The sequence below is a fragment of the Paenibacillus sp. JSM ZJ436 genome (assembly GCF_044383795.1).
In the GTDB taxonomy this organism is placed as follows: domain Bacteria; phylum Bacillota; class Bacilli; order Paenibacillales; family Paenibacillaceae; genus Paenibacillus_AQ; species Paenibacillus_AQ algicola.
Genome location: NZ_JBISEO010000007.1, coordinates 115,343 through 173,013, shown reverse-complemented (window position 1 = coordinate 173,013; position 57,671 = coordinate 115,343). Strand labels below are relative to the sequence as shown.

Annotated in this window: 48 protein-coding genes and 3 pseudogenes (2 of these 51 running past the window's edge); 46 read left to right on the top strand and 5 right to left on the bottom strand. The window is 46.1% G+C overall.

What is annotated here, in order from left to right:
* A protein-coding gene (locus tag ACH6EH_RS11630) for a DUF3231 family protein (protein ID WP_397332456.1) crosses the window boundary here: on the bottom strand, positions 1–463 show its 5' portion. Its footprint begins 44 nt before the window's first position; 463 of the gene's 507 nt are visible here — the first part of the coding sequence; the start codon lies at positions 461–463; its stop codon lies beyond the left edge, outside the window.
* Positions 464–724: 261 nt separating this feature from the next.
* Here ACH6EH_RS11630 and ilvA point away from each other — a divergent pair, with 261 nt between their 5' ends.
* The 3 genes from ilvA (at position 725) to ACH6EH_RS11615 (ending at position 3,414) form a co-directional block, all read left to right on the top strand.
* Positions 725–1,993, top strand: a complete 1,269-nt coding sequence (gene ilvA / locus ACH6EH_RS11625) for a threonine ammonia-lyase IlvA (RefSeq protein WP_208204415.1) — start codon at positions 725–727, stop codon at positions 1,991–1,993.
* A gap of 164 nt (positions 1,994–2,157) precedes the next feature.
* Positions 2,158–2,439, top strand: coding sequence for a hypothetical protein (locus ACH6EH_RS11620; RefSeq protein ID WP_397332432.1), 282 nt, complete (start codon positions 2,158–2,160; stop codon positions 2,437–2,439).
* 147 nt (positions 2,440–2,586) lie between these two features.
* On the top strand, positions 2,587–3,414 hold the full coding sequence (locus tag ACH6EH_RS11615; protein ID WP_397332431.1) for an alpha/beta hydrolase family protein: 828 nt from the start codon (positions 2,587–2,589) through the stop codon (positions 3,412–3,414).
* 95 nt (positions 3,415–3,509) lie between these two features.
* Here the strand turns inward: ACH6EH_RS11615 and ACH6EH_RS11610 are convergent, their stop codons facing one another.
* A complete protein-coding gene (locus tag ACH6EH_RS11610) occupies positions 3,510–4,049 on the bottom strand; it encodes a DoxX family protein (RefSeq protein WP_397332430.1) in 540 nt (179 codons plus the stop codon).
* A gap of 283 nt (positions 4,050–4,332) precedes the next feature.
* Between ACH6EH_RS11610 and ACH6EH_RS11605 the strand changes: the two genes are divergently transcribed.
* The 5 genes from ACH6EH_RS11605 (at position 4,333) to ACH6EH_RS11585 (ending at position 8,714) form a co-directional block, all read left to right on the top strand.
* On the top strand, positions 4,333–5,436 hold the full coding sequence (locus ACH6EH_RS11605) for a DUF3048 domain-containing protein (protein WP_397332429.1): 1,104 nt from the start codon (positions 4,333–4,335) through the stop codon (positions 5,434–5,436).
* 162 nt (positions 5,437–5,598) lie between these two features.
* Positions 5,599–6,213 carry a DUF47 domain-containing protein gene (locus tag ACH6EH_RS11600; RefSeq protein WP_397332428.1) on the top strand — a complete coding sequence of 205 codons (615 nt, stop codon included), beginning with the start codon at positions 5,599–5,601 and terminating at the stop codon, positions 6,211–6,213.
* Positions 6,214–6,229: 16 nt separating this feature from the next.
* Positions 6,230–7,219: an inorganic phosphate transporter gene (locus ACH6EH_RS11595; RefSeq protein WP_397332426.1), complete on the top strand. Its 990-nt coding sequence runs from the start codon at positions 6,230–6,232 to the stop codon at positions 7,217–7,219.
* Between the two features lie 82 nt (positions 7,220–7,301).
* Positions 7,302–8,258 carry a magnesium/cobalt transporter CorA gene (gene corA, locus ACH6EH_RS11590; RefSeq protein WP_138224587.1) on the top strand — a complete coding sequence of 319 codons (957 nt, stop codon included), beginning with the start codon at positions 7,302–7,304 and terminating at the stop codon, positions 8,256–8,258.
* 81 nt (positions 8,259–8,339) lie between these two features.
* The gene (locus ACH6EH_RS11585) at positions 8,340–8,714 is read left to right on the top strand and encodes a YrhK family protein (protein WP_138224588.1); all 375 of its coding nucleotides are present in this window, start codon (positions 8,340–8,342) and stop codon (positions 8,712–8,714) included.
* A gap of 212 nt (positions 8,715–8,926) precedes the next feature.
* On the opposite strand, the gene ACH6EH_RS11580 is transcribed toward ACH6EH_RS11585, so the two are convergent.
* Positions 8,927–9,487 carry a hypothetical protein gene (locus tag ACH6EH_RS11580; RefSeq protein ID WP_208204411.1) on the bottom strand — a complete coding sequence of 187 codons (561 nt, stop codon included), beginning with the start codon at positions 9,485–9,487 and terminating at the stop codon, positions 8,927–8,929.
* A gap of 311 nt (positions 9,488–9,798) precedes the next feature.
* On the opposite strand from ACH6EH_RS11580, the gene ACH6EH_RS11575 reads away from it, so the two are divergent.
* The 14 genes and pseudogenes from ACH6EH_RS11575 to ACH6EH_RS11510 all read left to right on the top strand — a co-directional run bounded on the left by ACH6EH_RS11575 (position 9,799) and on the right by ACH6EH_RS11510 (position 20,476).
* Complete coding sequence (locus ACH6EH_RS11575) at positions 9,799–10,089, top strand: YerC/YecD family TrpR-related protein (RefSeq protein ID WP_397332425.1); 291 nt, start codon at positions 9,799–9,801, stop codon at positions 10,087–10,089.
* Entirely contained in the window at positions 10,089–10,853 is a 765-nt protein-coding gene (locus tag ACH6EH_RS11570; protein WP_397332424.1) for a sirohydrochlorin chelatase, read from the top strand. Before ACH6EH_RS11575 ends, ACH6EH_RS11570 begins: the two co-directional genes overlap by 1 nt.
* A 19-nt stretch (positions 10,854–10,872) precedes the next feature.
* Positions 10,873–11,754: a diacylglycerol kinase gene (locus ACH6EH_RS11565; RefSeq protein ID WP_138224592.1), complete on the top strand. Its 882-nt coding sequence runs from the start codon at positions 10,873–10,875 to the stop codon at positions 11,752–11,754.
* Between the two features lie 42 nt (positions 11,755–11,796).
* On the top strand, positions 11,797–11,979 hold the full coding sequence (locus ACH6EH_RS11560; RefSeq protein WP_397332423.1) for a hypothetical protein: 183 nt from the start codon (positions 11,797–11,799) through the stop codon (positions 11,977–11,979).
* A gap of 633 nt (positions 11,980–12,612) precedes the next feature.
* Complete coding sequence (gene rlmD / locus ACH6EH_RS11555) at positions 12,613–14,184, top strand: 23S rRNA (uracil(1939)-C(5))-methyltransferase RlmD (protein WP_397332422.1); 1,572 nt, start codon at positions 12,613–12,615, stop codon at positions 14,182–14,184.
* A 72-nt stretch (positions 14,185–14,256) separates the two neighbouring features.
* A complete protein-coding gene (locus ACH6EH_RS11550) occupies positions 14,257–14,385 on the top strand; it encodes a hypothetical protein (protein WP_397332421.1) in 129 nt (42 codons plus the stop codon).
* 377 nt (positions 14,386–14,762) lie between these two features.
* A complete protein-coding gene (locus ACH6EH_RS11545; protein WP_397332420.1) occupies positions 14,763–14,918 on the top strand; it encodes a hypothetical protein in 156 nt (51 codons plus the stop codon).
* A 60-nt stretch (positions 14,919–14,978) separates the two neighbouring features.
* Positions 14,979–15,764, top strand: a complete 786-nt coding sequence (locus tag ACH6EH_RS11540) for a YecA family protein (protein ID WP_397332419.1) — start codon at positions 14,979–14,981, stop codon at positions 15,762–15,764.
* A gap of 8 nt (positions 15,765–15,772) precedes the next feature.
* Positions 15,773–16,174 (top strand): hypothetical protein, encoded by a 402-nt coding sequence (locus ACH6EH_RS11535; RefSeq protein WP_397332418.1) that lies wholly within the window; start codon positions 15,773–15,775, stop codon positions 16,172–16,174.
* 643 nt (positions 16,175–16,817) lie between these two features.
* On the top strand, positions 16,818–17,726 hold the full coding sequence (locus tag ACH6EH_RS11530; protein ID WP_397332417.1) for an AbiTii domain-containing protein: 909 nt from the start codon (positions 16,818–16,820) through the stop codon (positions 17,724–17,726).
* A 321-nt stretch (positions 17,727–18,047) separates the two neighbouring features.
* Entirely contained in the window at positions 18,048–18,281 is a 234-nt protein-coding gene (locus ACH6EH_RS11525; protein ID WP_397332416.1) for a hypothetical protein, read from the top strand.
* Positions 18,282–18,343: 62 nt separating this feature from the next.
* Positions 18,344–18,790 carry a hypothetical protein gene (locus ACH6EH_RS11520; RefSeq protein ID WP_397332415.1) on the top strand — a complete coding sequence of 149 codons (447 nt, stop codon included), beginning with the start codon at positions 18,344–18,346 and terminating at the stop codon, positions 18,788–18,790.
* 337 nt (positions 18,791–19,127) lie between these two features.
* Positions 19,128–20,078, top strand: a pseudogene (locus tag ACH6EH_RS11515) (iron-containing alcohol dehydrogenase); the annotation flags it as partial.
* 152 nt (positions 20,079–20,230) lie between these two features.
* Positions 20,231–20,476: a hypothetical protein gene (locus ACH6EH_RS11510; RefSeq protein WP_397332413.1), complete on the top strand. Its 246-nt coding sequence runs from the start codon at positions 20,231–20,233 to the stop codon at positions 20,474–20,476.
* A 459-nt stretch (positions 20,477–20,935) separates the two neighbouring features.
* Here the strand turns inward: ACH6EH_RS11510 and ACH6EH_RS11500 are convergent.
* Both ACH6EH_RS11500 and ACH6EH_RS11495 read right to left on the bottom strand, forming a co-directional pair.
* Positions 20,936–21,431, bottom strand: a pseudogene (locus ACH6EH_RS11500) (transposase); the annotation flags it as partial.
* A gap of 650 nt (positions 21,432–22,081) precedes the next feature.
* On the bottom strand, positions 22,082–24,358 hold the full coding sequence (locus ACH6EH_RS11495; protein ID WP_138224606.1) for a helix-turn-helix domain-containing protein: 2,277 nt from the start codon (positions 24,356–24,358) through the stop codon (positions 22,082–22,084).
* Between the two features lie 263 nt (positions 24,359–24,621).
* On the opposite strand from ACH6EH_RS11495, the gene ACH6EH_RS11490 reads away from it, so the two are divergent.
* The 24 genes and pseudogenes from ACH6EH_RS11490 to ACH6EH_RS11375 form a co-directional block, all read left to right on the top strand.
* Positions 24,622–25,536, top strand: coding sequence for an ABC transporter permease (locus ACH6EH_RS11490; protein ID WP_138224607.1), 915 nt, complete (start codon positions 24,622–24,624; stop codon positions 25,534–25,536).
* Between the two features lie 41 nt (positions 25,537–25,577).
* Entirely contained in the window at positions 25,578–26,468 is an 891-nt protein-coding gene (locus ACH6EH_RS11485) for a carbohydrate ABC transporter permease (RefSeq protein ID WP_138224608.1), read from the top strand.
* Between the two features lie 47 nt (positions 26,469–26,515).
* Positions 26,516–28,822 carry a glycoside hydrolase family 3 N-terminal domain-containing protein gene (locus ACH6EH_RS11480; RefSeq protein ID WP_138224609.1) on the top strand — a complete coding sequence of 769 codons (2,307 nt, stop codon included), beginning with the start codon at positions 26,516–26,518 and terminating at the stop codon, positions 28,820–28,822.
* A complete protein-coding gene (locus ACH6EH_RS11475) occupies positions 28,815–31,466 on the top strand; it encodes an alpha-L-rhamnosidase (RefSeq protein WP_138224610.1) in 2,652 nt (883 codons plus the stop codon). The genes ACH6EH_RS11480 and ACH6EH_RS11475 overlap by 8 nt, the downstream gene beginning before the upstream one ends.
* An 84-nt stretch (positions 31,467–31,550) precedes the next feature.
* On the top strand, positions 31,551–31,994 hold the full coding sequence (locus ACH6EH_RS11470; RefSeq protein ID WP_397332411.1) for a sulfatase-like hydrolase/transferase: 444 nt from the start codon (positions 31,551–31,553) through the stop codon (positions 31,992–31,994).
* A gap of 176 nt (positions 31,995–32,170) precedes the next feature.
* Complete coding sequence (locus ACH6EH_RS11465) at positions 32,171–32,374, top strand: sulfatase-like hydrolase/transferase (protein ID WP_397332455.1); 204 nt, start codon at positions 32,171–32,173, stop codon at positions 32,372–32,374.
* A 22-nt stretch (positions 32,375–32,396) separates the two neighbouring features.
* Positions 32,397–32,630, top strand: a complete 234-nt coding sequence (locus ACH6EH_RS11460; RefSeq protein ID WP_397332410.1) for a hypothetical protein — start codon at positions 32,397–32,399, stop codon at positions 32,628–32,630.
* A 51-nt stretch (positions 32,631–32,681) separates the two neighbouring features.
* On the top strand, positions 32,682–32,930 hold the full coding sequence (locus tag ACH6EH_RS11455; RefSeq protein ID WP_397332409.1) for a hypothetical protein: 249 nt from the start codon (positions 32,682–32,684) through the stop codon (positions 32,928–32,930).
* Positions 32,931–32,940: 10 nt separating this feature from the next.
* A complete protein-coding gene (locus ACH6EH_RS11450; RefSeq protein WP_138224614.1) occupies positions 32,941–34,194 on the top strand; it encodes a glycoside hydrolase family 5 protein in 1,254 nt (417 codons plus the stop codon).
* Between the two features lie 198 nt (positions 34,195–34,392).
* On the top strand, positions 34,393–36,024 hold the full coding sequence (locus ACH6EH_RS11445) for an extracellular solute-binding protein (RefSeq protein ID WP_138224615.1): 1,632 nt from the start codon (positions 34,393–34,395) through the stop codon (positions 36,022–36,024).
* A 192-nt stretch (positions 36,025–36,216) separates the two neighbouring features.
* Positions 36,217–37,806 (top strand): sulfatase family protein, encoded by a 1,590-nt coding sequence (locus ACH6EH_RS11440; protein ID WP_397332408.1) that lies wholly within the window; start codon positions 36,217–36,219, stop codon positions 37,804–37,806.
* 313 nt (positions 37,807–38,119) lie between these two features.
* Positions 38,120–40,327, top strand: a complete 2,208-nt coding sequence (locus ACH6EH_RS11435) for an AraC family transcriptional regulator (RefSeq protein ID WP_397332407.1) — start codon at positions 38,120–38,122, stop codon at positions 40,325–40,327.
* A gap of 180 nt (positions 40,328–40,507) precedes the next feature.
* Positions 40,508–42,145 carry an extracellular solute-binding protein gene (locus tag ACH6EH_RS11430; RefSeq protein WP_397332406.1) on the top strand — a complete coding sequence of 546 codons (1,638 nt, stop codon included), beginning with the start codon at positions 40,508–40,510 and terminating at the stop codon, positions 42,143–42,145.
* A gap of 179 nt (positions 42,146–42,324) precedes the next feature.
* On the top strand, positions 42,325–43,179 hold the full coding sequence (locus tag ACH6EH_RS11425) for an ABC transporter permease (RefSeq protein WP_233281206.1): 855 nt from the start codon (positions 42,325–42,327) through the stop codon (positions 43,177–43,179).
* 12 nt (positions 43,180–43,191) lie between these two features.
* Positions 43,192–44,073, top strand: coding sequence for a carbohydrate ABC transporter permease (locus tag ACH6EH_RS11420; RefSeq protein ID WP_138224620.1), 882 nt, complete (start codon positions 43,192–43,194; stop codon positions 44,071–44,073).
* A gap of 27 nt (positions 44,074–44,100) precedes the next feature.
* Positions 44,101–45,222 (top strand): glycoside hydrolase family 88 protein, encoded by a 1,122-nt coding sequence (locus ACH6EH_RS11415; RefSeq protein ID WP_138224621.1) that lies wholly within the window; start codon positions 44,101–44,103, stop codon positions 45,220–45,222.
* Between the two features lie 159 nt (positions 45,223–45,381).
* The gene (locus ACH6EH_RS11410) at positions 45,382–48,423 is read left to right on the top strand and encodes an alginate lyase family protein (protein ID WP_138224622.1); all 3,042 of its coding nucleotides are present in this window, start codon (positions 45,382–45,384) and stop codon (positions 48,421–48,423) included.
* Positions 48,424–48,646: 223 nt separating this feature from the next.
* Complete coding sequence (locus tag ACH6EH_RS11405; RefSeq protein ID WP_397332405.1) at positions 48,647–50,074, top strand: sulfatase family protein; 1,428 nt, start codon at positions 48,647–48,649, stop codon at positions 50,072–50,074.
* Between the two features lie 206 nt (positions 50,075–50,280).
* Positions 50,281–52,950, top strand: a complete 2,670-nt coding sequence (locus ACH6EH_RS11400; protein WP_456093910.1) for a glycoside hydrolase family 78 protein — start codon at positions 50,281–50,283, stop codon at positions 52,948–52,950.
* A complete protein-coding gene (locus tag ACH6EH_RS11395; RefSeq protein WP_138224625.1) occupies positions 52,943–54,490 on the top strand; it encodes a sulfatase family protein in 1,548 nt (515 codons plus the stop codon). The genes ACH6EH_RS11400 and ACH6EH_RS11395 overlap by 8 nt, the downstream gene beginning before the upstream one ends.
* 336 nt (positions 54,491–54,826) lie before the next feature.
* Positions 54,827–55,276, top strand: a pseudogene (locus tag ACH6EH_RS20230) (transposase); the annotation flags it as partial.
* A gap of 158 nt (positions 55,277–55,434) precedes the next feature.
* Entirely contained in the window at positions 55,435–55,584 is a 150-nt protein-coding gene (locus tag ACH6EH_RS11385) for a hypothetical protein (protein WP_397332403.1), read from the top strand.
* A gap of 23 nt (positions 55,585–55,607) precedes the next feature.
* Positions 55,608–56,471 (top strand): AraC family transcriptional regulator, encoded by an 864-nt coding sequence (locus ACH6EH_RS11380; RefSeq protein ID WP_138224626.1) that lies wholly within the window; start codon positions 55,608–55,610, stop codon positions 56,469–56,471.
* A gap of 109 nt (positions 56,472–56,580) precedes the next feature.
* On the top strand, positions 56,581–57,671 hold the start of the coding sequence (locus ACH6EH_RS11375; RefSeq protein WP_138224627.1) for a glycoside hydrolase family 2 TIM barrel-domain containing protein. It continues 1,795 nt past the right edge of the window; 1,091 of the gene's 2,886 nt are visible here — the first part of the coding sequence; its start codon is at positions 56,581–56,583; the stop codon falls past the right edge of the window.

Here is a 57,671-nt window from a genome sequence, read left to right as displayed (position 1 = left end):
CCTTCTCTTTATTCATGCGCAGCACTTTAAGGCCGAGCGCGGCTTTTTTTGTATGGTATTTAGCGAACAGAGCTGCAATATCCTCGCGGATCGATTGTCCCATAGCCATACTGCAGGCTGCAAGACCGGCGGCGCAGTCCACTGCCAGCTTGGCGGCCGTCTCCGGATCGCTGAAGCGCGCGCCTGCAGGGATGTCTTCCCAGTGCACCTCCGGTCTCTCCGGCAGCGCCGGTGGCGGGACGATGCCATGCTCTGTCAGCAGCTCATCCAGCTCTTTGGATTCCAGGCGGGCCATCTCCAGCATCTCGCTCAGTAAATGCTTGAGCTCTTTATCGCCGGCATGATTCATGTAGGCCTGATAGCAGGAGATCATCCCCTTTGCGCCCATGGAGGCCATCCACACGCCATATACCTCGCCGTAGTGCATCGGCTCGTCCTTCGGATTACCGTCCAGAATGCCCATAGTTTTCATTAGCTCCTTCATCGTTATGATGTGGTTGATCTGTTCCCGAGCCCTAGTATAGCCTCGGCAAGCCTCAATCATGTGCGGGTCCTGCTGGCATCTTCCTGCGGTGTGCTGTGGAGGTGTGTAATTTTGATGAAAAGCACCCGGGAGGACGGCCAAAAGTGGTACAATAAAGGACAGTAAACTAAACAGACAGGGCACCCCGAAGGCGCACAGGCCTTTGGGGCCCGGGTGTATAGAGTGGAGTGGAATGTGATAATGGATGAAGCCAATACGACGGCCAGAGCGGTCGGTATGGAGGATATCGTAAGGGCACACCACGTGCTGCGCGAGGTGATCGTGCGCACCCCGCTGCAGCGGGATGCGGTGCTGTCAGCGCGGTATGACTGCAATGTGTATCTGAAGCGGGAGGATTTGCAGGTCGTGCGTTCCTTCAAAATCCGGGGCGCCTACAATATGATTCGCAGCCTGAGTGAGGAGGAGCGTGCGGCCGGCATCGTGTGCGCGAGTGCAGGGAACCATGCGCAGGGTGTCGCTTTTTCCTGTAACGTCCTTCATATCAAGGGTAAAATATATATGCCGAGCACCACCCCGAAGCAGAAGGTGAAGCAGGTGAAGCGGTTCGGAGGCAGCAGTGTTGAGGTGCTGTTAATCGGCGATACGTTCGATGATGCGTACGAGGAAGCAATCAAGATGTGCCAGGAGCAGGGCATGTCGTTTATCCACCCTTTTGACGAGCCGCGGATCGTAGCCGGTAATGGAACGATCGGGATGGAGATTATGGAGGAGCTGGACGTGCCGGCAGATTATATGTTTGTTACGATTGGCGGCGGCGGATTGGCAGCTGGAGTCTCTACCTATGTCAAAACGGTCAGTCCTCACACGAAGCTGATCGGCGTAGAGCCGCTCGGGGCCGCTTCCATGAGTGAGGCCAAGCTGCAGGGCCAGGTCGTCACGCTTCAGGAAATCGACAAGTTTGTGGATGGCGCAGCCGTCAAGCGGGTCGGACATCTGACGTATGATATTTGCAGCCGTCAGCTGGACGATATTGTGATGGTGCCGGAAGGGAAGGCATGCACGACCATTCTGAGCCTCTATAATGAGCAGGCGATCGTAGCCGAGCCGGCCGGCGCACTGCCCGTAGCGGCGCTGGATCTGTACGGGGAACACATTCGCGGCAAAAATGTCGTCTGTATCATCAGCGGCGGCAACAATGACATTGACCGGATGCAGGAAATCAAGGAGCGCTCCCTCATCTATGAAGGCCTCAAGCATTACTTCATGATTAACTTCCCGCAGCGCGCCGGAGCTCTGCGGGAGTTTCTGGAGGATGTGCTGGGCCCGGATGATGATATTGCGAGGTTCGAATATACGAAAAAGCATAACAAGGAAGACGGTCCGGCTCTTGTCGGCATTGAGCTGCTGCACCCGGAGGATTATACGCCGCTCATTGAGCGGATGAATCGCAAGGGTCTGGAGTATACCGAGCTGAACAAGAATATGAATCTGTTCAACCTGTTGATTTAAGCACGGCGCAGCTAGCCCCTCAGGCGCCATACAAGTCGATCTCAAGCTTGTATGGCGTCTGAGGTTTTTTTCGTGCGGTTGGGGACAGTGAATAATTTCCCCGGTTCTTTTTAACACTAACCTGAAGATATTCCCACATTACGATCCACGAAAGGAAGATCAGCATGTTCGATGATGAATTTAATGTACAGAAGCCTTTGCGGGAGGATGAAGCATTAGAGCCGCGCGGGGCGGAACAGGCGAGAGCGACACAGCAGACCTCTGGAAAAGGTATGGCGTCAGGAACAGCAGAGGGAGCCCATGACGCTGAGCCGAACCAGGTCGGGACACCGGAGAGAAGCATGGCGGCAGATTTGTGGACAGGCTCGGCACAGGAGAGCGAGTGGATCCACCAGTGGAACGGGAGAGCCGAGACCCACTCCATGTTCAAGCGCAGCTACGAGTAAGCTTCACCGGTGACCTGCCGCAGCCTAAAGATTCCTTGTTAGACATTGACACCTGTTTAAAAGGGATGCTAAGATAATTTTAATTAATTCATATTAAACTTATCGGAATTATCCATATATAGGTGGTCAATAGGGGGAGGCATGGTTATGGAGCGGCAATTTGCAATTCGACATGGTGAGGAAGAGCTGACAGCAAGCATACATTACCCGGTACAGCAGGAGGACGTACGCAAGGATTGCCGGCGGGTGCCGCTGGCGATCATCTGCCATGGCTTTGTGGGCAGCCGGATTGGGGTGGACCGCCTGTTCGTAAAGGCAGCCCGGGAGCTGGCGGAGGATGGCTATATGGTTATCCGCTTTGACTATATTGGCTGCGGAGAGAGCACAGGCAGCTACGGCGCTCAAGGGCTGGAGTCGATGATTTCGCAGACCCGGGCGGTGCTCGATTACGGCGCAAGCATTACTGATGTAGATCCTGCCCGCATTACGCTGATTGGACACAGCCTTGGAGGTGCGGTGGCCTTGCAGACAGCGGTGCGTGACAGCCGCGTAAAAAATCTGATACTGTGGTCAGCGGTCGGCTATCCGTTTCATGACATTGTAAATATCACCGGGCGCAAGGTATATGATACCTCCGTGCAAAAGGGCGCAGCCGACTATTTGGGTTATGACCTGACCCCGGGCTTCTTCGAATCGCTGGCGGCGGGCCAGCCGTTTCAGGAGGCTGTGAAGTTCGGGGGCGATGTGCTCGTTATTCATGGCACGTCGGATGAGGTGATTCCAGTAGACTACGCCTTCCTGTTCCAAAAGGTCTTCTGGACCCGTCCTGTGGGGCGGTGCGACAAAGAGATCATATTCCAGGCAGATCATACGTATTCTGCCGGAGAACCCCGTGCCCAGCTTCTGAAGCGAACGCGGGAGTGGCTGAACGAGCTGGAGCAGATCCAGCAGGATTGGCAGCACTGGAGCATCTAAAGCGAATGCCAGCTCATCTTCAGCGGAGCCGTATACGATAAAAGAAGCAATCCGGACTCCGCTTGGGGTCCGGATTGCTGTATTTTGTTCTCTCTCTAGCCGGTACGTCCCGGCTGCTTCTTAAAAAAGTGGATGCCGTCTCCGGGCTGCTGCTTCCCGCCTCTGCGGAACAAGCCGCGCAGGTAAGGGAGCAGGAAGCGGTCAAGCCCGATCTTGCCGGCGTTCGCTGCAGCGACCATGATCAGCACTTCCATCAGCAGCATCTGCACATTGGTGCTCACCGTGCCCGATAACAGGAACGCGGCATTCATCACCAGTCCCATTAGTGCCGCGAAGGTGGTGAAAGTGCCAAGGATCAGTCCGAGACCGACTAGAAATTCACCGAGCGGGATCAGGATGTTAAAGAATTTGACTGCAGGCATTGCCCCGTGCTCCAGAAAGGCCGCCCACCAGCTCTGAACCGCCGGGTGGTCGCCGGCAGCCTTGCCGATGGCCCCTTGCAGGAAGCCTTGTGCATTAAATCCGCCCACCAGCTTGTGCCAGCCTGCCGTCAGCCACTGATATCCGATGTAAACCCGGATGATCGTCAGCATCCACATTGCAATCTTGTTTTCTCTCAGCCATTGATTAAACATATGAACCACTCCTTGTATTGGATTATTCGCGGATCAGGTGCTGCTCTCTTTCATGTCTTTATTATAAGTGAAAAAAATCACTAGAGCTGTGACATAGATCACAAGCACTGAAGAAATAACGGCTTGAATGATTGAACCTGGAGCGTCCCGTTACAGCTGCGGATTGACTTTCTTTGACCTGCCGGGAAGGAACAGACAATTCCGGTATTTTGTGATTAAATGGGTATGAGAACGGTTACTGTCAGGCCATCGGGAGTGGCCTTGGATATAGGGGGAAACGTACATGAAGCATTCAAGTAAAGGTAAAGTGACTACTATGCTGCTAGGGATTACCGCAACCTTTATGCTGAGCGCCTGCAGCGGCGATCAGGCGACAGAGAGCCCGCCGGTGAAGGAGCCGGTCCAGCCGCCCGCGGTGGAACAGCCGGTAGAGACGCCGCCCGCTGCGGAGGAGCAGCCGGAAGCAAACAGCGCCTTCACTGCGCCGCTGACGGGACAAGGCCTGGAGCAGCCGTCGAATCGCCGTCCGCTTGCAGTCATGATGAACAATGCCCCGGCGGCCCGGCCCCAGTCCGGCCTCAGCCAGGCAGATCTTGTGTATGAGGTGCTGGCGGAGGGAGGGATAACGCGGCTGATTGCAATCTATCAGAGCCAGACAGGCATTGAGAAGATTGGGCCGGTACGCAGCATCCGGCCTTACCTGATCGATATCGGCGAGAGCTATGACGGGGTGCTGGTGCATGCCGGCGGAAGTCCGGAGGCCTACGCCATCATTCAAAGGCAGAAGAAGCAGGATCTCGATGAAATCGGAAGCGCGGGCGCCTATTTTTGGCGTACCACCGACCGGAAGGCTCCGCATAATCTGTATACGAGCGAAGAACAGTTAAGAGAAGCCGTCTTGAAGCACAGCTATCCACAGGAGAGCGAGGTACCGGAGTATGACTTTCTGGATGCAGCCGCCCCGGCGGATGACGCTGAAGGAGAGCCGGCCATCCGCGTGGATCTGACCTTTTTGCTGGGCAGCTATAATGTAGGCTATACGTATGATGAGGAGACCGGAACGTATAAGCGCTCCATCAACAATCAGCCGCATATTGACAAGAACAACAATGCCGTGCTGGAGGCTGCCAATGTTGTCGTACTGAGTGCCGAGCATAAAGTGCTGGACGAGGTGGGCCGCCTGGCTGTAAACCTGGAGCAGGGCGGAGAGGCGATGCTGTTCCGCAAGGGCAAGGTGATTAAGGGAGAGTGGAGCCGCAAACAAGGGGACGTGATCCGCTTCCTCAAGGACGGCAAGGAGGTTCCTTTTTACCCGGGTACGACCTATTTCAATATTGTCCCGAGCTCCCCTTCGTTTGCAAGCCATGTGACCATTTCCAATCCTTGATGAAGGGCATGAAAAGGCGTGTAAACCGCATATAAAAATGAGCTAAACATAATGTCAGAACATATGTAAATAGTTACGCTTCAATACCATGATTTTGCATACACAGGACTATGGAGATGTGATAAGATATTCAGGGTTATTTTTCATAAAGGAGCTGCAAGTATGAGAACAAAGAAAAAGGATATATTCCTCCAGAACTTGGAGAATATGGCCGACACCGTAGTGCAGGCTGCAGATTATTTCTCGCATCACGTTAATGATCTGCAGGATGTGCTGGCATTCGCTAACCAGATGAAGCAGTATGAATCTCAATGCGATTCCTACACCCATACCATCATTACCGGGCTGAATCAAACCTTCATTACACCGATCGACCGCGACGATATTATGGATCTGGCAACGACGCTGGATGATGTCATGGACGGTCTAGAGTCTACCGCCTCCCGTTTTTATATGTACAATTTGGGACAGCCCGATGAGTATATTATTCAATTCGCGGAAATTTTGCGGCAGTGTGCTTATGAGATTCAAAAGGCAGTACACCTCCTTTCCCAGAAAAAGCTGCTGGCGATCCGGGAGTTTACGATCCGTCTGAACGACCTGGAGAACCAGGGTGATGAGCTGCTGCGCATCTGCACCAAGGAGCTGTTTGCTACCGTTACCGATCCCATTGAGCTGATCAAGCGCAAGGAGATCTACGAACGGCTGGAGACGACCACGGATCATTGCGAGGACGTGGCGAACAAGCTGGAATCTATCATTATGCGCAATTCATAAGGAGTTCTTTCTGATCATGGAAACTAGTATGCTCGTGCTGGGCCTGGTTGTATTCCTGGCTCTGGCCTTTGACTTTATTAATGGATTTCACGATACCGCGAATGCGATTGCTACCTCGGTATCGACCCGCGCGCTGAAGCCGCGGACGGCTATTCTGCTTGCGGCCTCCATGAACTTCGTCGGGGCGATGATGTTCACGGGGGTCGCCAAGACGATTGGCGGCAAGGTGGCAGATCCGGCCACGCTCGACAACGGAATTCAGATTGTGATCGCCACCCTGATTGCCGCCATCATCTGGAACCTGGTCACCTGGTGGTTCGGAATTCCGTCCTCGTCCTCTCATGCGCTGATCGGCGCCCTGGCCGGCGGTGTCTTCGCAGGGGCGGGCAGTGATGCACTTAATTACGGCGGCTTCCGGGACATTATTCTCGCCCTGATTCTTTCTCCCCTGATCGCCTTTATCGGCGGCTACCTGATCATGCAGCTGCTGAAGGTGATCTTCGCCAAGCGCAGTCCGCATACAGTGAACAAGGGCTTTCGGAGTATGCAGATCTTCACCGCCGCCCTGCAGTCGTTTACGCACGGGACGAACGATGCGCAGAAGGCGATGGGCATTATTACATTTGCGCTGGTGGCCTCAGATAGGCTGCAGGAGATGGAGGTTCCGTTCTGGGTGAAGCTGTCGGCGGCAACGGCGATGGCGCTCGGCACCTCGGTTGGCGGCTGGAAGATTATCAAGACGATGGGTACCAAAATATTCAAAATCGAGCCGATCAACGGCTTCGCCGCGGATTTCACCGGGGCCTCGGTGATCTTTGGCGCGACGCTGCTGCATTTGCCGATCAGCACTACCCATGCGATTACCTCGGCGATTTTGGGGGTAGGCTCGGCGAAACGGTTCTCTGCCGTCAAGTGGTCCCTCGCAGGACGGATCGTAATCACGTGGTTTATTACGATTCCGATTACAGCGCTGCTGTCCGGATTGCTCGTAAAGCTGTTATTTTAGAAATCCAAGAGTGAACAAGAGTGAACAGGATGAAGCCAATCAGAGGATTGGCTTTTTTCATGCCGGGGAAGGGGAAGTAGAGATGATTCGTACATTAGCGGTAACGCGGGATCACCAGGCGGTGATCGGACTGCCTCTGGAGGCGCTGAATATCGAGGATTACGCCTGGGTGTGGGTGGATTTCGTTGCACCGGTGCCGGAGGAGTCGGCGCTGCTGGAGAGTTATTTCCAGTTCCATCCGCTCGCGGTGGAGGACTGTCTGCACATGATCCAGCGGCCCAAGCTGGATTACTATGGAAAGGTGCAGTTTCTCGTACTGCATGGACTGGATCCGGTGACGCTGGAGGCGATGGAGGTCGATTTCTTCCTGTCGTCTACCCTGCTCGTGTCGTTTCATATGTCTCCGCTGCCGGAGGTGGAGGAAGCCTGGAAGCGCGTTTGTGACCAGGCGCAAAAAGGAAAAATTACCGAGAACGGCACGACCTTTGCCGCCTATACGGTGATGGACAAGCTGGTGGATCAGTATTTTCCCAGCCTGTTTGCGATTGAGGATGAGCTGGCGGACATTGAGAGCCAGAGTGCGGAGGAATCGCTGGAGAGCCTGATGCAGCAGGTGTTCCAGCTTCGTTCCAAGCTGCTGAAGCTCAGGCGCACCATCGTTCCGATGCGGGACCTGCTGTACCGGGTGGTGAATTCCCAGCATGTCCAGCGCCATGGCCATCAGGCGTATTTTCTGGACGTGTACGATCATCTGCTGAAGCTTACCGACATGATTGAGGCCGACCGCGAAATGACGTCAGATCTGCGGGACAGCTATATATCGCTCAACTCCAACCGGATGAATAATATTATGAAGACCCTCACGGTGATCACGACAATCTTTATGCCGCTGACGCTGATTGCAGGCATTTACGGGATGAACTTTGAAAAAATGCCGGAGCTGGACTGGCCATTCGGATACGCCGCGGTGCTGCTGCTTATGCTGCTGCTCGGCGGCAGCATGGTGCTCTGGTTTCTGCGCCGGGGCTGGTTCAAGTAAAAGGCTTCGACACATCGAGCAATTGCAGAAAATCCGGTTCAGTGCTTCTGTCAGGGGTAAGCAGGAGTAGGAGGGATGATCATGCAGCAAGACAACAAGCTGAACCCGAGGGGTGCAGGCTCTCATTCAGCTGACGCTCATCATATACCGCCCATGCGGGCGCGAATGAAACGAAGATTGGCCGAGGCGGCCCGGCGCAAAAGAAGGATTACTGTAACCAATCGCTACGAAACCGGTATGGTGCTCAGTGAAATCGTGACAGGGTTCTTCTTCATTGCCGGCAGCATCAGTATGTTCTACACCGACACCGATATTCCCGTCGTGCTCTATCTGGTCGGCAGCATTATGATGCTGCTCAGATCCGGGCTGCGCGTCTCCTATTGGTTCCGGCTGAAGGAGCTGCAGCAGAAGGGGCATGATGAGGGAGCTCCGAATGGAGCGGGCTGGAGCCGGTAAAGAGTGCATATTGGGATCATGCGGTGGAGGCAGCATTATAGCATTAAATGTAGACCGTATGCTTACGCAGGGGTGATCGCGATTCAGAGGCTGACGACAGCCCTGCCTTTTCCCTCGTCATCTCGGCCTCGGCAGGAACCGGCTGCTTGAAGCTGTGCTGAGCACTCAGGCAGCCGGTTCACGGGGCCAAGGTGAATAGCATGAAATCTAGTCTAGGAGCGCTTGCGTTTGCCGGTGCCTTTGCGGCGGCTGCCTGTTTTCTTGCGGCGGCGGGTGCGGCGTCTGCGCGGTACATACTCGGTGTCGTAGCCCCCGGGGCTGACGGCATCGCTGTCGGACCCTTTTTTGCTGAGGAGGTTCGAAAATACAGCCATCATAGGCGCGAGCTGCTGTACGCTCTGCATTACCTTCTGGACCTTGCCAATGTTGGCAACAAGTCCCTCGACGCCTCCCATCCGCTCGATCATGCCTTTGAGATCCAGGTTGCTGAGATTCAGTCCTCCAAGCAGTCCGGCTAATCCGCTGCTGCTGCCGGTCTCGGCAGCAGGCTGAGGCGTGGTCACGGCCGGAAGGCTGGACATGGGCTCCATCGGCGCTATAGAAGGCTGGGCCGGAACCGAATACGGATAGTAGGCAGACGTTCCCGCGTCAGCGGAGTAATCAGGATAGGCCTGGGCTTCAACACCGGGATAGGATGACGCTGGCAGGGACTCATTCAAGGAGCGGGAGGAAGCGTTTCTGGGATGATGATAATAATGCTGATGTCCTGACATGCTTTATCACTTTCCTTTGTGGTTGGTTTAGTACACTGTATGAGCTAGGCGGGCTAATGTACTGGGCGGATGCCCTGATTGCTGCTTGAATGGCGCTAAACAGGCGCCTGCCCAGGAACGGGCGTAGGAGCTGCAGGCCTGTGGAAGAGACCGCCAAGGCCTGTTGACAAAAAAATGAATGGTTCATTTTTCCTGCTCTGGAGAAGGGTTCAAGGGCAGCTCTTCAGCGCGTGAAACCGTTAACGCTTGAAAAGACGGGGCCTGCTCAGGTACAATAAAATGGCGTACAAGTAACTGTAGGGGATGATCCAGTGCAATTAAAAAAATTAGATGATAAAAGCATCGATCAATTATTCGAAGCTATTCTTACCTTGAAAAGTGTAGAGGAATGCTACGTGTTCTTTGACGACCTGTGCACCGTGAACGAGATCCAATCCTTATCGCAGCGCCTGGAAGTGGCCCGGATGCTGGGCAAAGGTTCGACATACAACCAGATTGAAGCTGAGACGGGCGCCAGCACGGCGACGATATCCCGGGTGAAGCGGTGTTTAAACTATGGCAATGACGGGTATAAAATGACTTTGGAGCGCTTGGGGCGCTAATGATGAAGCCGGGAGTTTTAGTGATCAGCCACGGTTCCCGGGAGCCGTCCTGGGTAGCGCTGGTGGAGGAGGCGGTGACCGCGATGGCGGAGCGCTGCCATCTGCCGGTGAGTGCCTCTTATCTGGAGCTCGTAGACGGGAAGCTCATACAGGACGGGATTGATTTGCTGGAGGGCCAGGGTGTCACGGACATGCTGGTTATTCCGTTGTTCATTTCCTCCGGCAGCACGCATGTGGACGAGATCGCCTATGCGATTGGCGCGAAGCCGGAGCCAGATATGGAAACCGATCTGGACCCTTTCCGGGTGCAGGCCCGGGTTCATTTCGGGGACCCGTTCGATGATGGTGCGGATACCGCGGCTATGGTGTGGGATAAGGTGCGTTCCCTTTCCGTGAATCCCGCGGAAGAAATTATTCTGATGGTGGGCCATGGCAGTCCGCATGAGCTGTTCTGGCGGCGCTGGGAGAAGATTGCGGCTTCTCTGGCGAAGCGGGTGACCGAGGTCAGCGGTCTTGCGACAGATTGGGCGCTGCTCAATCCCGGGGATGTGCGGGAGAAGGCTGAAGCGTGGCAAAAGCGAGGGTACGAGGTGATCGTGTCTCCGCTTTTTTTAAGTAAGGGGTATTTTACCGACCATGTCATTCCGCAGCGGCTGGAGGGACTTCCCTGCCGTTATTCCGGTGAACCGCTGCTGCCGCACCCGCGTCTTGCCGAGTGGATGCTGAAGCAGGTGGAGCGCCTATTGAAATCTTTGAAATTATAGATACAGGTGGCGTTTGGTGATGAGAAGAGCACGTTTGATCTATAATCCGACCTCCGGACGGGAGGAAATGAAGCGCCGCCTGGCAGATGTGCTGCAGCGTCTGGACAGTGCTGGGATCGAAACCTCCTGCCATGCAACCACAGGCGAGGGAGATGCGACCCGGTCGGCAGCAGAGGCTGTGGAGCGGGGTTATGACCTGATCATTGCAGCCGGCGGTGACGGCACCCTCAATGAGGTCGTTAACGGAATGGCGGGGAAGGACCACCTTCCTCCGCTGGGCGTGTTTCCTCTGGGAACGACGAATGATTTTGCCCGTGCGCTTGGCATCTCGAAGAATTGGGAGGACTATTGCGATCTCGTGATCCGGGATGTGACCCGTCCGATCGATGTCGGCGTGGCCAATGACCGCTGCTTCATTAATATTGCCGGGGGCGGTACGCTGACGGAGCTGACCTACGAGGTGCCCAGCAAGCTCAAGACCATGATCGGTCAGCTGGCGTATTATTTGAAGGGGCTGGAGAAAATGGTCAGCCTGGCGCCGCAGGAGCTCATTATCCGCGCGGACGGCCAGCCGGAAATCCATGATGAATTCATGGTGTTCCTTATGGCCAACAGCAACTCGGTCGGCGGCTTCGAGAAGCTCGCGCCCGGCGCGAGCATCGACGATGGCCTGCTCGACGTCATTGCGCTGCGCAAATGCAACCTCGCGGAGTTCGTCCGCGTGGTTTCCCTCGCCCTGCGCGGGGAGCATGTGCACGACAAGAAGGTCATTCATTTCCGGACCGATTATATGGAGGTCTACTCCCCCGGCCCGGTACAGCTGAATCTGGACGGCGAGTTCGGCGGTGTACTGCCGGGCACGTTCCGTATCCTGCCGCAGCACCTGCGGATTTTTGCTTGAGGGGCTCCCGATTGGGGGCCTTTGTGCTGGGAGGGCTTGGAGGTGGCAGCGAAGGACGCTTCGGTGCTGAGAGGGCCTTGGGAGATGGCAGCGAAGGACGCTACGGTGCTGGATGGGCCTTGGGAGATGGCAGCGAAAGACGCTACGGTGCTGGATGGGCCTTGGGAGATGGCAGCAAAAGACGCTACAGTGCTGGATGGGCCTTCCGATCGCTGTTGCCGTTGAAAATGTAGAATTGGGCCTTGCAGCGGTACATTTTCAACGGCAAAGGCGAGCGCTTCGCTTCTCCATTCCCACTCCAGCCCCTCCGCTGGCGCTGCTGGGAAAAGCCCCTCTTGTAAGGTTAAGCTGGCGGAGGAGGCCTCTTGAAAGTTAAGCTGGCGGAGAAGACCTCTTGCAAACTATGCTGACGGAGGAGACCCCTTGTAAGCTATGCTGGCGGGAAAGCTCCCTGCAAGCGGTGGTGGGGGGTAGGGACTTGGCCGGTGTGCCGGGGAGATCCCCGAGGCACACTGGGCTGGGCAGTGAAGGCTGGGCAGTGAAGGGGTGCGGGCTGGCATAGGTTGTTAAAGGCAGGATCTTGGAGACCACTGGTTGGGGAAGGGTCCTTGGGAGTTAGCAGCTTGGGGCTTTGGTGCTAAGGAAAGGCCATTAGGCTTCTGTAAGCTGTGCTGACGGGGAGTGCTTTTGGCAGATCTGCTAGCGTGCGCTTGGATGGAATGATGTGTAAGGGCGCCGGGTGGAGGCGTGAGTGAGATATATTTTTACAGGTACATTGTATAGATGTTAGAGGTATCGTGGATACCTATTTTATATAGAAGTGAACCAAGTTGAACGGAAAGAAGTGAACAGCAAGCTATGAACAAGAATCGCAGCGGTCATCGCCGCAGCTCTAAGGACAGCAAGCCCTCTCCCGAGCTTCTGAATCTGCCGGTAGCCAAAAATGATGAGACCGTCATCGACATCATCGGCATGAATCACGATGGGGAGGGGGTTGGACGAGCCGAAGGCTATACTCTTTTTGTGCAGGGTGCGCTGCCGGGGGAAAAGGTCCGCGTGAAGGTGCTCAAGACGAAGAAGCAATACGGCTACGCCAAGCTGCTGGAGCTGGTCGAGGCCAGTCCGGACCGTACCTCGGCACCGTGCCCCATCTATGATCAATGCGGCGGCTGCCAGCTGCAGCATCTGGACTATGCAGCGCAGCTGCAGTGGAAGCGGCAGCTGGTGGTGGACAACCTGGAGCGGATCGGGAAGCTGACGGTGGAAGGCGGTCGGCTGGATGGCGCGCTGAGGGAGCAGAGTGAAACCCTTGCAGGAGATGGAGCGCATAAGCAAGTGGCATACGGCGCAGACATGGCCGCAGCGCGTGAAGCTCGTGACGAGCAGCGTAAAGGCATTATTGTGAAGCCAGCACTTGGCATGAGTGAGCCTTGGCGGTATCGCAATAAATCTCAGGTTCCGATTGGAGTGACGGATGGCGGGCTGGTTGGAGGCTTTTATGCCCGCGGCTCACACCGGATTGTTGATATGGAAGCCTGCCTGATTCAGCACGAGGAGAATGACAAGGTGGTGCAGCGCGTCAAGGATATCGGCCGCAAGCTGGGCATCACCGCCTACGATGAGGAAACCGGACAGGGGCTGCTGCGTCATGTGGTGGTGAAGATTGGTTTTTCAACCGGAGAGATGATGATTGTTCTTGTGACGAACGGGAATTCCATTCCACAGCGGGAGAAATGGATTGCAGCGATTCGTCAAGAGCTGCCGGCAGTGGTCAGCATCTGTCACAATGTGAACACGCGGCGAACGAATGTAATTTTTGGAGAAGTGACTTCTGTGTTGTGGGGTCGAGAGGTCATTTACGACTACATTGGAGATGTGAAGTTTGCCATATCGGCGCGATCTTTTTACCAGGTGAATCCGGTGCAGACGGAGATTTTATATGGAAAAACGGTAGAGTACGCCGGCTTGACCGGCAACGAGACCGTCATTGATGCCTATTGCGGCATCGGTACGATCTCCCTGTTTCTCGCGCAGCATGCCAAGCAGGTATACGGCGTAGAGATCGTGAAGGAAGCCATCGAGGACGCACGCGCTAACGCGGCGTTAAACCATATGCACCACGTACAATTTGAGGTGGGTGCTTCTGAGGACGTCATTCCGGCCTGGAAAGAGCAGGGCATCGAAGCAGACGTCATCGTCGTCGATCCCCCGCGCAAGGGCTGCGATCCGCGCCTGCTGGATACGATCCTGGAAATGCGGCCGGAGCGGGTGGTGTATGTGAGCTGCAACCCAAGCACCCTGGCGAGAGATTTGCGGATCTTGGAGGACGGCGGCTATCGCACGGTGGAGGTGCAGCCGGTGGATATGTTTCCGCATACGGTGCATGTGGAGTGTTGCTCACTGTTAGTACGTAAGGTTGTAAGAAACTAATAATTCCGTGCTATTCATAATAAACCTGTGCTAAAAATTGAATAAAGACGTGATAAATAGGGGAGAGGATGAATGGAGAACTGGCAAAAACCAGATCCATCAAGCCTTTCCCCTGTTTTTGTATCAAGACATTATTCAGATTTTAATAACGTCGTGACAGAAAAAGTTGGGTCAAAAATTGAGAAAAGAACTGTTTTGTAGCACGAGTTTATTTATGAGGGCAACGGTGGAATGCGGGTTTGAGGGCTGTTTTTTATCAAGGGTTTATTTATTCTGAACATAGTAGGGAAAAAAATTGATTTTCTCTTTTTTGGGACAGGGAGTAGGGAAGTATCTTGATCAAGAGATTAGTCATTTAAGGTGACAAGCAATTGAGTATTTTATTGGCTCGCTATGAAATAAAAATGGTATGAATAACCTACTTGCTTTATAATTTTAGAATAAGCGTTTAACTTAGGTACTAACAGTAAGCAAACTGGATTGTTAAAGTAACATCAGGACTAATGCGTAGAAACCAAAAGGTTCTGAGCGAGAGAAGTTTCAATTATAGTTTTCAGATAGTTCCGAGGAGGAGTTTTATGTCTATATATGATGATTATGACGATCCATTTGATAATGCTCCATTTGAAGAAGAGGACTTTTTTGAACGAGAAGTATGGGAAGACGAAGATCGGGAATATGATCCTGAGATGTATTGGGATGAAAGTGACGAGCACCGTGGGGATTATTTTTAAACCTGTACTTTAAATAACACGACCTTAAAAGGCCGTATAATTATGAAGGTGGTTATATTAATGTCAATGTATGGAAGAAATGAACCATGCCCCTGTGGGTCTGGGAAAAAATATAAGAAGTGCTGTATGAATAAAGAGCAGGACGTATTGGACACTCCAATAACAAGTCTGAGAGAAGCGGCTTTGAAGGTTAATGTGGCTAATCCAGCAGTTCCATCCCATGATTCAGCAAAAGGAATTAGAGAATTATGCCTTGCCCAATTAGAGCAAGTGTTTATTTACCTTCGGAGACAACATAAAAAAGATGGTGTAATAGAAACAATATGTAGCGATTTGGTTGAATTGGCTGAAGAACCAGAAAATAAGTTTATAACAGTATGGAAAGAAATATATGAGATAAAGGGATTATCTGACCATCAAATTGGACTTCAAGTTCCTCGACTCAGGGAGTTGATTAGAAAGGGGGAAAAGCTGTCGTTACAAGAAAGAACCCTTTTGAAACAACTTATGGAATCAAACTTAGCTGAATTCATGTTGCTTTCTGACGTTGAAACAATGGATTACGGAGCTATGCTTGTATTAACTGAGTTGTGTTATAACATAATAAAAGTAGGAATCCCAGAGAATAAGATAATAGAGAGCATAACAGTTTATGTAGGATCAGGTAATAAGCTGGAAAGTTGGAATGTTACATATGAACCTAAGTTATATGTTCTAAATGAGGCTTCACTGAAGACGGAACAATACATCCATATTGAATGGATACCTCTTGATGAGTTTGAACATGAGTACGAGAGCTTTGTACATAAGCTTCATGGATTGTCGGAAGAGTCTAAAAGTCTTTAGCTACAGCTTTGTATCAAGAGAAAAAAATGGAGTCAGCACCACAGGATAAGGTTTCTTATACTGGGCTTGTGAATTATTTGACGGGAATAATCGAACAAGAATTTAGAATGATAATTTCCCAACACAATGGTGAATCAATTATAAAGAGACGAATGTGGAAAGAAATCTGTGATTATATTAAAGTCAATGATATTCCGTATATCTCTGATTCAAGAATAAATGTTTATGAGAAAATGATGGAGATATATCCAATACGCAATAGGATTTCCCATGGCGAATTTATAAGTCTGGAAGAGTACCACTTAGTCAAAAATATCTCCTTAGAAATGCAACTATTAGACTTTATTTCATGGGCAAAAATCCATTATGAGGATGTTGTAGAACACAAACAAAGTCATCTCAAAGCCTAAACAGTCGTACTAAAGCCTAATTAGTCATGTTACGAGCCGAGCGAAATTCAGGGATCCACTCCTGTTTTCCCTCGGTTTTTTCTCTGCCTTGAAAAGGTCACCAGACCCGAATCCCCTTGATAAATCTGGTTTTCCTTCGATTATTCGTTTCACCTGTCTTTTCCCCTGCCCTTTATGCTTTTTGGCCCCGATTTTCTCGGTCGTAGCCCTTGCCTTATTCGTTTGGCATTCTCTGACCATTTGATCAAAACACGGTTGAACATCAACTGGAAGAGCAGGGGATTGATCGTCTGAAAGCCATCAACATCCTGATTTACTTTAAAGCCAATGGTCAGTTTGAAAATGTGATTAATCGTATGGACTGCTGTCTCTCCAGGTGAGTGCAGACGGTTTGAACTCAGAGAACGTGACGTTTAGCATCAAGGGAGAGTTAGTCGTGAGATCAGCTCTTTTTATTTGTACCCTTCTATTTATTCCGAAAACATGCCTTTTCGGAAAAGGTGTAAGAAAAGCCATATAAATTAGTTGGTATATTTTTGTAGTTAAACTGGACGGAATCTAAACAATCATAGAAAATAGAAGAAGGTACAAAAAAGGATAATGTAATTACGTTTCAGCTGGAAAACCATTAAGGGAGGTTGTCATGGAATCAATTGTTTTGGAGTTACAGCGTGAAGCATATCAACATGATACTTCTGTTTCAATTTTACTTAGGAAGGCGTATACATTATCAAAAAAGTTAAGAGTTAATGAATTTGTGAGTTGGGTCAACTTGGAGTTGAATGGATACAAAAGCGTAGAAGATTTACCAGATTATCGAATAGTTCATGGGGAGACTAAAGCTTTAAATCCCTATCACGGTTATATCCCAGCGTATTTCCAACATGAAATGTCTGAAATGATTTCCAAACGAAATATTTTACAACCTATAACAGAAATTGAAACCTTGATAAAACAAGGAGACAAAAAAGATGGAATACTGATGTACAAGTTCCCTGCTAATGTACAGCAAAGTTTGATGAAAATGATGGAGTATCCATTAGAAGTATCACTGCATATTCCTACGTCGCAGTTTCAGAAAATAATTGAACGAGTTAGAAACATTATTCTGGAATGGACACTAAAATTAGAGGAAGAAGGAGTGTTTGGAGAAGGCATGACTTTTACTGATCGTGAAAAGGAGAAAGCAGTTAATAGTACAACTCCTATAATCAATATAATTGGAAACATGACCAACTCACAAATGCAACAAAACACAAGCAACTCGACACAGGCACTTAATGTAGGTGAACTTAAAAAAGAAGATCTGAAAACACTAATTAGTGAATTGAAAAGTTTTTCTGAAGAAGTAAAAGAGACTAAAATAAAAGAAGAGTTAATGTCTGAAATCGAAATTCTTGAGATTCAAGCCAAGTCTCCAAATCCGAAAAAGGGGATAATTGGCGAGACTTTAAAATCAATAAGGAATATAGCGGAAGGGACTACTGGCAGTCTTTTAGCTACTGCTATTCAAGAAAAAATTAAGTTAATTCTACCAATGCTTGGTGGATGAATTTTCTTTAAAATCATAATTAAACAAGTATGATAGCTGAAGGATATTTAGAAATAGACAATTTGAATATGAATTCAAGCCGAACAGAATTCAGACATTTGATCCTGAATTTGTTCGGCTTTTTCCTTTTATCAATTAACCCTGTCCCTCCTTGGGTTCTGTGAGAATGACAGGGGTTTGTATTCAGTAAATTACAACAGAGCGGTTTATGGTAAAAACGTGTCTTTTCGGGATAAATTAGCATACAAACCTCATCACTCTTTGATGATGAATCGCTATTATTTAATGAAATGGACCAAAGTTGAGTGGAGGGGACATTGTTTGAGTATTAGTAGATATCAGGTAGAGTCTGACCAGGAGTTTCATTTAAGAGCGGCATATTACGAATGTTGGAATCGTTTGATTTCGGCAATCAATCAATTGGATAATCAGGATTTAGTGCATTTATCTAATCCATTTCAAGTAAAAGCATTGCCTGCGTATAGAAAGGCCAAAAGAAAAGTGCTGTTTGTAGGTCAAGAGACGAACGGTTGGATTCATTCAAAACAACCTTAGACGCATTTAGAAGCCAAGATGAAGAGGTACGGCGGGACAACGTCGTTGATTATTTACAATGAATGTATGAGGACTTACGTTATCATCGAAAATTTGATCATACCTCGTTTTGGAAAGGGATGCGTAGGCTGTTTCAGGTAATATCACCTGATGATGGTGACGATGGTTTCTTACATACGGAGTTAGTTCGGTTTGATTATGCGAACAAAAGACAGCCTCAATCAATTGAAAGCCTACTCCAGAGAGAATACAATGTTTTACCAATGGAGATCAAAGCATTAGCACCTGAAGTAGTCGTGTTCTTGATGGGTCCCGATTATGACGATCGATTGAGAGCAACCTACGAGCGTGACGAGGAAGTGGATCTAGAGTCCGTTGCTCACTTTGCTTCTTCCTCCTTTGGAACGTTGATAAGGGCAACTTCCTTCCAAGTGATGCTGGCCGATTACAACGAAGAACCGAAACTCCGGTATAACGATAAAGCACTGGTACTGGCTGGTTGCCTTTAGGTGAATTCTTCGTGGATTCCAGAGAAAGGATTAACGGATTGCGTGAATCAGTCTCCAATCTTCGTCAGTGTATAGCCTTGTTCCGTCCCTTGGCGTTCCTACAACGTCACAGAGTGCCTTTACATAGAGACCTACTTTGCCTAATCCGTATATCTGTTCTTCCGCTTCCCATGCTGCGGATATGTGGTGTGTCCATTTTTTACAAGATGCGGGACGTGACTCTCAATACTTCTGTCTGTTGGATCGTATTTTTGCCATGTGATCATGATTCTTCCTCCCCCAATACAGCTAAAAGAGCAGCTTTACAACGATCTGAGGGACAACGGTCTCTCCGGTTTCGTCGATGGATGCGGCGAAGGCGATGTGGCTCTTCTACGAATATCCCGATACGAGCTTTCATTCGCTCAAACAGAAGTTCCTGGATATCCGCAAGCGTGTCTACAAGTACCCGCGTCTGGGGGACAAGGCCCAATTCGTGGCCATTCCGACCACGTCGGGCACAGGCTCGGAAGTGACTTCGTTCGCGGTCATTACCGACAAGAAGGAAGGGCATACCAAATATCCGCTGGCAGATTACGAGCTGACGCCGGACGTAGCGATTATCGATCCGGAGTTCGTCTATAGCTTACCGAAGACAGCGGTAGCGGATACCGGGATGGACGTGCTCACACACGCCATCGAGGCCTATGTCTCGGTTATGGCAAACGACTACACGGACGGTCTAGCGCTTCATGCCATTCGCTTGGTGTTCCAAAATCTAGAGAAGTCGTACCATTCTGCAGATCCGATCGCTCGCGAGAAAATGCATAATGCTTCCACGATCGCCGGGATGGCTTTTGCGAATGCATTCCTCGGCATCAACCATAGCTTGGCGCATAAGTGGGGCGGCCAATACCATACGGCGCATGGCCGGACGAACGCGATACTAATGCCGCACGTCATCCGTTATAATGCGCAGAAGCCAACCAAGTTCGCCTCGTTCCCGAAGTATGACCACTTCATTGCAGATGAGCGCTACGCGGAGATAGCCCGCATGCTGGGGCTGCCGGCGAAGACGACGGAAGAGGGCGTGAACAGCCTGATCGAGGCGGTGCGCAAGCTGAACCAGTCGCTTGGCATTCCGGAGAAATTCCAAGATCTAGGTTTCGATCCGGCCGATTTCGAAGCGCGCGTCGATTACCTCGCCGACCGGGCTTTCGAGGACCAATGCACAACGGCGAACCCTCGTATGCCCCTTGTGACGGAACTGGCGAACGTTTACCGGAATGCCTTCTACGGTAAATTCTAACTCTAGCAATTCTGACTATGGCTGCCGATCATCCAGATCGGCAGCTTTCTTTCTTAGTACGAGGTGTGATATTGCTCACTGCCCCTGCGATGAGCAGGCTGTAGAATAGACATCAGAAGGAGATGAATACAGTAGAGCAAAGAGCATTCGTCATGATTAGGCCTGACGGCGTGAAACGCGGCGAAGGAGAACCAGATATGAAAACCGAAACCGTTGATCAAAAGACCACTAAAAATTTATTGCAATTCTGCTACACTTGCGCGGAAGCTCACACCTGCGATACGGAGAAGAAATGCATCGATTGCTGGGAAGCTAACGGATTGTTGAACGATCAGGAGGAGGATAAGGCGGGCAGAGCGCTGACGACGGAGGAGCTTCTGGTCCTGTATGCCTTGTAAAACGTGACCTACGAAACAGATTTTCGTTTCATTAATTGCCGCGTAAATTCGCGGCTTTTTTTGTTGCTTGGGAATTGACGCACGCTGTGCCAATCTGGCCGAATAATGCGGCTGCACTTGTGTGTCACAATCTATTGAGATTCGCTGAATTTCCTTCAATCGCATGGCAACAACAGCAGCCACCGGAACATATCACTGCTTGGTACTTGCTTTCCTTTTCGATTCACTGTCGTGTAAGGGCGCTTCATCTAGATCCCCTATATCGAAATGGAGACTATTAGCGGCTCTTCGCCATTAGCAATGCTACTTGTCAATATAGGCTCTATGGATTTCCAGTAAACCTTTGAAAATCGGACAAGGGAATTGGTAGAGATGCTTCGCTCCACGTTCTCCCTCTATTGATGAATAATTTGCGGCAAACTGGCCATACTATGAGTTCGACAAGGGAATTGGTCAGCCTTGGAACAGGCTGTTTACGCCTTCAAGTAAGCCATTCGTTAGCTTGGAGGTGAACCAGCGAACAACCCCGTCGTAGTGGCTTTGCAGCATGCGGGCAACTTCGACCATTGGTGCGAGCTTGCGCTTAAGCCCCCATTGAATCCAGTCCTTCAGTACCATGGGCGCGATTACCGCCGGGTACCGATAGAATTCTTGTAGAATCAAACGCATCCGATGCATGGGACTCCAGTTGTTTCTTACACTCGTCCCATGTGCTCGAACCCTTGCCATTGGTTACACAGATCATGTTCTTCTGCTCGGGGTCCATAAAGATCGTGACGTTGTTATGCCCACGTTTGGCTGACGTCTCGTCGGTGTTTATTTTCGTCACGTAGGATAGGTCCTGTGCGGCGATGGCGTTATCCACATAATGATGCAACACCCGCCAGAGCCGCGTATCGTGCTCACCGACAAATCGACTTACCGCGTTCATCGGCATATTCTTGGCGAGCCCGAGCCCTATTCCTTTTGTTGTTTGTTGGGACTTACAACAATACAGGATTAGCAGATGTTTTTCCATTTTCATCCTTGGTTTATTTCGTCAAGCACTGATTTTTTGTTTTGAGCCTTAAATCAAGAACTATATCAAGAGAAGTTAGATAACTAAAGCGGTTCAAAACAGAAATCTGTGCAGCATTTTGAGAAGAGATTTCGTCTCGCTACGATCCGGACGCCTTCATCAATGCGACAGCATCATCCACGTTTATTCACCAATTATAACTAAACCGCGTAACCGGGCCTAACGCCCGGATACGCGGTTTTAATTTTTTAGAATGATTTTATGCGACGATCATCCCTATATTTATTGCCAGAATTAAGATAAAAGCTACTCCATAAATGCCCGCTTAAGCAAGCTGAGTAAGTCCGTCAGGGACAACGACCCAGAGTCAGAAGAACCCTGCAACCAATATCACTCCGTTTAGAAGTGTGGCCGCCAATAGAGTGGATTATAGCTGCCGTGTTTGAGGCCCCGCACGCTCATCATAGTTTGGATGGTTCCATCGTGAAAAGGAACACATCCATCGTCCTTTCTCCATTCTCGGAATGCCTCATGCACAGGCGTTTACGCTGTTAAACGTCTGGTCCATGCTTCAAATAAAAATACACTTAGAATTTGAACGAAGATCTTCCATTATCATTGCTCATCTGTTTTCCCATTTTACGAAATTCCCCAGGAGTTACGCCCTCTTTTTTCTTAAAACGGTCAATGAAATATGAAACATTTATATAGCCGGCTCCCGTTATAATATCTTTTATAGACTTATCCGTATGCATAAGCTCGTTTTTTACATGTTCGATGCGTAAATCAAATACGTAATCGGTAAACGTTGAACCCGTCAGGTCTTTAATTGAGCGACTGATAAATGATGGCGATAGAGATAATTCTTCCGCCATCTGACCTAAATTAAATTCATACAACAAATATCTATCGTGAATGTAACTCAAAATTCGATGACTTAATTCAGATAGCTCATCATTTTTTCGTTTTTTAATGTGGGAGCAAAGGTCGATAACACATTGAGTGATATCCTTCTCAAACTGGCTCATTGACTGCTGATTGATGAGTTGTTTAAAAGTTTCTAGGTGGTGAGGAAAATCTTGTGTATGAACTAGCTTGAAAATCGAATTGACAAGGTCAGATGTCATACACTTGGTCATCAGAAGCGATTTTTTTGTGTTAATTTCCTGGAGAATTTGTTTGAGTGATTCAAGAGCCAGCTGCTCATCACCTTGTTTAATCGACTGAAGTAAAGTGAGCCTGATATCAGTTGAGTACCAGCTAGTCGACTCTTCTTCATTCCAATTAACAACATCAATATAGTTAATAATACTTCCGGTTGAAAATTTAAGCTGGTATTCCTTAGCAGTCAGAGACTCAATATATGATCTGTGAATTCCAAGAAACATGCCGTAGACTCTGCCAATGCTAATGGTTGGAGCTGTTCCGATTTTACTAGTTATTATTTCTTGGATCTCTTTGACAATACTTTCGACCGTTCCTGAGTGCTGCAGAGCATTGTTGGATAACCCTACGATGCATGCAAATGTCCCACGACGATAAAATTCAATAGGATAAACAGAAATATTATTGCTGGAGAATTCAGAGAGACTATTGGATATATCTTGCGTCAAAGAAGTATCCGCTTCCTCGGTACTGAAACTGAATACGAAGTATGAATTACCACAAAGGACAACTTGATGTTCTTTCATGAATGCGCATACATCTAGTTCTGTTGAAAAATATCCATGGATAAGCTTAATGAGGAACTGATCCTGAATCAACTTCTTTTGATTCTCCATTTGGTACAATAAGGATTGCTGATTTTGAGTCATGTTTTCAAAAGAATGAGCTATATAATTAATTTCTGTATCGACGAGAGGGTGCGCCGCTTCAAGTTCCAACTGAATTTTTGAAATTAACTGCTGTATAGGTTTATAAAATCGCTTGGATAGCACAATAGCAACGGTGATTCCGATAAAAATTAATGATATTAAAATATACACGATCAGATTAGTGAGCTTAAGAACTTGTTGGTAGAACTGAGAGGTCGGCAGCAGAGTCATATAGGTCCACCCGGTTGCCTCCGACTTCACCCAGGTCACAGACATCGAATTAGATTCCATAATCATGGAAGATTGTTCACTATTAGAGGCTTGGACCAGCAGTTTTTTTATAAACTCATCAGTAAGTGCCAAATCATTGGCTTTAGATGTTAATAAGTTCTGATCCTGGTCAAATACGTACACCGCGCCTCTAAAATCTCCTAAAACCGGAGCCATCAATTTATATAGTCGCTGGCTGTCGAACAAATATAATACGATGCCATATGGGTTAAGCGACCGTACAGGAAATGGGATCCCAATCGTAATGATCTCTTTGGAAGTTTGGTTTGTTAAAACAGGCTCGGTTGGACGAACAAAGGGCCGTTTATTCCCTTTTAGGCTATTGATCCAATGCTCAGCTGTATCTGTTTTGTTCATATAATAATCTTTGATAAGTGAAGACAAACTGAACATAGCATTAGACGAATAAAAGTAACCGCTATCATATCTATGATAAAAAATTTCTTCGAAATAAGAAGAACTTGCTTTGTATTTTTGGATTTCTTTAATAATTTCCGTAGAGGCGTAGGTATCATCAAGTAAGTGAAAACTAGACAGGTCAGGATTCAAAGACATTAATACGGTGGTTTCCGTTAAGTCTAAAAATTGCTGATCCATAGAATCCAAGGCTAAATGAAGCCGGTTCAAATTAGTTTCTTCAATTTCTGTTCGAAGTGCGCTTACCGCACCTGTATATATAAAAATCCCTAAAATAGCCACAGGTATGCTAAACATTACAATGAAAGCGAGCAGGTATTTAGTGTATAGATTCCACCTCATGATTACACTCCCTTTCCGGGCTTTCAAGATTAACTATTATTGTATATGTATACTACGTGACAATAAAGGGGAAAATGACCTGATTTTGAAATCGAATATTTTAAATAAAGCAGATATTTAGAATTTCAGGGACTTAGAGCGTATTTGAAGGCAACATTTTTATCCGAGTATGGAGAAGAAGGCAGATATTTACTGCTTGATCCCTTAGATGCTACATTTGGAGCAAGCCATACAATGACAATAAGGAAAGGTGGTTCGAATAAATGAACAGTTATATAAAGATATGGAAAAAACAACTGAAGCGAAATTGGCACCTCTATTTGTTTGTCTTACCAACATTAATTTATTTCATTGTGTTCAACTATTTGCCAATGTATGGACTGCAGATTGCATTTAAGAATTTTTATCCTTCTCAAGGTATATTGGGTAGTGAATGGGTAGGTTTTGATCATTTTGAGCGTTTTTTCAACTCCCCTTCTTTCTGGACGATTATAAAAAACACTTTATCGATCAGCTTGTATGAGCTTATATTGTTTCCCTTACCGATCCTGTTCGCATTAGCGATCAATGAGCTGCGTAACGGAACATTCAAGAAGAGTGTACAGATCATAACTTATGCGCCGCATTTTATATCGGTAGTTGTAGTAGCGGGGATTATTGTTTCTTTAGTTCATCCAGCGACAGGGATCGTGAATAAAGGTATTGTCCTTCTTGGTGGAGAACCAATCAGCTTTATGACAGAACCGGCCTGGTTCAAATCCATTTACGTGTGGTCTGGGACATGGCAGCAATTAGGATGGAATTCTATTATTTATATAGCGGCATTAAGTGCAATTAATCCAGAGTTACACGAGGCTGCTACTATAGATGGCGCAACTCGGGTGCAACGAATTTGGAGTATCAACCTGCCTGGAATTATGCCGACGGTCATCATCCTGCTTATTTTAAGTATTGGCAACTTTATGTCTATAGGTTTCGAAAAAGTCTATTTGTTACAAAATCAGCTGAATATGGAATCATCTGAAGTCATTCAAACTTATGTTTATCGAAGCGGGTTACTACAAGCTCAGTATAGTTTTTCAGCAGCGGTGGGACTATTCAATTCGGTCATTAATTTAATATTGTTAGTTACAATAAATTCGATTGCTCGTAAAGTAAGTCAAACAAGCTTATGGTAACTTTCAATACATCAATTAACGACTATAAGGAGTGAAGGTACATGAAATCCTCTTTTGGGGACCAGGTATTTGAATGGAGCAATCGCTTTATTTTGTTTCTGGTAACGCTAGTTGTTTTGTATCCACTAGTCTATGTAGTTAGCGCATCCATCAGTGATCCCCAATATGTTAATACTGGTCAGATGTGGCTGTGGCCGATTGACATCACACTAGATGGTTATCGCAGGGTTCTGGATAATCCTGACATCTGGATCGGATATCGAAATACTATAATTTATACCCTGCTTGGAACGAGCCTCAATCTTTTGTTAACCATTCCTTGCGCATATGCTTTAGCTCGCAAAGATTTGTATGGGCGCAACGTTATTTCCGGAATTTTTCTGTTAACGATGTTTTTTAATGGTGGTCTGATTCCAACTTATCTCATAATTAAAAATCTCAATCTTCTTGATACTCCATGGGTGCTAATCGTAGTGGGGGGCGCTAGCGTCTGGAACCTTATCGTTGCACGTACTTTCTTTCAAAATACAATTCCTCGAGAACTCGAGGAGGCTGCTGAGGTTGACGGCTGTTCACATTTTTCTCTATTCTTACGCATCATTATTCCTATTTCAGGGCCTATTATTGCTGTTATGGCGTTGTTCTATGGTGTTGGTCACTGGAATCAATATTTTAATGCACTCATGTACCTGCAGGATCGATCGCTATTTCCGCTACAATTATTTTTAAGAGAAATTTTGATTGTCAATGAAATGAACGCCAATATGATGATGGATGGGGAATCTATGGCTGCTATGGCCGAACAGGCCAAGATAGCGGATATTATTAAATACGCCGTCATTATTATATCCGCGTTACCGTTGCTTATTCTGTATCCATTTCTTCAACGTTTCTTTATCAAAGGGATTTTAATTGGATCTATAAAAGGATAAACCGGCAAAGATTCAAGAAACATGATAGACAAATGGAGGAATGATATATGGAGTCTTATAGAAACGCTTCAACACCGATAGATGCTCGAGTTATAGATCTGCTGCAAAGAATGACATTGGTGGAAAAAGTCGTACAGACTTTATCTATAGGCAAAGTCGGTCAAAGCTTTGATGTCGAGCTTAATGAAGACGGGAGTCTTGAGGAAAGCTGTATTGAAGAAATCTATAAGCATGGCGCCGGCGCCATTCAGCTTCCCTTCAAGACCGACTCGATTGAAACAAGAATCAAGAAACTTAACGCGCTTCAGGACTATTATGTAAACAAAACAAGGCTAGGAATACCTGTAATGGCTCAAGAAGAATGTCTGCACGGACATCTCGCAAAGGATGCCACAAGCTTTCCCATCCCTATTGCTATGGCGAGTACATGGGATACGGAGCTAATTGAACGTGTATACTCCGCAATTGGGAAGGAAGCAAGGGTCAGAGGCGGGCATGAAGCGCATACGCCTGTGCTTGATCTTGCAAGAGATCCCCGTTGGGGAAGGACAGAGGAGACTTATGGTGAAGATACGTACCTTGTTACCCGAATGGGTGTTGCTGCAGTAAGAGGTTTACAAGGAACGGACGAGATCGTAAATCATGAGCATGTCGTCTCTGCACCAAAACATCTGGCTGGTTATGCACAATCTGATGGGGGGCGCAATTTTGCTCCAAGCAACATTCCCACTCGAGTGCTGAGGGACCAGATCCTTCCTCCGTTCAAGGCGGTGGTACAAGAAGCTGGAGCGCTCGGCATGATGCCTTCTCATAATGAGATCGATGGGATTCCTTGTCATGGCAACAGACAATTGCTTACCGAGATCCTGCGAGATGAATGGGGGTTTAACGGCATTGTTGTATCCGATTACTTCGACGCTTCCAGATTAGATATTTTGTTCCATGTTGTCAATAATTCGAAGGAAGCTGCAGTAAAAGCCTTAAAGGCAGGTTTGGACATGGATTTGCCTGGCGGAGGTTGCTATACCCAACTATTGGATGCCATAGCCGAAGATCCAGAGTTAGAAGATGTGCTGAATGTTACCGTGGCACGCATTTTACGAGTCAAGTTTTTGCTAGGGCTATTTGAGAATCCATATGTGGATGCAGAGCATGCCAAGCAAGTGATTAATTGTGAGCAGCATAAGAAGCTTGCCAAGGAAGCGGCAGACAAATCGATCACCCTGTTGAAAAATGAGGGCGGGCTGCTGCCTCTGAACAGGAATGAAATTCGCAAGCTTGCTGTAATTGGACCGAATGCACATCCGATCTGCACCGGCTCGTACAGTACAAAACCGAACAAAGGTATTAGTATTCTGGATGGGATTATAGCAAAAACAAATGGAGAACTGGAAGTGGCTTATGCAGTAGGTTGTGAAATTATAAAAGGGAAGGATGATAGCGGGGAAACGGAATTGGATCGACGTATGAATAATCCCCAATTAAGTACAGGGGATAAAAATGAAGCCTGGATTGTAGAGGCTGTCTCTGTAGCCAAGGAAAGTGACGTAGCCATCCTCTGTGTCGGCGGTAACACTTTAACCAGCAGAGAGGCTATATTCTTCAACGATGATAGAGGCGACAGATATGATCTTGACCTTCCCGGAGTTCAAAATGAACTGGTGAAAAGGATAGTCGAGACCGGGACGCCTACTGTTGTCCTGCTCATCAATGGAGGTCCGTTGACGATCAACTACATCGCGCAGCATGTGCCGGCAATCTTGGAGGGCTGGTATCTTGGGGAAGAGACAGGTCATGCGGTAGCAGATGTATTGTTCGGCGATGTGAATCCAAGCGGCAAGCTGCCTATTACTTTCCCTCGTTCAGTAGGACAATTGCCTGTGTATTACTCACAAAAACCAACGGGTTTATTCAAAAAATATTTATTTGCCGAGCATGATGAGCCGCTGTTCTCTTTCGGTACGGGATTAAGTTATACAACATTTCAATATCGTCATTTGCAATTAAGCTCTATTACGATGGCGATGAACGGTAGCGTCACCGTATCTGTCGAAGTCAGCAATACGGGTGAGTACGCAGGGGATGAAATTGTGCAATTGTATATTGCAGACCTGGTGAGCTCTGTCACAAGACCTGTTCAAGAATTAAAAGGCTTCATGCGCATTACACTCCAGCCAGGTGAAGCACAAACAGTTGCTTTCCGCATTGATCCCTCTATGCTGAGCTTTACAGGAGAGGACTATGAAATCACTGTGGAGCCTGGCGCATTCAAAATTATGGTGGGTTCAAGCTCGAAGCATTACGAATCTATCGTTCTGAATGTGATAGAAGAGGAGAAAACGAACGATGCATAATAAGGGCAGCTTCCATCCATACGACTTGCGCTGCGAATATAAAGTAAATTACCTTGGGCTGGGCGAGCGCAGCCCAAGGTTCAGCTGGAAGCTTCATGCAGAAGGACGGGATGTGCGGCAATCCGCCTACAGGCTGCAAGTATCGACTGGAGGGCAGGAAATATGGGACACAGGTAAGATTATTTCTGATCAGTCCCTGCATATCACGTATGCGGGACCTGCTCTTGGCTCAAGAACGCGCTATGAAATCCGTGTCAAGGTTTGGAATCAGCATGGCCAAGAATCGGATTGGAGTGAGGCGGCATACGGTGAGACAGGGCTGTTGGATCAAGATGAATGGCGAGCATCATGGATAACTGCCAGATTCGAGCAATCAGAGCCCTGTCAACTGCTGCGCAAGCTATTCACATTAGGCGATAACATCGTTTCGGCCCGACTGTATGCAACAAGTCTTGGCGTATACAGGGTGTATGTTAATGGGGAGTCCGCTGATGACACCTTATTTGCACCCGGATGGACTAGCTACAACAAGAGGCTGCAGTACCAAACCTATGATGTAGCTAAGCTGCTTGCAAGTGGAGAGAATACAATTGGCGTCATGCTGGGCAATGGCTGGTATATGGGCAATTTGGGCTGGAATGGATTAAGTCAGCTGTATGGCAATGAACGCGCTGCATTACTGCAGCTTCACGTCCAATATAAGGATGGCAGAGAAGAAGTGATTGTCTCGGATGATTCCTGGAGAGCCAGCAAGAGCGCTTTGCTTATGTCCGAGCTGTATCACGGCGAATATTACGATGCACGGCTCGAAAGCAAGGGTTGGCATAACAAAGGGTTCGACGACAGTGAATGGACCCAAGTATCGCTGCTAGATTATGGATATGATACTTTGATCGCGCAAGAAGGCGAGCCGGTTCGAATCGTGGAGGAACTGCAGCCAGTCCAAGTGCTTCGTACTCCTAATGGGGAAACAGTCGTTGATTTTGGCCAGAACATGGTTGGGTGGGTGCAGTTTGCGGTAGAGGCGGAAGAGGGTCATACCGTTGTGATCCGTCACGCAGAAGTGTTGGATAATGACGGTAATTTCTATACGAGCAACCTGCGAACAGCGAAACAAACCATCACATACATCTGCAGAGGTGATCAAGTAGAGCGTTATGAGCCTTATTTTTCATTCCAAGGCTTCCGCTATATTCAGGTTGAAGGTATTCGGCCGGAGCTTATTGCAACCCGTGTTGTTGCTAAAGTCATTCATAGCGATATGGATCAAACAGGGACGTTCGAATGCTCTGACGAGCTGGTGAATCAGCTGCAGCGAAATATTGTATGGGGGCAAAAAGGGAATTTTCTTGACATTCCAACCGACTGTCCGCAGCGTGATGAAAGGATGGGCTGGACGGGTGATGCGCAGGTGTTCATGCGGACAGCTGCATTCAATATGAATGTAGCGCCTTTCTTCACCAAATGGCTAAAGGACCTTGCAGCCGATCAGCTTCCAGATGGCGGCGTACCATTTGTAATCCCCGATGTGCTTCGCGGAAGGCATTCATCGGCAGCCTGGGGAGATGCAGCCGTTATATGTCCTTGGGTGCTGTATGAACGATACGGGGATCGGCGAGTGCTGGAACAGCAATATGAGAGCATGGTGAAATGGGTTGAGTATATTCGGTCGCAAGGCGAGCAAGAGCATTTATGGAATACGGGCTTTCATTTCGGCGATTGGCTTGCAATGGATGCCCCCAATGGAAGCCGTGTAGGGTCAACACCTAAGGATTTGATTGCGACAGCCTTCTATGCGTATTGTTCCGCACTGCTGGCGAAGACGGCGGCAGTGCTTAACAAGCTCGAGGACGAAGTGCGTTATACAGAGCTAAGCGAACGAGTAACCGAGCAATTCCGGAGGGAGTTTGTAACCCCGAATGGCCGGTTGGCCTCCCCAACTCAAACGGCCTATGTACTGGCTCTCATGTTTGATTTGTTGGAAGAGAAGCATAGGCCGCAGGCAGCCGCTGTTCTGGCTAGTTATGTGGAGGAGCAGAACGTTCGTTTGACAACAGGCTTTGTAGGCACCCCTTATCTCTGCCTGGCCTTGTCCAAGCATGGATATACGGATCTGGCCTATAAGCTGGTTCTCCAGCGCGAGTATCCGTCATGGCTGTACCCGATTTCCAAAGGAGCAACAACGATTTGGGAGCATTGGGACGGCATTAAGCCTGACGGCTCGTTATGCGAGGATCCTATGAACTCTTATAATCATTATGCCTATGGCTCAGTCGGAGAGTGGTTATACAGAATTGCGGCGGGACTCGATACAGATGTGCAGAATCCAGGCTACAAGAAGGTGCGCATAGCGCCTCAGATTTCGGAAGCGATCAGCTATGCCCGAGCATCCTATAGCTCTATGTATGGGATGGTAGCATCAGGCTGGGAGCGGCTGGAGGACCGCAGAATGAAGGTGAAGGTGGTCATTCCGCCGAATACGGAGGCGTCTGTGATGCTGCCTGGCGCAGCAATGGGTCAAGTAGTGGAATCAGCGGTTCCTGTCGCCTATGCCGCAGGCGTACACTCGGTACGGCAGACAGAAGCCGGTGTACAGCTTGAGGTAGGATCAGGAGAATATGAGTTTCTATATGTCTTCAAATAAAAGGAATAATGGAGGAGACTATGACACGTAAAAACATTCTGTTCTTATTCACGGATCAGCAGCGTTATGACACGATTGAAGCGCATGGCAATCCTATTATTAACTATTATTAAGACACCTGCTTTAAATCGATTGGTCGAGACAGGCGTTACCTTCACGCGTGCGTATTCATCCTGTCCGGTTTGTGTGCCTGCGCGGTATGCCATGATGACGGGGCAGCTGCCGCACCGTACCGATTGTACGGCAAATGAGAGAATGCCAGAAGGACGCCAAAGCTTTATGGAGATTTTGTCTCAGAACGGTTATCAGACGCATGGCGTTGGCAAAATGCACTTCACCTTTGCCGAGCAAGGTGCGGAGGCGCTCTGGGGCTTCGAGTCACGGGATATTAGCGAAGAGGGGAGGGGCGAGGACGATTTCAAGCGTTATCTGAACCAGAACGGATACCAGCATGTTCATGATCCGCAGGGGGTCCGGAGCGAGATGTATTACATTCCTCAGCCATATCAAACCACGTCCGCCCTTTGAGACACCTACTCCATGGAACAAGCTATACCGAGCGCTTGAGATGTCTCTGCCTAAACGGCCTATGAACGGAGAAGAGCTTCTAACGTATTGGAATCGATTCCAGAACCGACAAATATCGAGATCAAGGTGTGGACGACCATTTGATGAGGACAATGAAGGCAGCGTAGTATTGCACAATATCCTTCATTGATTACCAAATCGGACGCTTGCTCGCTTACATGGAAGAACAAGATCTGCTGAAGAACACCATGATTGTATTCTCTTCTGACCACGCTGAGCTGCTTGGCGATTACAATAGTGTAGGCAAGCGCAGCTTCCTGGATTCCGCAGCTCGCATACCGCTGATCGTAAGTGGATCCCGATCGCACGAAAGGCAATGAGCCATGTCATGCTCCCGTAGGCTTGGTCGATATATTGCCAACCTTTCTGCAAGCGGCAGGTATTGAGCCGCAAGAGGATTATAGCGGCCGGAGCTTGCTGGATATTGCTGAGGGCAAGCAGCTGAGAGAATTAACGATGGGTCAGTATAACCGGAATGAATTCGGTGTATATCTGGCCGTTACGGAACGATGCAAATATATCTACTCAGCGCCGGACAATAAGGAATGGTTGTTCGACTTGCAGGTTGATCCGTAAGAAACGCATAACTTCTTTAACAATCCTATGTACAAGGATCAAACGCAGCGAATGAAACGCCAACTGCTTGAGCAACTGAGAGCGGATCAATGCACGACGATGATTGACGGGGATGATTGGAAACGTTATGAGCCGCAGCAGCTCCCGCCAGAGCGTGACGCACTCTTGCTGCTCCAGGATCCGCCTGCAAGCATTGCATTCCTTGTATTCCTGGATATGAAAGAAAATTCGAGGTTAATCAAAACGATTTATTTCGGACCAAATTTTAACCGCTGTTATTACCTACGCAGCGTGAAGTGAGGAGAGAATAATGGGCAAAACGGTATTAACAATCGAAGGCGAACAATTTGTTATTAATGGAAAAAAAACGTATTCGGAGATTGATGGAAGTCCGTCCGATGTTCATGGTTTATTAATGAATGCGAGATTTGTTCAGGGTATATTTGATGACAAGCAAGACCCCAATCGCTTCCATCGTTTTGGACGCAGGTTCGATCCGGATCAGAATACGAATGATCTTATTGCAGCATTGCCTGAATGGTATCGGGCAGGACTTCGAGCATTTACAGTTTGTTTTCAGGGCGGTGGTCCATGTTTTACCATACAAAATCCAACGATCGATAACAATCCTTTCTCGGAGGACGGCACAAGCATAGATCCGGCTTACGCGGGTCGAATGGACCGCTTGATCAGAGCTGCGGATGAATTGGGCATGGTCGTTATCGTGAGCTATTTCTACACTGGGCAGACGGGACGTATGAAGGACGGCAAAGTAATATTGAATGCGGTCAGGGCAGCATCTCGCTTCCTAAAAGAAGGAGCTTACACAAATGTCATCATTGAGGTTTGCAATGAGCATAATATTGCGCGTGAGCATCCATTAATCGCGTCGAGTGAGGGAATGGTTGCCTTAATGGAGATCGCCCGTACGGAATCTGGCGGGATACCTGTAGGCTGCAGCGGTTTAGGAAGATATATTAATGAAGAGATTTGCAAGGAAAGTGACGTTATTCTTATTCATGGCAACTGGCTATCTCGGCAGCACTATTATAATCACATTCAGAAAGTGAAGGCATGGGCACCCGGCAAGCCAGTTGTTTGCAACGAGGATTCGCCAGACATCAGCAAGATAGATGTGGCTTTTCGAACCCGAACATCTTGGGGATACTACAATAATATCACGAAGCAGGAAGTGCCCGTAGACTGGGCGATTACGCCCGGTGAGGATCAATTTTTTGCTCAGCGAATGGCAGAAGGATTGGGTATTGACTGGCCTACAATTCCAGAAGATGAGCAGTTGCATCTACAGGGCTTTGAAGCGGATATGTCCTATGAAGGAAAGCGTTGGATCAGGTTAGCAAGCTTGTATCCTGAGAAAATCAATTATGTGGATTTTTATCGAAATGGGGTGCTGTATTTTACAAGCTATGATAATGTCCATGCTGTAAATCATAAGAAAAACTGGGAGATGGGCGCAGTGGAAATGAGTTCGGAAGAGGAGGAATGGAGAGCAGTTGTTCATCTACATGATGGAAAGATTATAGAGAAATTAGCCAAGCTATGAATGAATACGAATACGCTGCATGAAAGGAGTATTGTGTTTCACTCATGCGGTATTGGAACCGCTATTCTGTTTGTAAAAGCGATGTGCATGATTGGAGTATGGGCCGAAAACAAGATATTTCGAAGCGGCCTCAAAAAAGGTTATAGTGAAAGCGTTATCAGCTGAAATTTATGTAAAAAACGAAAGGGGAGTTACAACGTGAAGAAAAAGATGATGATACTAATGGTAGCTTTTTCAATGATGATCAGCATGAGTGTTGCCTGTTCAACCAAGCAATCCGATGAGAACATTTCCGAGAATTCTGCATTCCCTCAAAACTTTAATGCGACCGGATACCCGATTGTGAATGAGAAGGTTACCCTTAAGTTAATGGGATCAAAAGGAGCAAGTCAGGGTCCTTGGGATCAAATGATGTTTTTTAAGGAAATGGAGAGATTGACTAATATTCATTTTGAATTTGACACGCCGGATGGTAAGGTTTTTCCAGAAAAGAAAAACTTAACCTTTGCGAGCGATAACTTACCTGATGTATTTTTTGCGGGATCCCTAACATTCTTCGATCAGATCAATTATGGCAAACAAGGCCTTTTGATTCCTCTTGAAGGACTTATTGACGAGTATGCTCCTAATTTTAAGGCGTTGATGGAAAAAGATCCTGCAATTCGCCGAGCCATTACTGCACCAGATGGTCATATCTATGCTTTACCACAAGTCTCAGATATTATTCGTGACATGATGTTTTTCCGAACCTATTTGAATGCAGAGTGGATGGAAGCGCTGGGTAACCCACAAGTTCCCCAGACGACTGACGAACTGTTGGAGCTGTTAAAGCGCTTCCGTGATGAGGATCCGAACAAGAACGGAAAGAGTGACGAACTCCCATTGTCGTTTACTAACGCAAAGAATGATTCACTGGCCATCGCGAGAACTTATATAATGCCAGCGTTCGGTGTGCTGGAGGATAGAGCTAATTTATCCCGTTTGCAGGTAACCGACGACACAGTGAACGCTGTGTTCTTGTCTGAAGGATACAAGGAATTCCTAAAGTATATGAAGACCCTGTATGATGAGAAGCTTCTCGACCCGGAAATCTTTACTCATACTGATCAACAACTGAAGGCCAAGGGGCAAGAAAATCGGATTGGCATGACGATGCATGCTGCACCGTTCTCCGTATTCAAGGTTGAAAAACCGGAGGATAATGAGAAATATCCATTGGTGATGCCATTGACGAGTGCTATAAATAGCGAGAAGCTGTTTACACCGCGTCCCAATATTACAATCGGTACCTTTGCCATTACAAAAAATAATCCACATCCAGAAGCGACAATGAGATGGGTAGACTACTTGTATACACCAGAAGGATTTATGCTTGGAAACCAAGGAATTGAAGGTGAGGCCTGGAAGTGGAAGGATGATAGCAAAAAGGAATGGGAAAGGATTACGCCAGAGGGAATGAACAAGGAGGAGTTCCGCGCCCAGAATACACCCGATATTGGTTCGACAATCCCGCTTCTGAAAAGCATGGAAATTAATTACAAACAAAACGATCCTGTTAATAACATTCTAAATGATCAAGCAAATAAATTGTCTGAATACGTGCAAGAAGCAATGCCGTTACTTTTTTTGTCGGAAGAGGAAGAAAATAGAGTGAATATTATAAAGAACGATTTGATGAACTACATTGCGCAGATGGAAGCAAAGTTTGTGCTAGGTAAGGCGAGTTTTGACGATTGGGATAATTATGTTTCCCTGCTGAAGAAAATGAGTGCGGATGAGTATGTGGAAATCTATCAAAAGGCATATGATCGGTGGAAAACAACAAAATAACATATAGGATTTGCATCATATCTTCTATTAAATTCAGCACCCACTTCCGTTGCGACCACATCTAGGCACAATGAAAGTGGGTCTCTTTTTTTATTTGACCAAGAGCGCTTTCATTTTTAGAGCATCACTCCCTGGAGGATCGCAAAAGAGTCGACTTTTAACAGATATTTCTTAAAGATGGAGTGAAGTGAGATGAATCCTAAACCATTAAACATCCTGTGGATTTCGTTAGAGGATACGAGTCCAAGGTTCGGCTGTTACGGAGATGCGGTTGCCCGTACGCCTCATATCGATCAGCTTTCAAGGGAAGGCTGCCGCTACCCAAATACGTTTGCTACTGCCGGCGTTTGTGCGCCTAGCCGTTGTTCGGTTATTACCGGGATGTATTCCAACTATATAGGCGGGCAGCATATGCGAACCACTCATACGAATCAGAATACTCCTGAATTGCCTACGCCTTATGAAATTGTTCCGCCATCTTATGTCAAAGTATTCTCGGAATACTTACGGGCACAGGGCTATTACTGTACTAATAATCTTAAAACCGATTATCAGTTTAAGCCGCCTTTAACGGCATGGGATGAATGTGGACCCGATGGACATTGGCGAAATCGCGGAGCTAATCAACCTTTTTTTGCGGTGTTTAATACCACCGTTACGCATGAGAGCAAGATGTGGCCTAGGGAAGGGGAAGAACTGAAGACAAATCCGGATGAAGTAGTGCTTCCTCCGTACTTGCCGGATACTCCACTTATACGTAAAGCTATATGCCGTCATTACGACAATCTATCATTAGCAGACGACTATGTTGGCGCTCTCTTGCAGCAGCTTGAAGAGGACGGCTTATTTGAAAATACAGTTGTCATGCTATGGAGCGATCATGGCGAAGGGCTCCCCAGAGCGAAGCGGTGGACATATGATGCGGGCATTCGAGTACCGCTGATTGTTCGCTGGCCAGGTCAAATTCAACCGGGGACTGTAAATGAACGACTAGTTAGCTTGGTGGATCTGGCTCCAACTGTGTTAGAACTTGCTGAACTTCAAATACCTGCACATCTCCAAGGCAGAAGCTTCCTTCGTGAGGAGGAAAGAAAATTCATTTATGCTACACGAGATCGTTACGATGAATCCTACGATATGGTGAGAGCAGTTCGGGATAAGCAATACAAATATATTCGAAATTATTTCCCTAATCAATCCTACCAGCTTTGGATTCCATATTTGAATCAACATCCTATTCAGAGGGAACTGTGGCAATTGTATGAAGAGGGGAAGTTACAAGGTTTGGCCGCACAATTCTTCGGGAGTGGAAGACCGGTTGAAGAACTGTATGAGTGTGAAGCAGATCCTTATGAACAGTATAATCTGGCCTGTAACCCGGACTATACAAAGGTACTTGATACAATGAGAGAGGCACTGGAGCAATGGAGAATGAAATATGATCGCCTAGGCGAAGTGCCTGAGACGGAAATGATCGCGCAGATGTGGCCGTCAGGCAAACAGCCGCAAACGGCAAAACCAAGATTTGTGATCATTAATAGAGGGATTTGCTCTTCAGAGCTCCTTGAGGCAGGGAAGGTAGCAAGACCAGCATTTGTTCAACTGCATTGCAGTACGCAAGGAGCTTCTATTGCATTTAAGCTCGATGATAATACTGATGCACCCTGGAGCTTATATACAGGAGAAATTCGTATAACCGAAGGCGCTGCAAAGCTTCGTGCAAGAGCGATACGCATTGGTTATCTGGAGAGTGTTGAGACAGTGCTGGAGTTCATCGGATAATTCTTCAACTTGCTAATTTAAGAACGTTTAGATCAGCGTTATCATTAATGCTGGCCGTAGTATTTCTGTGAACAGAAAATATTTTACATCTTTTTGAAGGTATCATCCGGCATGGGGTATTCATGAATTTTCCTTCAAATCATATTAAGGAGAATGCCTTGTGAACAGACAACGAATGCAGAGCGTAACTATACCCTGGTTTCTTTCCTATGTCGTTGTGCTCCTGCTTCCAATGGTCGTTAGTCTTTTCGTGTATCGAGAATATTCGATATCATTAAAAAATGAAACGAGAGTAGCATATTCGTCCTTGCTTATGCAGCTGCAAGAAGCAGTCGACAATGATTTGAAAAGTATGAAGCGTTTGAGCCATCAGCTCACCTGGGATAATGCCATTCAAAGCATATCAAGCGATTTGACTAGCAATATGCCCCAAAAGGGCCTCAGCTATGAATTATTTATGCTTGCCCAGAACTTGACGCAGTACAAGTCCTCTTATTCAGATATTGATCAGTTCTATATTTATCTCACAAGCCCCGCTCAAGCAGTTGTTTTTCCAGGAGTTGTAAATGAACCGTATATGGCTTATCAATTTGTTCATATGAACGAGAAATATTCTTATCAAGCTTGGATGGACAGAATGATAAATAATACGAAACCGGGCTTGATCACCTTGCCGGGATCAGGAGGCAAACCTGCGATTGCTTACTTGCAAAGTTTTAAGGGTGTCCATAACAATGGGCCAACTGGGATTAGTGTTGTCATGATCGACCAGTCCAGAATTCTGTCTGTCATTCACAAGGTTCAGTTATTTAACCAAGGAAAAGTATTCATTATTAATAATAATGATGAAATTTTGGTGGCCAGTGATGATGGTTCTTCTGAGGATTTGCTTAATGCAATGAGACTAGAGCAGCTATCCTCTCATTCAGGCTATACCAGTTTCGAAAGCAACGGAAAAAAGTTTGAGATGATCTACCTTCAATCTTCAGCTACTCAAACCAAATATATTTCCATAGTGCCAAGCCAAGTTTTATGGGAGAAGGCAGAAAAGGTTCGAAACATAACTTATGTGAGCTTAGTGGTAAGCATTTTAGTTGGAGTTATGCTATCTCTGCTGCTCTTGAAAAAAAATTACGGACCGATTCGTCGTTTACTCCAAAAAGTTACGGAACAAGAGGGACCGTCAATATTTCAACGCAAAGGAAATGAGTTCACCTATATAGAACAGACGTTAAATCAAACTTATCTAAAAATGGAAGAGATGCTGAATGATAGAAAGCATCATCATTACGTGCTTCGCTCTTACTTTATATCAAAGCTGCTTAAAGGTAAGTTGGATTCCAAGCTGCAAATTGAGGAGGCTATAACGGCATATGATATTGCTTTTAAAAGTGATGACTTTGCAGTGATGCTATTACGTGTGGAAGAAGCAGAAGACTTCTATCGGAGAGTCGAATGGTTGAAGCCACATGAGAAACAGCAGATGCTTCAATTTATTATATCGAATGTTGTGGAGGAATTGACCAAACAGAGGCACATGGGATTCGTAGTGGAAGTCGACGATTTATTCGCATGCTTAATAAATCTCTCCTCATCTGCAATCGAGCCAATGGATGAACTTATGCAGCTAGCAGAAGAAGCACAAGGCTTCCTACACCGCTCGTACCAGATCAACATGACAATATCCATTAGTTTGATTCACAGCTCTCTAAGCGGAATTCATCAAGCATATCTCAACGCGCTAGATGCAATGGAGTATAAGCTGGTGATGGGGAGGAGAGAGATCATCAGATACGACAAGATTTGTTATGAACCACAGATGGACCAGCATAGAACCTATCATTATCCTCTTGTTGTTGAACAGAAGCTCATGAATGCGGTGAAGACAGGTAATTCAGAGATAGCAGTACGTACACTTAATGAGGTTATAGAACAGAACTTCTCCAATCGAAATCAATCTCTCCCTCTAGTAAAATGTCTAATGGTCGATCTAGTTTGCACATTAGTGAAGACAATCAATGAGAATGATTATGTGGAGGAGCCGCAGCTGGATATGACAAGCATTATTGACACGTTGATAAGAAGCGAGACCGTTCATGATATGAAGGAACAGCTTATTCTATTGGTCAGAAAGGTGTGCGAGTATACCTTCGAGAGACGTGAAAGCCAAATTACTGAAGGTCGACAGCGGGCAGTGCAGGAGCTCGTTCATGAAGTAATTATGTATATTGAAGCCAACGTGAGCAATGTCAACTTAAATGTATCTATGATTGGCGAGAAGGTACAAATGAGTCCTTCCTACGTGTCAAGGCTGTTTAAGCAGCATACGGGAGAAGGGATACTCGAATATTTGAACAACTATCGTGTGAAGCAAGCCAAAGAGTTGATCGAAGATCATCAGATAGGAATTAAAGAAGTGGCGGAAAAGGTGGGTTATTCAGACGCGACTACCTTTATAAGGATTTTTAAGAAGTATGAGGGGGTTACACCTGGTAAGTACAGAGATTCGTTAGAAAGATAATGGTCTCCTCAATCATTCTGGATTTTGCTGATGAAATAGCGAAAAAGTCCTCTTACATTTTAGATTTTGTAAATGATTTTGCTCAAATAGTCGATATACGACTGCGAAATCGCACACTTATAATTAAGCCGAGGAGTTGTAAAACACTTCTACATAAAAAACGGGAGGTTGATGGTTACGGTGAGAAAGACAAAAAAAAGCTTGTTGGCTGTATTGCTTACAGTATTCATGATTCTGGTCAGTTTAACAACAGCGTGCTCCAGCAATACCGAGGAGGCAGAGCAGAACTCAGCAAAGCAAGGCGAGGCTTCTCAAAAATCAAATGAAGCGACAACATATCCGATCCAAACGGACAAGAAACTTACGTATTGGGCAGGCCTTAACTCAAATCTTGCGGGAATTAAATCATCATTAGATGAGGTTCCCTTCTTTCAGGAATGGCAAAAAAGAACGGGAGTTCCACTAACCTTCATTTCACCAACGGCAGGTCAACAAAATGAGGCGCTCAATGTGATGCTGGCTTCTGGCGAATTGCCTGATGTTATCGAACACTCCTGGATTAATTTCCCCGGGGGACCGGAGAAAGCAATCAAAGACGGTTACATTCTGAAGCTGAACGACTTGATAGATCAACATGCACCGAATTATAAAAAATATTTACAGGATCATCCAGAAGTCGATCGCATGGTGAAGACGGATACGGGGAGTTATTTTGGATTTCCGTTTATTCGCGGAGATGAATCTCTGCTCGTATTTCAAGGACCCATCGTTCGTCAAGACTGGCTGGATGAGCTTGGCCTTGAAATGCCAACGACCATTGATGAATGGTATACCGTTTTGAAGGCCTTCAAAGAGAAGAAAGGGGCTTCTGCACCACTATCGTTTTTAAGTGATGGGCGGCTGGCAGCTTTATCAAATGGTGCTTTCATTGGAGCATACGGCATTAATCTAGGCTTTTACTTGGATAATGGACAAATTAAGTACGGTCCCGCTGAGCCGCAATACAAAGAGTTTCTAGATACAATGAGCAAATGGTATGCTGAAGGATTGTTAGACAAGAATATTGCAACAACAGATTCCAAGACATTAGATGCCAATATCATCACCGGCGCAACGGGTGTATCCATCGGTAATGCTGGATCAAATCTAGGGAAATGGACACCGCTCCTTAGTGAGCAGAACCCAAAAGCGGTACTGGCCCCGGCGCCTTACCCTGTGCTGAACAAAGGAGATGTACCTAGATTTGGTCAATATGATAATCCGTTTGCTGTTAATGGCACTGCTGCAATTACCTCAACATCCAAAGATCCGGAGCTAGCTGTAAAGATGCTTGATTACGCTTACAGTGAAGAAGGGCATATGCTCTTTAACTTTGGAATTGAAGGCGTCAGCTATACCATGGAAAACGGGTATCCTACCTATACAGATTTAATGATGAAAAACCCGGATAAGCTAGCTCCTGCCCAAGCATTATCGCTGTATATTCGCGGTAATTATTTCGGTCCTTTCGTCCAAGACAAACGTTATAGTGAACAATACAATGTGCTGCCGTCACAAAAAGATGCCATTCAGGTGTGGAAGACGGAAGCAAAGTCAACAAAGTTGCCTCCAATTACGGCAACGCCGGAGGAAAGTACAGAACTAGCAAAAATCATGACAGATGTTGATACTCTTGTGAACGAAATGACACTCAAAATTATATTGGGAAGTGAGCCATTATCCAGCTATGAATCATACATGGAGAGACTGAGCACGCTAAACTTTGACAGAGCTATTGAAATCCAAGAGGCGGCCTTGGAACGTTTTAATAAACGTTAATGTATAACACAGTGGCATAGAGTTCCTTGGTAGTCTATGCCACTACTATTTTGCAGATGAGGGGCGATCGTATGAGGCCAATAGCAACCCCGCGGAGTTCTCAGAAACCTGTTAAGAGCAACAAATACGTCTTAAATCGTCTCTTGAAAGATTTAGCACTTAACAAATACTTATATATCATGATGATCCCTGTAATAGCGTATTATGTAATTTTTCAATATGGTCCTATGTACGGAGCGATTATAGCTTTCAAGGACTACTCTCCCATGAAAGGGGTTATGGACAGTGAATGGGTCGGACTGGCACATTTTCAATCTTTTTTTGAAAGCTACTATTTCTGGCGAATCCTGAAAAACACTCTAATACTGAGCTTGTATTCCCTCTGTTTTGAATTTCCGGCTCCAATCATACTCGCTTTATTGATCAATGAAGTCAGAAATAAAAGATTTAAATCCATCGTACAATCCGTTACCTATATGCCCCATTTTATTTCCCTAATCGTTATATGTGGGATAATTAAAGATTTCACAAATAGTGGGGGGTTGATCAATACCTTCATTACTTATCTGGGCGGAGACGGGCAGGCAATGCTTCAAAAGCCAGAGCTCTTTCGAAGCATCTATATCATATCTGACATTTGGCAAGGCATGGGATGGACGTCCATAATCTATTTAGCAGCGCTCATGAATGTAGACCAAGAGCAATTTGAAGCGGCGCGAATTGATGGAGCAGGCAGGTTAAGGCAAATATGGAACATATCTATTCCAGGGATATTGCCCACGATTATCATTATGCTAATTCTTCGTATTGGCAATTTGCTGAGTGTAGGATTTGAGAAAATTATTCTGTTATATAATCCTGCCATTTATGATACAGCCGATGTAATCTCCACATTTGTATATCGTAAAGGATTGCTGGAATTTGGTTGGAGCTACAGCGCAGCTGTCGGATTGTTTAATTCCGTTGTCAATCTGATCTTGTTGGTTCTAGCCAATCGTCTTAGTAAAAAGTTTAGTGAAAATAGCCTATGGTAATGGAGGGGCAGCATGAAAACAAAAAAATCTGGACTGGAACGGACGTTTGATATTTGCTTATATGCGGTCTTGTCGATTTTGGTTTTAATCACTTTGTACCCTCTTATCTTCGTGGCATTTGCATCGATCAGTGATGCAGCATATGTTGTTGCTCATAAAGGCGTTTTATGGAGACCAGTCGGTATAAATTTTGAAGCTTACAAAAGCGTCTTTGGTAATAAGGCGATCTGGAGCGGATACAAAAACACATTATTCATTATTGTGTTTGGCGTGATCTTAAATTTGTTCATGACATCGCTGGGAGCATATGTGTTGTCACGTAAAAACGTGATGTTGAATAAACCAATTATGATATTCATCATCATTACTATGTTTTTTAATGGTGGACTTATCCCTTTCTATTTAATTGTAAAAGGGGTAGGGCTGCTTGATACGCTATGGGCTCCGATTGTTCCATTCGCAATTAATACATTTAATCTGATTATCTTAAGAACCTCATTTCAATCTATACCTGAAAGCTTGGAGGAAGCTGCTAAGATAGATGGAGCTAATCACTTTGTCATTTTGTTCCGTATTATTCTTCCCCTGTCCATGCCGATTATGGCGGTGATGACGCTCTATTACGCTGTAGACAAATGGAATGGATGGTTTTATTCGTCTATCTTTATCAGTGATAGAGATCTATTCCCGTTACAACTCGTGATTAGAGAGATTTTGATTTCAAACTCGACTGAAGGGATGTCATCTGGCGGCTCAGGCAATGATTTATACCAAATTGGGGAAACGATCAAGTATGCAACAATTATGGTTTCCACGCTGCCTATATTAATGGTTTATCCATATTTGCAACGTTATTTTGTTAAGGGAGTTATGGTTGGATCTATAAAAGGGTAGTCTCGCTGCCAAGAGGAGGATGTTCAAATGAATCAAACAGTTTGGTTCGATCAAGCTTGGGCCCAGACAGTGGAAAAGGTGAACAGGACAAGTAAGCGAATAGGGGTATCCTATCCGCATCTCTCTATTGACGGAACTTATGATAACAATAAGAGCTTCTGGACCAAAGGCTTCTGGCCCGGTATGTTATGGCAGATTTATAAAGAGACGAAGGATGAGCGACTGAAAGCAATTGCAATTGCAATAGAAGATCAGCTTGACGAAGTATTAAACGGATTCTACGTCCTGCACCATGATGTAGGTTTTGTATGGAGTTTAACTTCAGTGGCGCAGTATAAACTGTTGAATCATGAACCCTCCAAGCGAAGAGCACTTACCGCTGCAAGTCATCTCGCGGGGCGTTTTAATCTGAAAGGTGGCTTCATTCGAGCATGGAATGACCAGCAAGGTGGTGGTATTGACAACCGGGGATGGGTCATTATTGATTGTATGATGAATCTTCCAATCCTCTATTGGGCATCGGAAGAAACAGGTGATCCGAGGTTCAAGCATATTGCGATCGCTCATGCAGACACCGTGCTGAGGGAGCATATTCGTGAGGACGGCTCCGTTCACCACATCGTATGCTTTGATCCAGTCACCGGGGAGAGAGTAGGAGCGATGGGGGGGCAGGGCTATTCAACTGATTCAGCGTGGTCGAGAGGAGCGTCATGGGCGATTCACGGATTCGCTTTGTCTTACCGGTACACAGGTGAGCAAAGATATCTGCAGGCTGCGAAGAAAGCTGCGCATTATTTTATCGCCTGTTTGCCTGAGGACCATATTCCTTACTGGGATTTACGCGCGCCGCTTGAAGAGAATATGCCGAGAGATACTACAGCTGCAGCTTGTGCGGCCAGCGGATTGATTGAAATTAGCAGATCTGTGCCCGAGCAGGAGAAGACTTTCTATCTCGAATGGGCGAAGCGAATTGTGAAGTCGCTCTATGAGAATTATGGAGCCTGGGATATGGAAGAGGAGGCGTTGCTAGTTAAGGGCACATCCCATTACCCTGCTGGAATTGGTATCAATACGCCGATTATTTACGGAGACTACTTCTTTGTGGAGGCATTATCAAAGCTTAAGGGGAACACTGAGCTGTTCTGGTAAAAATAAGCATCACTAAGCACACGAGTCTTTTAAGCATGTAAGCTTAGCTATGTTATTAAAGTTTCTTTGTTCCATGGGTACTAATGCTGTCAAAGTTGAAATCCTGAGTGTAAACGAGAAAACAGGTGAAAACATAACTTTATTGTAGGAGGGAATCTAATGTATACGATGAGGAGCCTAAGAAGAAAGGGGTTAAATTTAATGGTAGGATTTATGATTATCGCTAGTTTGTCACTGGTAGCGTGTTCGGGCTTAGTGGAAGCTGCAGTATATACAGGAGAAAAGCCGAACCGCACAGTACAATTTACTGTAAGTGAACTCTTAGAGCAAAATACAGTATTATATGCACCGCTTGATAAGGTGCTCGAAGGTTTTGGATATACCTCAAGTCTAGATGAAAAATCCAAAAAAGTTAGTATCACTGCTGGTCGGAAAAGTATAGAGATGAAGCTCGGAGAGCCATTTGGATATTTAAACAGTCTGGAAATCTCTCTCCAGAAGCCAGCCCTAACAGTTGATGGTGTTGTATATGTACCTCTTACATTTTTCTCTGACATTTTGAATCTTGAGGTAAATGTAAAAGATCCAATAATTAATATTTCTGAGCAAAAAGAAAAAAATATAAGCAGGACAGGTAAGCTCATTTACTATAACGAAGCTTTGATGGATAAATCAAGAGAAAATTTACTCAGAGGTGTAAAGTCTTACGTTGCCGCATTTGACAAAATTCAAACCGATGCTGAAAAATTTATGAATGCACCCCTTAACCCAGTAACTAAGAAAACTCTATTACCGCCAAGCAAGGATAAGCATGATTATATCAGTACCGCGCCATACTTCTGGCCAGATCCAGCGAAGCCTGATGGACTCCCATGGATACCCAAAGATGGTCAGGTGAATCCTGCTTCAAGAGGAGATGATACAGACTTTACTCGTACAAGCGAAATGTTTCATGGCATTGGAAATTTAACTCTTAGCTATTATTTTACAGAGGATCCTAAGTACCTTGATAAAGCTTATGAGGTCATTAAGGTATGGTTTATAAATGAAGAAACAAAAATGAATCCACACATAAAGTATGGTCAGAGTGTCCCCGGAGGTGTAGATGGAAGACCTCTGGGTGTAATTGAATGGACCTCTATTGTTGATATTGTTACTGCAATGCAGATGCTTGAAAAGCAGGACATGATATCTAAGGATGATGTTGATGCAGTGATAGACTGGTTTACAGCGTATGCATCCTGGCTCACAAGAAGCGATATGGGAATTCAAGAAAAGCAACAGCATAATAATCATGGCTCTGTTTATGATTATCAGTTAGCGGGAATTTTATTGTATTTAAACAACTATAAGGATGCGGTTCAACTATTCGAAGAGGCTAAGGTCGAAAGAATTGAGGATTATATTGAGCCAGACGGAAGCCTGCCATATGAACTTAGGAGAACCAAGTCAGTTAATTACCAAAACACTTGCTTGTGGCCATTGATACAAGTTGCTGAGATCGCAGAACGTTTTACAGAGGTAGATCTTTGGAATTATACATCAGACAAAGGAGTGTCTTTAGGCAAAGCTTTCGAAAATCTTGCTCCATATGCAAAGAGTGAAAAAGAGTGGAAATGGGAGCAAATTCAGGATTCAGCAGAAATTAAAATGGCCACAATGATAAGACCTCTTTTCCTTAAAACAAGTAACATATTTCATTATCCTATTGATGGCATACTAGATCAGTCTATTATGGTATCAGCTGAGGATATTTTAAAATACAACATTCAGGGAAATGATAAAGGGATCCTCTCCGCTACGTTTATTCTTCAACCTACAGCAGAGGAGTCGACCATAAGAATAAACTGGATGGTTCAGAAAACAGGAGTTACAAAATATGTACTCTACCGAAAAGATTCTGAAGATGAAATGTATTCAGAATTGATAAAAATTAATTCTTCAAATTTAAAACAATATGTAGACAAAAAGGATCTTGAATATGGAAAAACATATTATTATAAGATTCAGGCATTAGATGAACACGATGTTATTATTGATGAGCTTGAGTCAAATGAAATCAAGTTCTCAAGTAAATGGATTGATTTGAAAGGAAAATTGGTTAATGCACTTGCTGGTGAGAAAATTACAATAAATCTTTATAAATGCGAAAAAATACCTTACTTCATTTTTAATACCATTAAAGGAAAGGATATTGAATTTTTGATCAAGACAGATAGTGAGATTGCAGGAGCTGGTGTTTCATGGGTTATAAATGGCACTTCAATAGAAAAATCTATTACAGCAGACATACTTTTTGATGTAACCAATAAGTTTTCTCTTGTTCCTAATGAAAACATGACAAAGCTCCCAAAAGGTGCAAAAACATATATGAAGCTTGGTAGAGTTCATACTTCACCATTCGGTTTTCAAGCGAAACTCCATGTAAATGTTGGTGCGAAATATGCGAATGATGTGGCTAAATTATATGCTTTTGGAGCCCAGGGAGTAGTTGAAGTGCATTCTGGTGTCGAGATTAGCCAAGATGGCAGCGTCGTATTTGATAATATAAGTACACCAGATTATGTTATTGCAATTTATGGTGCGGATACTACCGCGCCGGTTACGACGGATAATGTACCAGCGGGCTGGTCTAACACTGATGTGACGGTAAAGCTGATCGCAACAGATGAGGAGACCGGTATTGCAACAACGTATTATTCTATTAATGGAAGCGAACCGTCAACAGGCTCGACGATATCATTTGAAAGCGAAGGAGTTCATATCTTGCAATATTGGAGCGTCGATCACGCAGGTAATCAGGAAGATGTGAAAACTACGCTTATTCGAATCGATAAAACAGCCCCGACGTTAGAGATTGTTTTATCCAAAAAGGTGCTGTGGCCGCCGAACCATCGTATGCTTCCAGTAAAAGCTACCATTAGTGCACAGGACTCGCTTTCAGACGTGAACGTCGTCCTCCAATCCATTACCAGTAATGAGCCAGACGATGGTTTGGGCGACGGGGATAGGCAGAACGATATTCAAGAAGCAGAATGGAATACGTATGATCTTGAGTTCATGCTCCGTGCGGAACGGTCGGGCACAGGAACAGGCAGAACCTACACGGTTACTTATCTTGCCACCGATGAGGCTGGTAACCAAGCCACTGCTTCGGTAGAGGTGAGAGTTCCTCATTCGGTATCTATTGAGAAGAAATAAGTAATTCATTAGGATTAAAGCCATGGAATATATAGCGAGAATCATAGTGGAGATATATTAATACAGGGGGGTGTCTCGAAGTCCAATGTGACTAAAGGGCACCCCATTCTTTAATGTTCAACAGATGAGGAAGTTCTAGAATGTCCATGACAGTTTATCATAGCAAGTGGTCATCCGACCACACCAACCCTACCTTAATAAATGAACGATGGAGGAATGAACATTGACAAAACATGACAGTCGTCCCAATTTGTTGTTTGTATTTTCTGATCAACACCGATGGTGTGATATAGGCTGTTACGGAAACGATCAAGTGATAACACCTAATTTAGATGCGTTCTCAAAAAAGGCAACACAAGTGGAAAACTGTATTGCTAATTGTCCTGTTTGTGTACCTTCAAGAGGTATAATGCTGACAGGAATGTATCCACTTCAGCACGGTGCTGCTGGAAATGACTTGCCAATGTATGACAATGTGGAAACGATGGGGAATGTCTTGTTGAACCATGGATATACGACAGGATATATTGGGAAGTGGCATTTAGCAGGCATTCCACGAGATCAGTTCATTCCAGCAGGCACACGACGGTTTGGATTTCAAGAATGGAAGGTTGCAAACTGTACGCATAATTATTTGAATGCTTATTACGATGACGAGGAAAATAAGCGCCATCCGATTCAAGGATACGATGCGATCGAACAGACAAACCTCGCTCTTGATTTTATTGAGCGACATCATGACAAGTCGTGGGGGTTGGTTCTGTCTTGGGGACCCCCACATGATCCATATCACGCAGTTCCAAAATCATTTTTGGATAAATATGAACAAACTGAAATTAGAATGCGACCGAATGTAACCGATCAATCCGTCCAAATTAAAGATAAATTGTACTTGAGTAAAAAACAAATAAAGGAAAATATTAAGGGGTATTATGCTCATATTTCCGCACTTGACGAGCAGTTTGGTCGTCTGATTCGTAAACTGGAGCATACTGGCCAACTTAGCAATACCATTATTGTGTATACGAGTGATCACGGCGATATGTTGGGCAGCCAAGGGATGACAAATAAACAACTACCATATGAAGAATCGATCAAAGTACCGCTGCTTGTTTACTGGCAAGGGAAAACTATTCCAATGAAACGTGAAGAATTGATAGGATTAGTTGATCTTCCTGTTAGTATACTGGGAATGATGGGTTTAGAATTTAAGGACAGTACTGTTGTAGGTCAAGACTTACATGGATTGTTTATAGACCCTAATGCAAAAGGACGGGATTATTGTTATATATTTGAGCTTACGGCATGTCACCAAGCGACAAACCGCGGAACGCTTGAATGGAGAGGGATACGAACTGATCGATACACCTTTGCAAAACATGTTTATGATCCTGCAGGCTGGTTGCTGTTCGATAACGTCGCGGACCCTTACCAGTTAAACAACGTTGTGAACGAACCGGCACTGATAGAGATTCGAGATGAATTGGAGGCTAAGCTTAAACAGGAAGTTACCATTCATGATTATATGCTACCGTGGAAAGAAATAGTCGGTAGAGTGGGCTTGAAAGAAAGATGGGAAGAAAGTGAATTGTATTTTCAAGCGATACAGATGAATAAAAGTCTAATGCCCCCCATTGTCAAAACACAATAATTCTGAAAAAATTAAATTATGTCCTCCTTCGACTGGAAGCCGACGCATCATTGTGCTATGGCCATTGGCCACCAGGCGAGTCTGTTTGAATTGCGATTCATTTGCTCAACGCTTCTTTGTGGAAAGTCCTTCAATGGCAGGAATAAAAAATTAATGAGTATACATGGTCTGGTACATGTATATAACGAGTTTGGAGAGAAGCCGATTTGAGATATAGAGTAGAAGATGTCAGGTGCGAGTACCAAAGAAACCCTGTGGGATTAGATGTGAAAAAACCTCGATTCAGTTGGAAGGTTTGGTCCGACGATCGGAATATCATGCAGGCGGCCTACCAAGTTCAAGTTTCGGACAACAGTTTACACTTCTCGGACATCGTGTGGGATACGGGGAAGATGGAAACTGATCAATCCGTTCATGTTGAATATGCAGGTCCTGAATTGCATTCTCGAACTAGATATTATTATCGTGTAAGAGTGTGGATTGATCGTTCGTTGGTTTCTGAATGGAGCGAAGTGAATTGTTGGGAAACGGGATTGCTGAGTGAAGAGAACTGGTCTGCCCGTTGGATTACGGGTGATGTTGCACGTAATGATGCCAATCAAGATGCATGTCTTATGCTACGAAGTAAATTCTCGCTAAAGGGGAATGTGAAAAGAGCGCGGTTGTATGCCACTGCTCTAGGCTTGTATGAGCTTTACCTTAACGGGAGGAGAGTAGGGGATTGGCACTTTACACCAGGGTGGACCTCATATAACAAGCGACTACAATATCAGACGTATGATGTAACTGAACTTCTGCATGCAGATATGAATGCCATAGGTGCCCTTATAGGAGGGGGCTGGTACAAAGGGAATCTGGCCTATCGAGATCAGCGAAATATATATGGCAACGAATCTGCGCTAATGTGCCAGTTGCATATTACCTATGCAGATGACACTGAAGAGATGATTTTATCGGATGAACACTGGAGGTCGGCAACTGGACCGATAATCATGTCTGAAATATATCATGGTGAAACCTACGATGCGCGATTAGAGAAAAACGGCTGGAATCTAGCTGATTTTAACGATGCAGACTGGTCGGGAATAAGGGTGGTCGATCATTCTTATGAGACACTGATTGCTCAAGAGAACATGCCTACACGGATAATACAAGAGATTAAGCCCGTCTCATTAATACAAACGCCTTTAGGCGAGACGGTATTGGACATAGGTCAAAACATGGTAGGCTGGATGCATTTCAGAGTGAGCGGCGAGCGTGGCAGGAGAATTACATTACAGCACGCGGAAGTCCTTGATCAAAATGGAAATTTTTATATGGGTAATTTAAGAAGCGCAAAACAAACGATTAATTATGTGTTAAAGGGGGGTGAAGAAGAGGAGTTTGAACCCCGGTTTTCTTTCCAAGGCTTTCGATATGTGAAGGTTGAGGGATGGCCTGGGGATCTCGATCTCAGTACATTCACCGCCAAAGTGATACACACAGATAATGAGATTACAGGGATGTTCGAGTGCTCGGATCAAATGATTAATAAATTGCAACAAAACATAGTTTGGGGTCAGAAGGGTAACTTTCTTGACGTTCCAACCGATTGCCCGCAAAGAGATGAAAGGCTGGGCTGGACAGGAGACGCTCATGTATTTATGAGAACCGCTTCCTACAACATGAATACAGCGTTATTCTTCACAAAGTGGCTGCGAGATCTGAAGGCAGATCAGTTGCCAAACGGTGGCGTGCCTCATGTAATTCCTCATGTGCTGCGTGCTGAGGATCACTCCTCTTCAGCCTGGGGGGATGCGGCGGTTATATGTCCATGGACACTTTATCTATGCTATGGAGATAGAAGAATATTAGAGCAACAATACGATAGTATGAAGGCATGGGTGGAGTATATACGCTATCAAGGGGAAAATGAATACCTTTGGAATACAGGGTTCCACTTTGGGGATTGGCTTGGCTTAGACGCAAAAGAAAACAGTTATGAGGGAGCGACTCCCAAAGATCTCATAGCGACAATTTTTTACGCGTATTCAACGCATTTGCTGAAAGAAACAGCTATGGTCTTGAATCGTTCTGAGGATGCGGCAAAGTATGAACAGTTGCACCAACATATTATGGATGAATTTAACAACGTGTTCATTTCGCCCAATGGCAGGTTAATTTCAAACACCCAAACTGCACATGTGTTGGCTCTCATGTTTGATGTTGTTAAAGTGAAGGATCGTCAAAGAGTTGCTGACGCATTGGCTCAGTTAATTATTGAAAATAATGTTCATCTAACTACAGGCTTTGTCGGGACGCCTTATTTATGTCATGTATTGTCAAGGTTCGGCTATGATCATCTAGCTTACCAATTAGTGTTCCAAAAGGAATTTCCTTCGTGGCTGTATGCCATTACTAAAGGAGCTACTACGATTTGGGAGCATTGGGACGGAATCAAAGAGGATGGTTCCTTCTGGAGTGATGATATGAATTCGTTTAATCACTATGCTTATGGAGCCGTTGGAGACTGGCTATATCGGACAGTGGCTGGAATCGACACAGCAACAAGTCAGCCGGGCTACAAACATATCATCATAAATCCAACCTTTGGATCAGAGCTGAATTGGGTGAAAGCTAGCTATGAAAGCCTGTATGGTACCATTCGCTCGGAGTGGAGCAAGCAGGAGAACGGTATGGAGATTAATATTGCTATACCGCCCAATACAACTGCACAGGTAATCTTTAAGGGAATAAATAGAGTTGAGCAATTAGAAGAAGGAGGCTCGATACTGCCAATTATGGGGGGCTTGTTGAGCTGGGACTGTTGTGAGGACCATGTTGCATTACACTTAGGATCAGGAAACTATAGCTTTAGATATAAGGGAGATGATTGACTTGAGGCCGAACATTATTTTTTTGATGACTGACCAACAGAGATGGGACTGTATTGGAAGATATAATAAGCATATTCAGACGCCAAATATTGACCGGTTGGCAGACGCGGGGATTGTTTATAGTCAAGCCGTATGCCAGGCGCCGATGTGCGTCCCAAGCCGTTATTCCATGATGTATGGTATGTATCCCTCTCAGCTTGGGGTTCGCGCAAATTGTGATGGCATTACGAATGAAGAACTGCTGCCTGCTGACCCGCTACCGGAGCTCATGAGGAAAGCCGGCTATCAAACTGCAGGGTTTGGCAAAACCCATTGGAATCATAATGCTGAGGGAGTCTCCGAGCCTTCGGCCAGAGGTTTCGAACATCGGGCTATTGGGTTATCTCGTGCGGACGGCCACTACGAGCAAGGTGCGATCATGATGGGGGATACACATCCTGAGCGGCTGGAGACCTACATGGATGAAACCAAGAATTTTGGCGCAGGCGAAGAGAATGAGAATGGTTATATCGGCTCTACTAGCAAAATTCCAATGAACCATCATCGGGACGGTTGGGTAGCGGAGCAATGTTTGCAGTTTATTGATGAGGACCGGATTGAATCGGAACGGCCGTTGTTCCTATATTTATCATTCTTGAAGCCTCATGCTGGATATAATGTTCCTAAAGAATTTGAAAATTTGTATCGGATAGAAGACATACCCGACATTCAACAGCCTCCTTGGGAGATGGAAGAGGATACGCATCTAGCGGCAACGGATGCTCTTAATCGGGAAAGCCTTGAGGATTATCGCCAGAAGCGAATAGTCTGGGAAGCGATGAGCCCATTGGAACGCCGTCGCTCTACGTTGCGGTATTGGGCGAATTGCTCATGGCTGGATCATTATTTTGGTCAAGTGCTAGACCGATTGCGGGAGCGGGGCGTGCTGGATAATGCGCTGATCGTCTTCTGTTCGGATCACGGTGAGATGTTCAGTGAACGGCGATATCGTTTTTCGAAATATTGCCTATATGACAGCAGTGTGCGCGTGCCACTCATTTTATCCGGTTCTACAATTCCCCAGTACAAACGAGGGACCACTAATGACCGTCCGGTTGAGTTGATCGATCTCGTGCCTACGTTGTCCAACATTGCGGGCTTGCAACGGAATCCGATGCTGCCGGGACTTGATCTGTTAGGTGATGTGGTACGAAAAGGCGCTTTTTGCGAATTTCACGGGAAAGGCGTACCGGTCCATGCCGCTCCGGCCTATATGTGGAGAACAAAGGAATGGAAGCTGATTTTGTACCTGGAAGGAGCAGTGGGCAATGATGGGGCGCATCATCAGGACATACTCGGAGAACTTTATGATCTGGGAGAAGATCCAAACGAGTGGAATAATTTATACTATAATGATGGATATACTGGAATTCGAGAGCAGCTGAAAACAGAGCTGTTGATGCATCTGGCAATAGCTTGGGCGAAGGCACCCGTGTTTTATGGTAGGAGAGGTTTGATAGGATTAGAGCGATTTGAGACATGCCGAAAGGAATTGGGATAGGGTGGAATTTTATAAAGAATTAAAGGAGCAGTTCACGTCGTTTGTCTCCACCACGAAGTATATATCCGTTGTTGTGGTTGCATGGTGACCCTCGGGAGACAGACTCTGTAATTCGTCAGGAGATTGCCACCATGGACGAAGGGGGAAGCGCGGGATTCATCATTGAATCCCGTCCACATGCTGACTACTTAGGAGAGGGTTGGTGGAGAGATCTTGACATATCTGTCTGGACGAAGCGCATGGTATGTCCCGCACGCCTTTTCTCCACTTAGGATTTCCAGACAAAAAAGGGACTTCAACCCAAAATGGAGAAGTTTTCAAGTGACGAAACAAGCGCCGGTCCATGTCCATGACGGGGAAATGGCTCCAGATTTAATCAAGACCGTAACGGCCGAAAACGACGTGCAATTCTTTATGCTTGATGCGGGCTACGACCAAAAGAAGGCGAAAAAACTTCGCTGCCCTCACGCCACCGGTAAAGTCGATTGTCCGCTCGGGATGACCGCTTATTCCTCTTCCAATTACGGTATGGTCGTGAAGATCGATGTAAAAGACGACCTGAAACGGTACAGCAGTCCACACCGAGATACCAAGCGTTGAAAGGAACTTTACAACAAACGTACCCGCGTGGAACGATACAACTCCAGAATGAAAACCCACCTTACCGCAGACAGTTTGCATGTCTGGGGGATTCAAAAAGTGACGACTTACCAGTATCTCAACGCGATTGTGCTGCTCGTCTCTGCGCTTTCTGTAGCAGGTAAGAAGAACAAAACAGCAACTTAAAAAATGTAAACGGAAAAATTATGCAGGTCTTTACATTTTTAGAATAAAGCCACCGGATCCGCTTTGATCCGAGTGAATCCTGCTGACTTTACGTCAGAATAGAATTATGCAAAATGCTCAAGTATGTGATTCAAAAAAGAATGGATTAGGCATGTGAATTGTTAGTTTCTTCTCATTATAAGGTCTATGAAATTGCTGAACGGGTTGGATACACAGATAAAAAACATTTCAGTAAGCTATTTACTACCTATCAGAAATTTAATCCGAGAGAATATAGAAGAAAGCATCAAGTTGAATTGCGCAAATAAAGCTCCATAAAGGAAGTGCTTGTATGCAGAGCGATAATACTCCTGTGATCAAGAAGCTGATACATCATTCTCCAAGCGAGCTGGCTAAGCAGCTTCCGTGTTATGTGAACGCTATGGGGTGGAGGGTGTATGGAGCTGACATGGCTAACGAGAGGAAAACAGGGGAGTTTTACGACTTTCAAATTCAGTACGTTCTGAAGGGCAAGGGATATTTATTATGGAACGATACCGTTTATTCACTCCAGCAGGGCGATTTTTTCTTCATCAACCTGAGTATTGGTCATAAATATTGCGCCGATCCGGTAGAGCCATGGGAAGCGGTGTGGATACATTTTGGAGGCAGTCAAGCCACTCTCTATTACCATTTGTTCGGCCAGTCGCAGCCCGTTATAACCTTCCCGCACCATGATATCGCTGGAGAGCTAATGCTTCAATTGCTTGAGCGGTATGACCGGCTATCAAGCGAGTTCGATCTGCTAGCAGGCGCACATTTGATTCGGATCATGACCGAGCTTACTATAGCCAACACATCCAAGCTTAAATTGACCATCAGTAACGAATACAGGAGCGAGGTGCAGAGGGCGATTCGATTTATAGAAGAGCATATACAGGAATCGTTAACGGTTGAGATGGTTTCTCAGTATGTCAAGTTTAGTCCATTTCACTTCTCCCGCTTATTCAAGAGGATAACAGGCTTCTCTGTGCTAGAGTATATAACGAAATACCGAATTTCGCGGGTCAAGGAGCTGATGATCCAGACCGACTTGTCGCTTGCTGAAATAGCAGGCAGGACCGGATATTGCGATCAAAGCCATCTAGGCAAGATGTTTAAGCGGATGGAAGGCATCACTCCAAATCAATTTCGCAAAAATGCGAGATTCCGTTAGGTAGTTGATTCATCGATAGCGCAGGAATATACCAAAATGCATATTGAAACATAACAGACTCAATTCGGACGCTCCTTTATAATACGGGGAAAAGGAGATGAGGGTATAAATGAGTCAATTAGACTGTCGCAAACGAGAATGCTTCGATTGGAATTGGAAGTTTATTTTATCGGATGAGATAGACGCTTACCGGGACGATTATGACGACAGCCACTGGCGGACTGTACAGCTTCCCCATGATTGGAGTATAGAGGGTGAGTATGCCGAGCAGAACCCGACTGGTAAGTGTGGCGGCTTTCTGCCCAGCGGCATAGGCTGGTACCGCAAGCAGCTGGAGTGGAGCGGGACCATAGGGGAAAAGGGGCTGTTTCTCGAATTTGACGGCATTTATATGAACAGCACGATCTGGATTAACGGCTGCAAAGTAAACGAACGGCCTTACGGCTACATGGGCTTCGAGGTTGCTTTCGCAGACCTGCTTCGGGAAGGAAGCAATACTATTGCCATACGAGTGGACAATACCGGAAGCCCTAGCGGCCGCTGGTATACTGGATGCGGCATCTATCGCCATGTTTGGCTTGTGGAGACAGAAGTAGTGCGTGTCGCGCATTGGGGGACGTATATTACGACTCCGGCCATACACAATGAGTATGCTCTTGTTCACGGTCAGATCGAGCTGACCAACCATTCCGCTGGTGAGCGCGAGGTGACGCTTGTTGCTCAAATCTTTTCTCCTTCAGGCACGCTTGTCGGGAAAGCGTCGAAGCTCTTGAAGCTGGAGGCTAATAAAGGCGCGACTGAGGAAGTGGAGATGAATATCAGCTCTCCGAAGCTCTGGTCTGTGGATACTCCGGAAGTGTATACAATGAAAACAGAGATATTCGCGAACGGCTGCTGTATCGACGATCATGTGACGAGCTTTGGCATACGGAGCTTCTCTATTGATACTACGCGTGGCTTCGCCTTGAATGGTCAGCCGATGAAGCTGAAGGGGGTATGCCTTCATCATGATGCCGGGCCTGTTGGGGCAGCAGTGCCCGAGAAGCTGCTGATGAAGCGGCTCCGAATGCTTAAGGAGATGGGGTGCAACGCAATCCGCACAGCCCATCATCCCATGTCACCCGAGTTTTATACATTTTGCGATCGGCTTGGTTTTATCGTGGTGGACGAAGCGTTCGACGGCTGGGAGAAGACGAAAGC

Excerpts from the sequence above, each read along its gene's own strand:
- rlmD (WP_397332422.1), top strand. The coding sequence starts at position 12,613 with ATGAACAAGAATCGCAGCGGTCATCGCCGCAGCTCTAAGGACAGCAAG.
- ACH6EH_RS11540 (WP_397332419.1), top strand. The coding sequence starts at position 14,979 with ATGTCAATGTATGGAAGAAATGAACCATGCCCCTGTGGGTCTGGGAAA.
- ilvA (WP_208204415.1), top strand. The coding sequence starts at position 725 with ATGGATGAAGCCAATACGACGGCCAGAGCGGTCGGTATGGAGGATATC.
- ACH6EH_RS11615 (WP_397332431.1), top strand. The coding sequence starts at position 2,587 with ATGGAGCGGCAATTTGCAATTCGACATGGTGAGGAAGAGCTGACAGCA.
- ACH6EH_RS11425 (WP_233281206.1), top strand. The coding sequence starts at position 42,325 with ATGATGATCCCTGTAATAGCGTATTATGTAATTTTTCAATATGGTCCT.
- ACH6EH_RS11440 (WP_397332408.1), top strand. The coding sequence starts at position 36,217 with ATGAATCCTAAACCATTAAACATCCTGTGGATTTCGTTAGAGGATACG.
- ACH6EH_RS11470 (WP_397332411.1), top strand. The coding sequence starts at position 31,551 with ATGGCAATCCTATTATTAACTATTATTAAGACACCTGCTTTAAATCGA.
- ACH6EH_RS11595 (WP_397332426.1), top strand. The coding sequence starts at position 6,230 with ATGGAAACTAGTATGCTCGTGCTGGGCCTGGTTGTATTCCTGGCTCTG.
- ACH6EH_RS11380 (WP_138224626.1), top strand. The coding sequence starts at position 55,608 with ATGCAGAGCGATAATACTCCTGTGATCAAGAAGCTGATACATCATTCT.
- ACH6EH_RS11565 (WP_138224592.1), top strand. The coding sequence starts at position 10,873 with ATGAGAAGAGCACGTTTGATCTATAATCCGACCTCCGGACGGGAGGAA.
- ACH6EH_RS11610 (WP_397332430.1), bottom strand. The coding sequence starts at position 4,049 with ATGTTTAATCAATGGCTGAGAGAAAACAAGATTGCAATGTGGATGCTG.
- ACH6EH_RS11600 (WP_397332428.1), top strand. The coding sequence starts at position 5,599 with ATGAGAACAAAGAAAAAGGATATATTCCTCCAGAACTTGGAGAATATG.
- ACH6EH_RS11605 (WP_397332429.1), top strand. The coding sequence starts at position 4,333 with ATGAAGCATTCAAGTAAAGGTAAAGTGACTACTATGCTGCTAGGGATT.
- ACH6EH_RS11420 (WP_138224620.1), top strand. The coding sequence starts at position 43,192 with ATGAAAACAAAAAAATCTGGACTGGAACGGACGTTTGATATTTGCTTA.
- ACH6EH_RS11395 (WP_138224625.1), top strand. The coding sequence starts at position 52,943 with ATGATTGACTTGAGGCCGAACATTATTTTTTTGATGACTGACCAACAG.
- ACH6EH_RS11410 (WP_138224622.1), top strand. The coding sequence starts at position 45,382 with ATGTATACGATGAGGAGCCTAAGAAGAAAGGGGTTAAATTTAATGGTA.
- ACH6EH_RS11485 (WP_138224608.1), top strand. The coding sequence starts at position 25,578 with ATGAAATCCTCTTTTGGGGACCAGGTATTTGAATGGAGCAATCGCTTT.
- ACH6EH_RS11510 (WP_397332413.1), top strand. The coding sequence starts at position 20,231 with ATGATTAGGCCTGACGGCGTGAAACGCGGCGAAGGAGAACCAGATATG.
- corA (WP_138224587.1), top strand. The coding sequence starts at position 7,302 with ATGATTCGTACATTAGCGGTAACGCGGGATCACCAGGCGGTGATCGGA.
- ACH6EH_RS11620 (WP_397332432.1), top strand. The coding sequence starts at position 2,158 with ATGTTCGATGATGAATTTAATGTACAGAAGCCTTTGCGGGAGGATGAA.
- ACH6EH_RS11435 (WP_397332407.1), top strand. The coding sequence starts at position 38,120 with ATGCAGCTGCAAGAAGCAGTCGACAATGATTTGAAAAGTATGAAGCGT.
- ACH6EH_RS11580 (WP_208204411.1), bottom strand. The coding sequence starts at position 9,487 with ATGTCAGGACATCAGCATTATTATCATCATCCCAGAAACGCTTCCTCC.
- ACH6EH_RS11450 (WP_138224614.1), top strand. The coding sequence starts at position 32,941 with ATGGGCAAAACGGTATTAACAATCGAAGGCGAACAATTTGTTATTAAT.
- ACH6EH_RS11495 (WP_138224606.1), bottom strand. The coding sequence starts at position 24,358 with ATGAGGTGGAATCTATACACTAAATACCTGCTCGCTTTCATTGTAATG.
- ACH6EH_RS11415 (WP_138224621.1), top strand. The coding sequence starts at position 44,101 with ATGAATCAAACAGTTTGGTTCGATCAAGCTTGGGCCCAGACAGTGGAA.
- ACH6EH_RS11455 (WP_397332409.1), top strand. The coding sequence starts at position 32,682 with ATGAAACGCCAACTGCTTGAGCAACTGAGAGCGGATCAATGCACGACG.
- ACH6EH_RS11530 (WP_397332417.1), top strand. The coding sequence starts at position 16,818 with ATGGAATCAATTGTTTTGGAGTTACAGCGTGAAGCATATCAACATGAT.
- ACH6EH_RS11475 (WP_138224610.1), top strand. The coding sequence starts at position 28,815 with ATGCATAATAAGGGCAGCTTCCATCCATACGACTTGCGCTGCGAATAT.
- ACH6EH_RS11480 (WP_138224609.1), top strand. The coding sequence starts at position 26,516 with ATGGAGTCTTATAGAAACGCTTCAACACCGATAGATGCTCGAGTTATA.
- ACH6EH_RS11545 (WP_397332420.1), top strand. The coding sequence starts at position 14,763 with ATGTCTATATATGATGATTATGACGATCCATTTGATAATGCTCCATTT.
- ACH6EH_RS11490 (WP_138224607.1), top strand. The coding sequence starts at position 24,622 with ATGAACAGTTATATAAAGATATGGAAAAAACAACTGAAGCGAAATTGG.
- ACH6EH_RS11550 (WP_397332421.1), top strand. The coding sequence starts at position 14,257 with ATGGAGAACTGGCAAAAACCAGATCCATCAAGCCTTTCCCCTGTTTTT.
- ACH6EH_RS11520 (WP_397332415.1), top strand. The coding sequence starts at position 18,344 with ATGTATGAGGACTTACGTTATCATCGAAAATTTGATCATACCTCGTTT.
- ACH6EH_RS11570 (WP_397332424.1), top strand. The coding sequence starts at position 10,089 with ATGATGAAGCCGGGAGTTTTAGTGATCAGCCACGGTTCCCGGGAGCCG.
- ACH6EH_RS11585 (WP_138224588.1), top strand. The coding sequence starts at position 8,340 with ATGCAGCAAGACAACAAGCTGAACCCGAGGGGTGCAGGCTCTCATTCA.